Annotated in this window: 61 protein-coding genes, 4 tRNA genes and 1 rRNA gene (1 of these 66 only partly in view); 26 read left to right on the top strand and 40 right to left on the bottom strand. The window is 36.1% G+C overall.

The features are described from left to right. From tsf to PCY12_RS02180, 12 genes are all read right to left on the bottom strand, one after another. Positions 1-830 carry the 5' portion of a translation elongation factor Ts gene (tsf, locus tag PCY12_RS02235; protein ID WP_023936278.1) on the bottom strand. Its footprint begins 211 nt before the window's first position, so only the first 830 of its 1,041 coding nucleotides appear in the window; the start codon lies at positions 828-830; the stop codon falls past the left edge of the window. A 78-nt stretch (positions 831-908) separates the two neighbouring features. Beyond that, entirely contained in the window at positions 909-1,688 is a 780-nt protein-coding gene (rpsB, locus tag PCY12_RS02230) for a 30S ribosomal protein S2 (protein ID WP_014017378.1), read from the bottom strand. Positions 1,689-1,911: 223 nt separating this feature from the next. Further along, a complete protein-coding gene (gene pcsB / locus PCY12_RS02225) occupies positions 1,912-3,090 on the bottom strand; it encodes a peptidoglycan hydrolase PcsB (RefSeq protein WP_173283104.1) in 1,179 nt (392 codons plus the stop codon). A gap of 93 nt (positions 3,091-3,183) precedes the next feature. Then, positions 3,184-3,678 carry a rod shape-determining protein MreD gene (mreD, locus tag PCY12_RS02220; protein ID WP_049511280.1) on the bottom strand — a complete coding sequence of 165 codons (495 nt, stop codon included), beginning with the start codon at positions 3,676-3,678 and terminating at the stop codon, positions 3,184-3,186. Next, a complete protein-coding gene (mreC, locus tag PCY12_RS02215; RefSeq protein WP_301351321.1) occupies positions 3,678-4,496 on the bottom strand; it encodes a rod shape-determining protein MreC in 819 nt (272 codons plus the stop codon). Before mreC ends, mreD begins: the two co-directional genes overlap by 1 nt. 55 nt (positions 4,497-4,551) lie before the next feature. Continuing rightward, on the bottom strand, positions 4,552-5,349 hold the full coding sequence (locus PCY12_RS02210; RefSeq protein ID WP_301351319.1) for an energy-coupling factor transporter transmembrane protein EcfT: 798 nt from the start codon (positions 5,347-5,349) through the stop codon (positions 4,552-4,554). Next, the gene (locus PCY12_RS02205) at positions 5,342-6,181 is read right to left on the bottom strand and encodes an energy-coupling factor transporter ATPase (RefSeq protein WP_301351318.1); all 840 of its coding nucleotides are present in this window, start codon (positions 6,179-6,181) and stop codon (positions 5,342-5,344) included. Before PCY12_RS02205 ends, PCY12_RS02210 begins: the two co-directional genes overlap by 8 nt. Beyond that, positions 6,166-6,993, bottom strand: coding sequence for an energy-coupling factor ABC transporter ATP-binding protein (locus PCY12_RS02200; RefSeq protein ID WP_301351316.1), 828 nt, complete (start codon positions 6,991-6,993; stop codon positions 6,166-6,168). The genes PCY12_RS02205 and PCY12_RS02200 overlap by 16 nt, the downstream gene beginning before the upstream one ends. Continuing rightward, a complete protein-coding gene (gene pgsA / locus PCY12_RS02195; RefSeq protein ID WP_000712127.1) occupies positions 6,990-7,535 on the bottom strand; it encodes a CDP-diacylglycerol--glycerol-3-phosphate 3-phosphatidyltransferase in 546 nt (181 codons plus the stop codon). Before pgsA ends, PCY12_RS02200 begins: the two co-directional genes overlap by 4 nt. A 10-nt stretch (positions 7,536-7,545) precedes the next feature. Next, positions 7,546-8,388, bottom strand: coding sequence for a cytoskeleton protein RodZ (gene rodZ / locus PCY12_RS02190; RefSeq protein ID WP_301351314.1), 843 nt, complete (start codon positions 8,386-8,388; stop codon positions 7,546-7,548). A 41-nt stretch (positions 8,389-8,429) separates the two neighbouring features. Then, entirely contained in the window at positions 8,430-9,713 is a 1,284-nt protein-coding gene (locus PCY12_RS02185) for a pitrilysin family protein (RefSeq protein WP_301351313.1), read from the bottom strand. Continuing rightward, entirely contained in the window at positions 9,710-10,960 is a 1,251-nt protein-coding gene (locus PCY12_RS02180; RefSeq protein ID WP_301351311.1) for a pitrilysin family protein, read from the bottom strand. The genes PCY12_RS02185 and PCY12_RS02180 overlap by 4 nt, the downstream gene beginning before the upstream one ends. Positions 10,961-11,118: 158 nt before the next feature. Here PCY12_RS02180 and yaaA point away from each other — a divergent pair, with 158 nt between their 5' ends. Together yaaA and recF are read left to right on the top strand one after the other, a co-directional pair. Continuing rightward, positions 11,119-11,487, top strand: coding sequence for a S4 domain-containing protein YaaA (gene yaaA, locus PCY12_RS02175; RefSeq protein ID WP_061438545.1), 369 nt, complete (start codon positions 11,119-11,121; stop codon positions 11,485-11,487). A 2-nt stretch (positions 11,488-11,489) separates the two neighbouring features. Continuing rightward, on the top strand, positions 11,490-12,587 hold the full coding sequence (gene recF, locus PCY12_RS02170; protein ID WP_301351309.1) for a DNA replication/repair protein RecF: 1,098 nt from the start codon (positions 11,490-11,492) through the stop codon (positions 12,585-12,587). Between the two features lie 51 nt (positions 12,588-12,638). Here recF and guaB read toward each other — a convergent pair whose 3' ends face one another. Both guaB and trpS read right to left on the bottom strand, forming a co-directional pair. Further along, a complete protein-coding gene (gene guaB, locus PCY12_RS02165; protein ID WP_000073402.1) occupies positions 12,639-14,117 on the bottom strand; it encodes an IMP dehydrogenase in 1,479 nt (492 codons plus the stop codon). Between the two features lie 151 nt (positions 14,118-14,268). Then, a complete protein-coding gene (gene trpS, locus PCY12_RS02160; RefSeq protein ID WP_000165457.1) occupies positions 14,269-15,294 on the bottom strand; it encodes a tryptophan--tRNA ligase in 1,026 nt (341 codons plus the stop codon). 205 nt (positions 15,295-15,499) lie between these two features. On the opposite strand from trpS, the gene PCY12_RS02155 reads away from it, so the two are divergent. Together PCY12_RS02155 and PCY12_RS02150 are read left to right on the top strand one after the other, a co-directional pair. Then, positions 15,500-17,122: an ATP-binding cassette domain-containing protein gene (locus PCY12_RS02155; RefSeq protein ID WP_000958772.1), complete on the top strand. Its 1,623-nt coding sequence runs from the start codon at positions 15,500-15,502 to the stop codon at positions 17,120-17,122. A gap of 61 nt (positions 17,123-17,183) precedes the next feature. Then, entirely contained in the window at positions 17,184-19,727 is a 2,544-nt protein-coding gene (locus PCY12_RS02150) for a YfhO family protein (RefSeq protein ID WP_301351308.1), read from the top strand. A 29-nt stretch (positions 19,728-19,756) separates the two neighbouring features. Here PCY12_RS02150 and PCY12_RS02145 read toward each other — a convergent pair whose 3' ends face one another. After that, a complete protein-coding gene (locus PCY12_RS02145; RefSeq protein WP_301351306.1) occupies positions 19,757-22,399 on the bottom strand; it encodes a YhgE/Pip domain-containing protein in 2,643 nt (880 codons plus the stop codon). A 127-nt stretch (positions 22,400-22,526) separates the two neighbouring features. On the opposite strand from PCY12_RS02145, the gene PCY12_RS02140 reads away from it, so the two are divergent. Next, a complete protein-coding gene (locus tag PCY12_RS02140) occupies positions 22,527-23,069 on the top strand; it encodes a TetR/AcrR family transcriptional regulator (protein WP_001158275.1) in 543 nt (180 codons plus the stop codon). A 40-nt stretch (positions 23,070-23,109) separates the two neighbouring features. On the opposite strand, the gene PCY12_RS02135 is transcribed toward PCY12_RS02140, so the two are convergent. The 7 genes from PCY12_RS02135 to rlmH all read right to left on the bottom strand — a co-directional run bounded on the left by PCY12_RS02135 (position 23,110) and on the right by rlmH (position 26,292). Beyond that, a tRNA-Asn gene (locus tag PCY12_RS02135) sits at positions 23,110-23,183 on the bottom strand. 5 nt (positions 23,184-23,188) lie between these two features. Beyond that, positions 23,189-23,260, bottom strand: a tRNA-Glu gene (locus tag PCY12_RS02130). A gap of 51 nt (positions 23,261-23,311) precedes the next feature. Beyond that, on the bottom strand, positions 23,312-24,064 hold the full coding sequence (gene comE / locus PCY12_RS02125) for a competence system response regulator transcription factor ComE (RefSeq protein WP_000866069.1): 753 nt from the start codon (positions 24,062-24,064) through the stop codon (positions 23,312-23,314). Continuing rightward, positions 24,061-25,386, bottom strand: a complete 1,326-nt coding sequence (comD, locus tag PCY12_RS02120) for a competence system sensor histidine kinase ComD (RefSeq protein ID WP_301351304.1) — start codon at positions 25,384-25,386, stop codon at positions 24,061-24,063. The genes comE and comD overlap by 4 nt, the downstream gene beginning before the upstream one ends. A 20-nt stretch (positions 25,387-25,406) precedes the next feature. Continuing rightward, a complete protein-coding gene (gene comC / locus PCY12_RS02115; protein WP_218757899.1) occupies positions 25,407-25,532 on the bottom strand; it encodes a competence-stimulating peptide ComC in 126 nt (41 codons plus the stop codon). Positions 25,533-25,695: 163 nt separating this feature from the next. Beyond that, positions 25,696-25,769 (bottom strand) — tRNA-Arg (locus PCY12_RS02110). A 43-nt stretch (positions 25,770-25,812) separates the two neighbouring features. Next, positions 25,813-26,292: a 23S rRNA (pseudouridine(1915)-N(3))-methyltransferase RlmH gene (gene rlmH, locus PCY12_RS02105; protein ID WP_061438537.1), complete on the bottom strand. Its 480-nt coding sequence runs from the start codon at positions 26,290-26,292 to the stop codon at positions 25,813-25,815. A gap of 183 nt (positions 26,293-26,475) precedes the next feature. Here rlmH and PCY12_RS02100 point away from each other — a divergent pair, with 183 nt between their 5' ends. The 5 genes from PCY12_RS02100 (at position 26,476) to PCY12_RS02080 (ending at position 31,601) form a co-directional block, all read left to right on the top strand. Next, positions 26,476-27,657: a S1C family serine protease gene (locus tag PCY12_RS02100; protein WP_301351303.1), complete on the top strand. Its 1,182-nt coding sequence runs from the start codon at positions 26,476-26,478 to the stop codon at positions 27,655-27,657. A gap of 57 nt (positions 27,658-27,714) precedes the next feature. Next, positions 27,715-28,473, top strand: coding sequence for a ParB/RepB/Spo0J family partition protein (locus tag PCY12_RS02095; protein WP_301351301.1), 759 nt, complete (start codon positions 27,715-27,717; stop codon positions 28,471-28,473). 212 nt (positions 28,474-28,685) lie between these two features. After that, positions 28,686-30,047 carry a chromosomal replication initiator protein DnaA gene (dnaA, locus tag PCY12_RS02090; RefSeq protein ID WP_301351299.1) on the top strand — a complete coding sequence of 454 codons (1,362 nt, stop codon included), beginning with the start codon at positions 28,686-28,688 and terminating at the stop codon, positions 30,045-30,047. A 158-nt stretch (positions 30,048-30,205) separates the two neighbouring features. Continuing rightward, positions 30,206-31,342 (top strand): DNA polymerase III subunit beta, encoded by a 1,137-nt coding sequence (gene dnaN, locus PCY12_RS02085; RefSeq protein WP_301351297.1) that lies wholly within the window; start codon positions 30,206-30,208, stop codon positions 31,340-31,342. Between the two features lie 64 nt (positions 31,343-31,406). Beyond that, on the top strand, positions 31,407-31,601 hold the full coding sequence (locus PCY12_RS02080; RefSeq protein WP_000285186.1) for a DUF951 domain-containing protein: 195 nt from the start codon (positions 31,407-31,409) through the stop codon (positions 31,599-31,601). A 412-nt stretch (positions 31,602-32,013) separates the two neighbouring features. Here the strand turns inward: PCY12_RS02080 and PCY12_RS02075 are convergent, their stop codons facing one another. The 18 genes from PCY12_RS02075 to PCY12_RS01990 form a co-directional block, all read right to left on the bottom strand. Further along, positions 32,014-32,406 carry a hypothetical protein gene (locus PCY12_RS02075; protein WP_000417893.1) on the bottom strand — a complete coding sequence of 131 codons (393 nt, stop codon included), beginning with the start codon at positions 32,404-32,406 and terminating at the stop codon, positions 32,014-32,016. A 36-nt stretch (positions 32,407-32,442) separates the two neighbouring features. Further along, complete coding sequence (locus PCY12_RS02070) at positions 32,443-33,261, bottom strand: hypothetical protein (RefSeq protein ID WP_000389424.1); 819 nt, start codon at positions 33,259-33,261, stop codon at positions 32,443-32,445. After that, a complete protein-coding gene (locus PCY12_RS02065) occupies positions 33,261-33,515 on the bottom strand; it encodes a hypothetical protein (RefSeq protein ID WP_001006386.1) in 255 nt (84 codons plus the stop codon). Before PCY12_RS02065 ends, PCY12_RS02070 begins: the two co-directional genes overlap by 1 nt. Positions 33,516-33,677: 162 nt before the next feature. Next, positions 33,678-34,022, bottom strand: coding sequence for a hypothetical protein (locus tag PCY12_RS02060; RefSeq protein ID WP_000174707.1), 345 nt, complete (start codon positions 34,020-34,022; stop codon positions 33,678-33,680). A 62-nt stretch (positions 34,023-34,084) separates the two neighbouring features. Further along, positions 34,085-34,669 carry a hypothetical protein gene (locus PCY12_RS02055; protein ID WP_084889599.1) on the bottom strand — a complete coding sequence of 195 codons (585 nt, stop codon included), beginning with the start codon at positions 34,667-34,669 and terminating at the stop codon, positions 34,085-34,087. Positions 34,670-34,831: 162 nt separating this feature from the next. Further along, positions 34,832-35,035, bottom strand: a complete 204-nt coding sequence (locus PCY12_RS02050; protein WP_301351294.1) for a DUF2292 domain-containing protein — start codon at positions 35,033-35,035, stop codon at positions 34,832-34,834. Between the two features lie 115 nt (positions 35,036-35,150). Beyond that, the gene (locus PCY12_RS02045) at positions 35,151-35,717 is read right to left on the bottom strand and encodes a site-specific integrase (RefSeq protein WP_000869410.1); all 567 of its coding nucleotides are present in this window, start codon (positions 35,715-35,717) and stop codon (positions 35,151-35,153) included. 350 nt (positions 35,718-36,067) lie between these two features. Beyond that, positions 36,068-37,519, bottom strand: coding sequence for a virulence-associated E family protein (locus tag PCY12_RS02040; RefSeq protein WP_301351293.1), 1,452 nt, complete (start codon positions 37,517-37,519; stop codon positions 36,068-36,070). Further along, positions 37,512-38,027 (bottom strand): hypothetical protein, encoded by a 516-nt coding sequence (locus PCY12_RS02035; protein ID WP_125443998.1) that lies wholly within the window; start codon positions 38,025-38,027, stop codon positions 37,512-37,514. The genes PCY12_RS02040 and PCY12_RS02035 overlap by 8 nt, the downstream gene beginning before the upstream one ends. Beyond that, the gene (locus tag PCY12_RS02030; protein ID WP_301351291.1) at positions 38,024-38,287 is read right to left on the bottom strand and encodes a hypothetical protein; all 264 of its coding nucleotides are present in this window, start codon (positions 38,285-38,287) and stop codon (positions 38,024-38,026) included. The genes PCY12_RS02035 and PCY12_RS02030 overlap by 4 nt, the downstream gene beginning before the upstream one ends. Before the next feature lie 4 nt (positions 38,288-38,291). Continuing rightward, complete coding sequence (locus PCY12_RS02025; protein WP_301351289.1) at positions 38,292-38,498, bottom strand: hypothetical protein; 207 nt, start codon at positions 38,496-38,498, stop codon at positions 38,292-38,294. Further along, positions 38,495-38,926: a hypothetical protein gene (locus tag PCY12_RS02020; RefSeq protein ID WP_261102808.1), complete on the bottom strand. Its 432-nt coding sequence runs from the start codon at positions 38,924-38,926 to the stop codon at positions 38,495-38,497. Before PCY12_RS02020 ends, PCY12_RS02025 begins: the two co-directional genes overlap by 4 nt. 208 nt (positions 38,927-39,134) lie before the next feature. Continuing rightward, positions 39,135-39,284 (bottom strand): hypothetical protein, encoded by a 150-nt coding sequence (locus PCY12_RS02015; protein ID WP_185756869.1) that lies wholly within the window; start codon positions 39,282-39,284, stop codon positions 39,135-39,137. Positions 39,285-39,286: 2 nt separating this feature from the next. After that, positions 39,287-39,715 (bottom strand): hypothetical protein, encoded by a 429-nt coding sequence (locus PCY12_RS02010; RefSeq protein WP_000517935.1) that lies wholly within the window; start codon positions 39,713-39,715, stop codon positions 39,287-39,289. 154 nt (positions 39,716-39,869) lie between these two features. Further along, positions 39,870-40,043, bottom strand: coding sequence for a hypothetical protein (locus PCY12_RS02005; protein ID WP_000075008.1), 174 nt, complete (start codon positions 40,041-40,043; stop codon positions 39,870-39,872). 242 nt (positions 40,044-40,285) lie between these two features. Then, positions 40,286-40,534, bottom strand: coding sequence for a hypothetical protein (locus PCY12_RS02000; RefSeq protein WP_301351287.1), 249 nt, complete (start codon positions 40,532-40,534; stop codon positions 40,286-40,288). Between the two features lie 11 nt (positions 40,535-40,545). Next, a complete protein-coding gene (locus PCY12_RS01995; protein WP_301351286.1) occupies positions 40,546-41,151 on the bottom strand; it encodes a Rha family transcriptional regulator in 606 nt (201 codons plus the stop codon). A 225-nt stretch (positions 41,152-41,376) separates the two neighbouring features. Continuing rightward, positions 41,377-41,562 carry a hypothetical protein gene (locus PCY12_RS01990; RefSeq protein WP_000909284.1) on the bottom strand — a complete coding sequence of 62 codons (186 nt, stop codon included), beginning with the start codon at positions 41,560-41,562 and terminating at the stop codon, positions 41,377-41,379. Positions 41,563-41,703: 141 nt separating this feature from the next. On the opposite strand from PCY12_RS01990, the gene PCY12_RS01985 reads away from it, so the two are divergent. The 16 genes from PCY12_RS01985 to PCY12_RS01910 all read left to right on the top strand — a co-directional run. Continuing rightward, positions 41,704-42,321 carry a helix-turn-helix transcriptional regulator gene (locus PCY12_RS01985; protein ID WP_000104073.1) on the top strand — a complete coding sequence of 206 codons (618 nt, stop codon included), beginning with the start codon at positions 41,704-41,706 and terminating at the stop codon, positions 42,319-42,321. Positions 42,322-42,669: 348 nt separating this feature from the next. After that, positions 42,670-43,644, top strand: a complete 975-nt coding sequence (locus tag PCY12_RS01980; protein WP_000802143.1) for an Abi family protein — start codon at positions 42,670-42,672, stop codon at positions 43,642-43,644. 186 nt (positions 43,645-43,830) lie between these two features. Next, the gene (locus tag PCY12_RS01975) at positions 43,831-44,997 is read left to right on the top strand and encodes a site-specific integrase (protein ID WP_000704673.1); all 1,167 of its coding nucleotides are present in this window, start codon (positions 43,831-43,833) and stop codon (positions 44,995-44,997) included. A 119-nt stretch (positions 44,998-45,116) separates the two neighbouring features. Next, positions 45,117-46,232 carry a redox-regulated ATPase YchF gene (gene ychF / locus PCY12_RS01970; RefSeq protein WP_004269823.1) on the top strand — a complete coding sequence of 372 codons (1,116 nt, stop codon included), beginning with the start codon at positions 45,117-45,119 and terminating at the stop codon, positions 46,230-46,232. Positions 46,233-46,303: 71 nt separating this feature from the next. Continuing rightward, entirely contained in the window at positions 46,304-46,873 is a 570-nt protein-coding gene (gene pth / locus PCY12_RS01965) for an aminoacyl-tRNA hydrolase (protein WP_301351283.1), read from the top strand. Further along, complete coding sequence (gene mfd / locus PCY12_RS01960) at positions 46,874-50,377, top strand: transcription-repair coupling factor (protein WP_301351282.1); 3,504 nt, start codon at positions 46,874-46,876, stop codon at positions 50,375-50,377. It abuts the gene before it with no gap. Between the two features lie 57 nt (positions 50,378-50,434). Next, entirely contained in the window at positions 50,435-50,701 is a 267-nt protein-coding gene (locus tag PCY12_RS01955) for an RNA-binding S4 domain-containing protein (protein WP_001234978.1), read from the top strand. Beyond that, on the top strand, positions 50,694-51,062 hold the full coding sequence (locus PCY12_RS01950) for a septum formation initiator family protein (protein ID WP_000041903.1): 369 nt from the start codon (positions 50,694-50,696) through the stop codon (positions 51,060-51,062). The genes PCY12_RS01955 and PCY12_RS01950 overlap by 8 nt, the downstream gene beginning before the upstream one ends. 4 nt (positions 51,063-51,066) lie before the next feature. After that, positions 51,067-51,189, top strand: a complete 123-nt coding sequence (locus PCY12_RS01945; protein WP_000429334.1) for an SP_0009 family protein — start codon at positions 51,067-51,069, stop codon at positions 51,187-51,189. Next, positions 51,182-52,450 carry a class A beta-lactamase-related serine hydrolase gene (locus PCY12_RS01940; RefSeq protein WP_301351280.1) on the top strand — a complete coding sequence of 423 codons (1,269 nt, stop codon included), beginning with the start codon at positions 51,182-51,184 and terminating at the stop codon, positions 52,448-52,450. The genes PCY12_RS01945 and PCY12_RS01940 overlap by 8 nt, the downstream gene beginning before the upstream one ends. Then, a complete protein-coding gene (tilS, locus tag PCY12_RS01935; protein WP_301351278.1) occupies positions 52,447-53,724 on the top strand; it encodes a tRNA lysidine(34) synthetase TilS in 1,278 nt (425 codons plus the stop codon). Before PCY12_RS01940 ends, tilS begins: the two co-directional genes overlap by 4 nt. A 4-nt stretch (positions 53,725-53,728) precedes the next feature. Next, positions 53,729-54,271 (top strand): hypoxanthine phosphoribosyltransferase, encoded by a 543-nt coding sequence (gene hpt, locus PCY12_RS01930; RefSeq protein ID WP_301351276.1) that lies wholly within the window; start codon positions 53,729-53,731, stop codon positions 54,269-54,271. Between the two features lie 15 nt (positions 54,272-54,286). Then, on the top strand, positions 54,287-56,245 hold the full coding sequence (gene ftsH / locus PCY12_RS01925; protein WP_301351274.1) for an ATP-dependent zinc metalloprotease FtsH: 1,959 nt from the start codon (positions 54,287-54,289) through the stop codon (positions 56,243-56,245). 120 nt (positions 56,246-56,365) lie between these two features. Further along, positions 56,366-56,845, top strand: a complete 480-nt coding sequence (locus tag PCY12_RS01920; RefSeq protein ID WP_301351273.1) for a sigma-70 family RNA polymerase sigma factor — start codon at positions 56,366-56,368, stop codon at positions 56,843-56,845. Between the two features lie 93 nt (positions 56,846-56,938). After that, positions 56,939-57,010: transfer RNA gene (locus PCY12_RS01915), tRNA-Glu, on the top strand. A 243-nt stretch (positions 57,011-57,253) separates the two neighbouring features. Continuing rightward, positions 57,254-57,339: ribosomal RNA gene (locus PCY12_RS01910) — 16S ribosomal RNA — on the top strand; the annotation flags it as partial.

Genomic DNA, 57,339 nt, shown 5'->3' with positions numbered 1-57,339 from the left:
ATGAAGCGATCCATTTTACCTGGGATAATTTTGTCCCAGATTTTTTCTGGTTTACCTTCTGCAGCCAACTCAGCTTTGATGTCAGCTTCAGCTTGAGCAATCACTTCATCAGTCAATTGAGCTTTTGATCCATACTTCAAGTGTGGAAGAGCTGGTTTGTTAACCATTGCACGGCTTTCGTTGTCTTGGTCGATAACGTGGTTCAATTGTGCCAACTCATCTTTAACGAATTGCTCATCCAATTCTTTGTAAGAAAGAACTGTTGGTTTCATAGCAGCGATGTGCATTGAAATTTGTTTAGCAAGTGCTTCGTCTCCACCTTCGATTACAGAGATAACACCGATACGTCCACCGTTGTGTTGGTATGCTCCGAAGTGCTGTGCATCTGTTTTTTCAATCAAAGCAAAGCGACGGAATGAGATTTTTTCTCCGATAGTCGCTGTTGCAGATACGTATGCAGCTTCAAGAGTTTCACCTGAAGGCATAGTCAAAGCAAGTGCTTCCTCATTATTAGCTGGTTTTCCTTCAACGATTGCTTTAGCTGTTGCGTTTACCAACTCAACAAATTGAGCGTTTTTCGCAACGAAGTCAGTTTCAGCATTTACTTCAACAACTGCTGCAATGTTACCGTCAACATAAACACCAGTCAAACCTTCTGCAGCAACACGGTCAGCTTTCTTAGCTGCCTTAGCCATACCTTTTTCACGAAGCAATTCAATCGCTTTTTCGATGTCACCGTCTGTTTCTACAAGCGCTTTTTTAGCGTCCATAACACCGGCACCAGATTTTTCACGCAACTCTTTTACAAGTTTAGCTGTAATTTCTGCCATTTTGATTCTCCTATATTTTTTAAAAATAGGAGAGCCGGGCTAAGCCCCGCCCTCCTAGGTAATTACTATTTATATAAATTAAGCGTTGTCGCCTTCTACAACTTCAACGATTTCTTCAATTGAATCTGCTTGAGTTTCTGAAGCTGCAAATTCTGCTTCAACCGCTGCTGCATCTTCACCTTGACGTCCTTCGATGATAGCGTCAGCCAATTTAGCTGTAATCAATTTAACAGCGCGGATAGCGTCATCGTTAGCTGGGATGATTACATCGATATCATCTGGATCAGTGTTTGTGTCAACCATCGCTACAACTGGGATTCCCAATTTTTTAGCTTCTTTAACAGCGATTTGCTCTTTATGTGGGTCAACTACGTACATCACATCTGGGATACGAGGCATATCTTCGATACCACCCAAGAATTTTTCAAGACGTGCACGTTGTTTGTTAAGAAGTGCAACTTCTTTCTTAGGAAGAACTTCAAAAGTTCCATCTTCTTCCATACGTTTGATTTCTTTCAAACGAGCGATACGCTTTTGGATTGTTCCCCAGTTTGTAAGAGTTCCACCCAACCAACGGTGGTTGATGAAGTATTGACCTGAACGTACTGCTTCTTCAGCAACTGCATCAGCTGCTTGTTTCTTAGTACCAACGAACAATACAACTGCATCGTTAGCTGCCGCATCACGCATGAAGTCGTATGCTTGGTCAGCGTATTTTACAGTTTGTTGCAAGTCGATAACGTGGATTCCGTTACGCTCTGTAAAGATGTATTTAGCCATCTTAGGGTTCCAGCGACGAGTTTGGTGACCAAAGTGTACACCAGCCTCAAGAAGTTGTTTCATTGAAATTACTGCCATGAGTATTTCTCCTTTTTGTTTTTTTCCTCTTCTTGACTTCAACTCGCAAAACGACCCAAGGGCAACTGCTTCACAATTCATCAAGAATGAGTATTATCGTTCACACGACAATTTTTATTTTACCATACTTTTCCAATATTTTCAAGCTATTTTGATATAATTTTTAATAGGGATTGTCACGGTAAAACCTGAAAAAGAGGGCTCTATTCGAGTCCCTCTGTAATTAGTCTGCATAAATATATGTTACAAAACCTTCAGAAGTCGTTGTTGGATTGAACCATCCACGGTGATTTCCAATTGTACGATTACCTGCATAATTTGATTCTGATACTTGGATACGTGTTGTTGATTCAACAGCTGTAACAACCGCTACGTGTCCATATCCACCATCGTTCCAACATGCAATTGCCCCAACTTGAGGGGTTGAACCTGTACGGAAACCTGCTGCTGCTGCACTTGTGGCCCACTGTGCTCCATTACCCCAGTAGTCTCCAGCCCAAGGTGCCAATGTTTTTACTCCCCATGTACATTCTCCAATTGGATAAGTTGAGGCATTTGTGTTATATGTTGGACGTACTTTAGCCTGAACAGGTGCTACTGCAGATTCAGATACTGCTTGTACCTGTGCTGTTAGGTTTGTATTCCCTGAAGCAAGTACTGATTGTTGTTGGCTAGCTTGTTTTTCTTTATAAGCTGCTTCTGCTGCCGCAGCTGCACGAGCCTCTGCCTCAGCTGCTGCTTTTTGCTCTAATAGACTTGCCTTTTCCCCTTCAGCTGTCGCTTTCTCAGCAGCAAGACTCAATTCAGCAGCTTTTAGTTCTGCCTGTTTCGTAGTCAATGCTTGAGCATCATCAGCTAATTTTTGTTGATTAGCAATTACAGTATTGATAGCATCATTATTTGCTACTTGTTTTTCAGAAATAGCTTTTTTATCTGCCTTTTGTTGTTCTAACATTTTGTTGTTTGCAGATACGATTTCACTCATTGCAGCAACACGTGAAATAGCTTCTGTAATTGATTTTGAGTTTACGATTGTATTGATGTAGCTAGTTGCGGCTCCATTTGTTTGAGCACTACGAGCTTGTTTTTCCAAAGATTGGTTACGAGAAACAATGTTTTTAGAAAGTTCTGTAATCTCACCCTCGAGTTTCTTAGATTCTGCTTGTAATCTATCATTTTCAGATTGCAAGTTAGATTGCTCTGCTTGAATAGCAGATACTTGCTCCTGAATTTGATCAACTTGTTTTTGTGCTTCTTCTTGTTGTGCTGTTAAGTTACTAATTTTATTATCTTGAGCAGCAATTTTGTCATCAGTCGTTTCTGCATGAGCAGTCGTCAATACTGCTGCCTGGGAAACCATTACTGTACTTAATAAAAGTGACGCTAAGATTTTTTTCTTCATATTACGTAGATACTCCTTCTTTTAAAGACAATACTAGTATACCAAAAAAAGGCCTAATGAATATTACGCCTTTGTTACATTTTTGTTTCTTTCTTATAGATAATATTTTTCAAAAATAAATTGAAAAACAGTAATCCATAAAAAATTTAAAATCATCGTCGGTACCAAGCTATAGACTATAAAAATCGACATGTTATCCACTGTCAGCCCTACCATAAAAGCCAAAAGATAACTACCCATTTCAAACAGGAATGTCAGGACAATCATGGCTAGCATTCGTGTCCAACGATTCAACAAAATAACACTATTCAATTTATGAAGAAAGGCTCCCAACAAGATAAATAAGAGAGTTGCAATCCCTATTAAATGGAAAAAGTAAACATCGTAAACCAAGCCTATCACAAAACAATAGACTAGGTAGAGATACTCTGATACTTCTATCGTCTCAAATAAGAGAAATAAAAACAGAAAATGACTAGCCAAATGTACATGGGGGAAAAATGAGCCCAGAAGCTGGCTAATATGGGCGTCAATTAGAACAAAGAAAGGGAGCAATAAAAACACTCCAACCCGCTTCAACTGTCTCATTATGAATTCCCCACTAATTCTATCACATCCACATTATGAGTATCAGCACTCAATTTAACAGTTACTTCTCGTGTCAAATAGTCTGTACTATGCGTTGTGGCAACCACTTCACCTACAGGAATATCCGCAACGTTAAAGTTTCCTAATCCACCCGTTGTCACCTTATCGCCTGTACTAATATCGCTATTACTATTTAATTGACTAATTTTAAGAACTTCATTTTCCTTGTCGTAGCCAACAATAATTCCATAAATTGTGGTAGTGCCGTGTTGAATTTTAACAGAAATCTTATCAGCATTTTCCGTATTTGTCAGAAGGTTGACTATAGTAGAGTTCTCCTCTACTTTTGAAACACTCCCAATCAAGCCACCATTTGCAATAGCTAACATGTTCTCAGAAGCCCCTTTTGATTTACCTACATCTAAGGTCAATTCCTGTTTCCAAGATACCGGAGAACGCATAATAACATCTGCTGCCAAAGTCTGTGTAGCTTGCAATTTGGACTTCATATCAAGCAATTGGCGCAGTTGCTCATTTTCCGTCTTTAAACTTTCCGCCTCATTTGATTTAACTTCTAATTGATAAAGCTGTTTCTTCAAACTTTCATTTTCATTATATGTTCGTGTCAAATGAGCCAAATCTGATTTGACAGAATCAAACCACTGAAAAGGTTTTTGTACAACCCTATCAACCAATGAGATTCCATCTCCTAATTTTGTCACAATTGTACTTGAATAAGTCGTCGCTAAGAGAGCTGACACAAGCAGAACAGTGACAAAAACAATAATGACATATTTTGATTTTTTAAAACGGTTCATATCCCTACCTTTATATCAAAAACTGTTACAGTAACTTTTTATCAATTCCTGAAAGCTACCAAGATTTTAAGAAAAATAAACAACAACCAAGTACGATAATAACAAGAATAGTCAGCGTATCCTTTCGAGTCCATTCCAATTGTCGGTATTGACTTCTGCCTTTTCCACCCTGATAACCACGCGCTTCCATGGCGATAGCCAAGGAATCCGCACGTTTTAAACTTGTCGCAAAAAGAGGAATCAAAATGGGAATCATAGCCTTTACTTTTTGAACGATGCTTCCTTCACCAAAATCCACTCCACGCGCTTTCTGTGCATTCATAATCCGCGTCGTATCGTCCATTAAGGTCGGAACAAAACGTAGACTCATGGACAGCATCAACCCAATTTCATGAACTGGAACTTTCACACGCTTTAAAGGTGCTAATAAAGCTTCGACAGCTGATGCCAAACTTAAGGGCATGGTCGTTAAGGTTAACAAAGTTGAAAAGAAAATAATCAATACAAAACGACAAAAAATAATTCCAGCTTGTTGCAAAGCATAATCCGTGATTCTCACAAACGAAAACTCAAATAAAACATTCCCATTAGAAATGAAAAACAGTTGAAAAATAGTTGTGAAGGCAATCAAGAAAAACATAGACTTCAAGCCCTGAATAAAAAATGAAAGAGATACTCCTGACAAGGCAATAAATATCCCTGTCGCTATAAAAAGAATCAGATTCGTCAAGGGGTTATTAGCCCAAAACACAATCAAAATCAGTAGCATCATAGCAAGCAATTTGCTACGTGGATCCAATCGGTGAACAATCGAATCCCCTGGGATATAACGCCCCAAAATCATACTATCCATTTAGCGACTCCTTGAACTCCTCTATCTTAATCGGTAATCGTTTAAATGACACGCCTCTATCCGCCAATCGTTTACAAAAGGCCGTAATTTTAGGTACTCCCAACTGAACTTCTTCCATAAAAACAACGTCTTGAAAGACATCACTTGGTTTACCCCCCTTTACTAAACGTCCCTTTTCCATTACATAGACTTGATTTGCATATTCAGCAACATCATCCATCAAATGTGTTACCAAGACGATGGTCATCCCTGACTGGTGGAGTTTTCTGAACAGGGTCATCAACTCTTTTCTCCCTAGAGGATCTAGACCAGCTGTGGGCTCATCTAAGACTAATATAGATGGCTCCATTGCAAGTATACCTGCAATGGCTACACGTCTCATTTGTCCACCTGACAGCTCAAACGGACTACGATCAAAAAGTGATTCATCAATTCCAACCAGAGCCAGTTTCTCACGCGCAATCTTCTCCGCATCTTCTTCAGAAACTCCAAAATTTTGTGGTCCAAAAGCAACGTCTTTCAAAACCGTTTCTTCAAAAATCTGATTTTCAGCAAACTGAAATACCAAGCCAACCTGTTTTCTAATTTGACGAATATCTTTATTTTTAGAAGTCGAGGTAATTAAGGTATCAAAAACTCGCACACTCCCTTGACTTGGAACTAATAAACCATTTAATAGTTGTAAAATAGTTGATTTGCCACTACCTGTATGCCCAATTAAAGCCGTATAAGAACCATCTTCAATCGTCAAAGAAACATCTGACAAAGCTGTTGAAGCTAAGGGAGTCCCTTCTTGATATATAAAATTCACATTTTCTAGAGCAATTCCCATAGCTTATCCTCTAGCTCACTTTCTGTCAAATAATTTTCAGGTAAATCATAGCCATTCTGGCTCAAAGAATGTTTTAATTGATTGGCAAAAGGATCGTCTAATCCAATTTGATCTGAATCATTTCGAGAGAAAAGTTCTCTTGGGCTACTGGTTGATTCAATTTCCCCTTTTTTCATGACCAACACACGATCACTCATGGCAACTTCTTCCAAATCATGGGTAATGGAAATGACCGTCATATCATAGTCTTTCCGAATTCCTTTTACTGTCTCAATCAGTTCTCTACGCCCCTCAGGATCCAACATACTCGTTGCCTCATCTAGGATTAAAATAGCTGGTCTTAGGGCTACAACACCTGCAATAGCCACACGTTGCTTTTGACCACCTGATAGACGTGCTGGCTCTCTCTTTTTAAACTCCAACATGCCAACCAAATCCAGAGCTTCCTCCACTCTCTTTTTCATTTCTTGACGAGAAAGTCCCTGATTTTCCAAACCAAAGGCAACATCATCTTCAACAGTCGCTCCAACAAATTGATTGTCTGGATTTTGAAAAACCATACCGATTTGACGACGTATATTCCAAACATTTTCCTCAGTCAAACGTTGCCCATCAATTACAATCTCTCCAGATTCTGCTTCCAGTAAGCCATCAATTAATCGAACCGTCGTTGATTTACCACTACCATTATGCCCTACAATCGAAAGCCATTCTCCACGTTTCACGTGAAACGTAATATCCTTCACATCATAGTATTCTTGACTTTCCTTATAACGAAAAGAAAGATTTTTTACATCAATTATTGATTTCATTTCGAACCAAATGTCCCTTTAAATACATAGGCACTACCCTTGAAATAATCATAGCCAGAGTAGATAGTGAAAAATAAGGCTACATAAAGTAGAACTTGACCAAGCAAAGTCCAATGTAATAGCAAGAAAATAATCGCAAACATCTGACTAAAAGTTTTAATTTTTCCAGGCATTGCCGCTGCTAAAACCGTTCCACCAGTTTCAACCAATAAAAGCCTTAAACCTGTCACAGCTAACTCACGACAGATGATCACTGCAACAATCCAAGCCGGAGCCATACCTAACTCAATCAGCATAATAAAAGCCGACATAACTAGTAGTTTATCCGCCATAGGATCTGCAAATTTACCGAAATTACTGACTACATTCCATTTACGAGCTAAATATCCATCTAAATAGTCGGTAATACTGGCAATAGCAAAGATAATAGCTGCCACTATATGACTCTCTATCGAATTTCCTATCGTTAAAATAAAGATAAAAATAGGTATAAAGAGAATTCGACCTATTGTTAAGAGATTGGGAATTTGTTCTTTTTTCATTCGTTTTTCCTTAATTTTTAGTAAAGGTTACAGTGATTTGTCCAGTCTGCGCTGTTAACTTCGATAAATCAACAGTCTGATTATCTACTGTCAAAGTAACACCTTTTACAACACCTAACGTAATTGTTACAGGATTTTTTGTTGCAACTGTTGCTTCTGCACTTTTATTATCCGGTGATAAGGTTACACCGCCCTCAAGTTCGCTTTCTGAAACGCTGATCCAACTTGTAACATCTGAAACTGCCAATTGCAATTTAACTGTTTCCTTACTTGTCTTATAAGCGATTTCTACATGATTTCCTTCACCTGATACACTTATAGCTGATTCTACACTAGAAGAATTGCTAGATGAACTACTACTTGAGGAGTGGGGAACAGAGCTAGTTGAACTTATTGAACTTGTTGATTGAACCACACTGTAATTAGAAAGAGAAGGCCCCTCTGGTTGAGTTTGAATATAGTTCCAAACATAATAGGTCACAAAAATTAAAATAGATAAGGCAAAAAGGATAAAATAAAATAAAGGTAAAAAGGATGTTTTTTTCTTCTTTTTCTTACTTGAACGTCTACGACCTGTCAACTCGTCTTCATCAACATCTACTTCCTCATAAGTAATCATACTCCCAGAATCATAAGCATCCAAGACAATTTGGTCATCTAACTCAACAGCCCATGCATATTTTCTCAAGAAAGAACGCGTGTAAAAAGGACTTGGAAGTTGATCGAAATCGTCTGCTTCCATTGCTTCCAACATATCTAACTGGATTTCTGTCTTTTTCTGCAATTCATCTAAACTCAATCCCTGATTGATTCTAGCTAATCGTAAAACCTCTCCAATTGTTTTTTTTCTCATACTTGTCATCCCTTCTTTCTAGTGTCTATTATGATAGGTTACTACGATGGGAATATTGTAAAATCAACTATATCCCCTTCATCTATTAAATGATGTCCAGCATCAAGGACATCCTCTAAAGTAATTTCCTGTAAAATCTTTGGTAAATCAAAAATTGTCTCACCATGTTCAAAAGCATCATATTGCGTTGCAATAAATTCAAGAGAGTTCATGCTACTGAAAAATTCTCCAAACATCTCTCTTTTGATAATATCTAAATGCTCCTCTGTAATATCTAAATCCTTTGTAAAATTACGAATAGCCTTCCTAAACTGATGAGATAAAGCAACTGGCTCTTTTGTATCCATTGTCAACATGACAAAATGAAAACGACTTGTTACTTCAATTTCAAGAGATAGGGAAGCATCTATTTTACCTGATTCATATAACTTTTGAAAACGATCCGAAGTCCAACCAAACATCATTGCAAATAATAATTTTAATAAAATATGATGTCGATAGCAATCCGCCTCAGAAACTCCTCGCTTACCTCTAACTCCAATCGCTAGTTTGGGAGAAGATACTTCCATTCTCATACTATCTGTTGGTTTTACATCTTGTAAAAGCAACTTTTCTCTTGCTACTTCCTGAAAATCTGAATCTTCCAGTTCTTTTCTTTCAAAATAGTCCTGTACTTGCTCCACATCAAAATTACCAACTAAAAACAGAGACATATTTACAGGTTTGTAAAACCTTGTAAAATTTTCTTGCAAATTAGTTAGATTTATTTGGGAAATGGACTCTTCGCTTCCAACCATATCCGTTGCTAAAGGTGTGCCAGGATATAAATTCGCTAAGGTTGAAAAGAATAAACACGAATCTGGATCATCTTGATACATTTCTCGTTCTTGCTGGATAATATCCTGCTCTCTTAAAATGGAAGCTTCAGTAAAGTGTGCTGATGTTACCAATTCATCAAGCAAATCTAAATTTTCTAAAAAATGATCCGTTGCTGAAAAAAGATAGTTTGTTCTTGTAAAGCTTGTAAAGGCATTACTATCTGCACCTAGACTCGTAAAAGCCGACATCAAATCACTAGAATCTTCTCTTTCAAATAATTTATGTTCAAGAAAATGAGCAATTCCCGCAGGATATTCTTTTACATCTCCGTCAACTTCTGTGACAAGCGTATCTACCGAACCAAACTGAACAGTGACACTCCCGTAAACCTCTTTAAATTCCTTTTTAGGTAGAAGAGCTACTGTCAATCCGTTTGCCAAACGAGTTCGATAAACCATTTCTTTTACAGCTGGATAGTATTTTTCTTCAAAAATAACCTTTGTCATTCTATTCCTTCCATAAAGTAAATCGCCTGTAGTTTCACATTATTAGCTGCTCTACAAATATCATCTTTGGCAACTTGCTCGAGTTTTGCAATCCAACTTTTAAAGTCTGCCGAAGATTTTCCAAGTAAGGCATTTTGATAAGCACGTTCAATCAATGAAGATTGATTATCTTGAGAAAGTAACAAAGACCGACGAATCATTTCCTTGGTCTGCTCTAACTCAAGCTCTGTAAAATATCCTTTTTTTAAATCAATCAGTTGATTATTCATCATTTTACGAGCCTGGTTACGATTTTCTCGATTGATACCAGCATACATCCTCAAGAATCCACTAAACAAATCAAGCTGACTTGAAATAGTATAAGCCAATCCAGCATTTTCACGGACATTTGTAAATAGTTTAGAGTGAGCAAATCCACCAAGTAAACCATTCATTACAATCATGGGGAAATGTTGCTCATCACCATATTCAGCAGAGCAATGATATCCCAACTCTAAAATAGACTGTCCCACATTTTTCCTAACCATGCCTTCTTGCAAGATATTGGAATAAGGTTGGCAATATTGAATCTTCACATCCACTTCTCGACCTTTAAAGGCAAATGATTCTAATACATTTTGAATTTCAACCTCATTAAAATCACCTAGGAAAAAGAAATCGATTCGATCATTGGCCAAAAATTCTTGGAAACAAGAATAAGAACTTTGTGGAGTTTCAGCTAAAATACGATTTCGTAAATCACTATATTCCAATTGGAGACGTTCATCATGAAAAAATAATTTATCTAATTCTTTATGTGCGAAATAAAAAGAATCATCCATATCAGCTGCTAAACTTGCTAGCAATTGCTTTTTCTCAATTTCAAATAAGGCCGAATCAAACCCATTATCAACTACTACGGGTGAAAAAAGAGTTTCTTTTACAAGTTCCAAAACCTGAGAAGTTAGCATATTTTTCCTACTTAAAAACTCATCACGAACATAGGTAAATGTCAATTCTACAATGTGACTTTGCCCTCTTCTGAAACAATTGGTTGACATATCTGTACCGTATAGACTGGCTAAATGTCTTCTCAAATCTTGAGAAGTGGGGTACATCTGATTAGCAGTCTCTAGCATACTCGCACTCAACATGCGACCTGCAATCGTATCGAGGGATAATGGAGTGGTAAAACGCACGGCGATTTTGTTCGTTTTAAACTTCTTTGATTGGATAAAATGTGTTGAAATTCCATGCACTAACTCCATGATTTACCTCCTTATATACAGACTTCTATTATATCACGAAAACCTGAAATTTTCTTGTTCTCTGTAACACTTTTGAAATAAAAATCGCTTACATTTCTCCCTGTTTCTCTCACTATTTTTAGGAAAATATGGTATAATACCAAAGATTGAGGTGAATTATGGAATACAAATTATTTGAAGAATTTATTACCCTCCAAGCACTACTCAAAGAACTTGGAATCACACATAGCGGAGGAGCTATCAAATCCTTTCTCTCTGAACATTCTGTTTACTTTAATGGGGAATTAGAGAGTCGTCGCGGTAAAAAACTTCGTATTGGCGATAAAGTTGACATCCCTGACATGAATATTGACATCTTGTTGACACAACCTACTTCTGAAGAACTAGATGAATACCAAGCTGATAAAGTTGAAAAAGAACGAATCGCTAAACTTGTTAAGGAGATGAATAAAGGAGTAAAAAAAGACAACTCTAAACCTACTTCATCACCCAAAAGCAAACAAGCTCCGCGATTCCCTGGTAGATAATCATGTGGCTACAACACCTATCTCTCAAGACTTTTCGTAATTACAAAGAGACGAAAATAGACTTTAATCCTAAATTGAATGTCTTTTTGGGACGTAATGCACAAGGAAAAACAAATATGTTAGAGGCTATCTATTTTTTAGCCTTAACGCGTAGTCATCGAACTCGAACAGATAAAAATCTCATTCATTTTGATGAGGAACAACTTCATCTTTCAGGTCTTGTTCAGAAAAAAACGGGATCTATTCCCCTCGAAATCGAACTAACACAAAAAGGACGTGTGACAAAAGTTAATCATTTAAAACAGGCACGCCTTTCAGATTATGTAGGACACATGAATGTTGTCTTATTTGCTCCTGAAGATTTACAACTAATTAAAGGAGCACCTTCGGTTCGACGAAAATTCATTGATATGGAACTTGGACAAATCAAGCCAATCTATTTATCTGACTTAACCAATTATAACCACATCCTAAAGCAAAGAAACACTTACCTAAAATCAGCTCAAAAAATAGATGAAACCTTCCTTTCAGTCTTAGATGATCAGCTAGTTGATTATGGATGTCGTGTGATGAATCACCGCTTAGATTTCATAAAAAAACTAGAGCATTTTGGTCGTAAGAAACATTTTGAACTTTCTAATCAGATTGAAGAATTGTCAATATCCTATCAATCTTCTGTAAAGATAACTGACAAAGAAGACTTGTCAGAATCTTTCAAAATTGCTTTAGAAAAAAGTAGATCCAGAGATTTATTTAAAAAGAATACTGGTGTCGGTCCTCATCGAGATGACATTTCTTTTTATATAAATGGGATGGATGCTAGTTTCGGAAGTCAAGGTCAACATCGTAGTCTCGTCCTCTCGATAAAATTAGCAGAAATCGAATTAATGGAAAGCATTACTACAGAATCTCCAATATTACTGCTTGACGATGTTATGAGCGAACTTGACAACACTAGACAACTAAAATTATTAGAAACGATTTCTCATTCAATCCAAACCTTTATCACAACAACAAGCTTAGATCATCTTCAAAATCTGCCAGAAAATCTAAGTATCTTCACTATTCAGGATGGTAAAGTTGCTGTAAATGAAAATTGACAACATTGTAAAAGAACTCCTGTTTTTACTGGAGTTCTTTTCATTGTTTTTTTACATAGAATAATTTGGTGCCTCATTAGTAATTTGCACATCATGAGGATGGCTTTCTTTCAAACCAGCACCAGACATTTCAATAAATTGAGCATTATCGTGTAGTTCTTTAAGGTTAGCCGCACCACAATAACCCATACCAGATCGGATACCACCAATCATTTGGAAGACGATATCCGCTGCCGCACCTTTATAAGCAACACGACCTTCAATTCCTTCTGGAACAAGTTTGTTTGCTTCATTAACAGAACCTTGGAAGTAACGATCGCTTGAGCCTTTTTTCATAGCAGCGATTGATCCCATACCACGGTAAGTCTTGAACTTACGTCCTTGGAAGATTTCAGTTTCACCTGGAGCTTCATCAGTTCCAGCAAACATTGATCCAAGCATAACTGCATTTCCACCTGCAGCAAGGGCTTTTACAATATCTCCAGAATACTTGATTCCACCGTCAGCAATGATCGTTTTTCCATATTCACGCGCAACAGCTGCAGCATCATAGATAGCTGTTACTTGCGGAACACCGACACCAGCAATCACACGAGTTGTACAGATTGAACCTGGCCCAATACCAACCTTGACAACGTCTACACCTGCTTCATAAAGGGCACGTGCACCCTCAGCTGTTGCAATATTTCCAGCAATCAAAGTACGATCTGGGAAGTGAGCACGAATCTCAGCAATTTTACGCAAGACACCTGCAGAATGACCATGTGCAGTATCAATAACAATCGCATCCGCTCCTGCTTCAAAAAGAGCCTCTGCACGTTCAAATGTATCTGAAGTAACACCTACTGCACCTGCAACTAGTAGACGACCAAACTCATCTTTAGCAGCATTTGGAAACTCAATAACTTTTTCAATATCTTTGATAGTAATCAAACCAGAAAGACGACCTTCTTCATCTACCAACGGAAGCTTTTCAATACGGTGTTCTTGAAGAATGCTCTCAGCTATTGCAAGATCTGTACCCACAGGAGCAGTCACAAGATTTTCACTAGTCATATGGTTTGAAATTGGTTGGTTATAATCTGAAATAAAACGAAGATCTCGGTTTGTCAAAATACCAACCAATTTACGATTTTCAAGTGTTTCAACAACTGGAACACCACTGATGCGGTAACGCCCCATAAGCTCATCTGCTTCAGCAATTGTATGTTCAGGAGTCAAGAAGAACGGATCAATAATAACTCCATTTTCAGAACGTTTTACCTTACGAACCTCGTCTGCTTGTTGAGCAATTGACATGTTTTTATGGATAACTCCGAGACCGCCTGCACGAGCAATAGCAATGGCCATTTGACTCTCAGTTACTGTGTCCATGGCAGCGGTAATAATTGGGATATTTAAAGTCAAATTATCTGCCAATTTAGTTGTTAAATCTGCATCGTTAGGCAACACATGACTTTCAGCTGGAATAAGCAATACATCATCAAAGGTAAAACCTTTTTTCAAAAATTTAGTGTCCCAATTAGACATTCGAAGTTTCCTCTTTTCTTTCTGTTTGAGCTTGACTCTTTTTATATTGTATCTATCATACCATTCTATAAAAATTTGTCAAATGTTACAGGGGTAAATAAAAAACTATCTTTTCTTTGAGATAGAAATGATAGTTTCTTGTAAAATAAACTTAGTTAAAGTAATGAAGTCCCATTGCTCCTTTTACCTCAGATAGGGTTTGACCTGCAACTTCACGCGCTCTTTCACTACCTTTTTGAAGCATATTATAAACTTCTCCCATATCCTTAGCAAATTCAATACGGCGCTCACGAATAGGACCAAGTTCACGTTCTAGTATTTCAAGTAGATAACGCTTTGTCTTCACATCACCAAGACCACCTCGTTGATAATGTTCTTTCATGTCAGCAATTTCTTGAGCATCTTCTGGGCGACCAAAAACATCTAGATAATGGAAAACCATATTTCCCTCAATCTTACCTGGATCTTCCACTCGAATATGATCTGGATCTGTATACATACTCATTACTTTTTTACGCAAAGTATCCGCATCATCAGCTAAATAAATACCATTATTGAGTGATTTAGACATTTTAGCATTTCCATCTAAACCAGGCAAACGACCCGCTCTCTCATTTTCTGGATAAATACCTTCCGGTTCTACCAAGACATCACAGTTATATGCATTGTTAAAAGAACGAACAATTTCACGAGTCTGCTCAATCATTGGTTTCTGATCTGTCCCAACAGGAACATAATTGGCCTTAAAGGCTGTGATGTCAGCTGCTTGTGCAATTGGATAAACCAAAAATCCTGTTGGAATACTTTCTCCAAATCCCTTTTGAGCAATCTCTGTCTTGACAGTTGGATTGCGCTCCAAACGTGCTAATGACACCAAATTCATATAATACATAGACAACTCAGCTAATTCTGGAATTTGGCTTTGAATAAAGATAGTTGATTTACTTGGATCCAATCCAACTGCAAGATAATCCAAAGCAACATTTCCGATAGACTCTACAATGGTTTGAGGATCTTTGGCATGATCTGTCAAGGCTTGTTGGTCAGCCAAGAACACAAACATATCATACTTATCCTCTTCCTGTAATAATACTCGATTTTTGAGACTTCCAACATAATGTCCAATATGCAATTTTCCTGTTGGACGGTCTCCTGTTAAAATAATGGGTTTAGTCATTTTGTTCTCCTTCGATATAGTCCCTTCAATTATAGCATTTTTTTAATGAAATAACCGCAATTTATAAAAATAAATCAACCTTGCTATTTACGGATTTTTGTAAAGTATGCTGTAAATGTAATTTACACAAAATTGACAGATAAAAATTTGAATATTTCCGTATTTTCTAGTAGAATAAATATATTACACATATAGGAGAAAAACATTGCTTACAGTATCTGATGTTTCACTACGTTTTAGTGATCGCAAACTTTTTGATGATGTCAATATCAAATTTACAGAAGGAAATACTTACGGATTAATCGGTGCTAATGGTGCCGGAAAATCAACCTTTTTAAAAATTTTAGCTGGAGATATCGAACCTACTACTGGTCACATCTCTCTTGGTCCAGATGAGCGTCTCTCTGTTCTCCGTCAAAATCACTTTGACTATGAAGATGAACGTGCCATTGATGTCGTTATCATGGGAAATGAAAAACTTTATAGCATCATGAAAGAGAAAGATGCTATCTACATGAAGGAAGATTTCTCAGACGAGGACGGGGTTCGTGCTGCCGAACTCGAAGGAGAGTTTGCCGAACTTGGAGGTTGGGAAGCAGAGAGTGAAGCCTCTCAACTCCTTCAAAACCTAAACATTCCAGAAGAATTACACTACCAAAACATGAGCGAATTGGCCAACGGTGAGAAAGTAAAAGTTCTCCTTGCCAAAGCACTTTTTGGTAAACCTGATGTTCTTCTTTTGGACGAGCCTACCAACGGTTTGGACATCCAATCGATTACTTGGTTAGAAGACTTCTTGATTGACTTTGATAACACAGTTATCGTAGTATCCCACGACCGTCACTTCTTAAACAAAGTATGTACTCACATGGCCGACCTTGACTTTGGAAAAATCAAACTCTATGTCGGAAACTACGACTTCTGGAAGGAATCTTCTGAGCTTGCTGCTAAATTGCTAGCAGACCGTAATGCAAAAGCAGAGGAAAAAATTAAGCAATTGCAAGAATTCGTAGCTCGTTTCTCTGCCAATGCTTCTAAATCAAGACAAGCAACATCACGTAAGAAAATGCTTGATAAGATTGAGCTAGAAGAGATTGTTCCATCTAGTCGTAAATATCCATTTATCAACTTTAAAGCGGAGCGTGAAATTGGTAATGATCTCTTGACAGTAGAAAATCTAACTGTAAAGATTGATGGTGAAACTATCTTGGATAATATTAGTTTCATCTTGCGTCCAGGTGATAAGACAGCACTTATCGGACAAAATGACATCCAAACAACTGCATTGATTCGTGCAATCATGGGAGATATTGACTATGAAGGAACTGTCAAGTGGGGAGTTACAACTAGTCAATCTTACCTGCCAAAAGATAACTCAGCTGATTTCGCAGGGGGAGAATCAATTCTTGACTGGTTGCGTCAATTCGCAAGTAAAGAAGAAGATGACAATACTTTCCTACGTGGTTTCCTCGGCCGTATGCTCTTCTCTGGAGATGAAGTTAACAAACCTGTAAATGTCTTGTCAGGGGGAGAAAAAGTTCGTGTCATGCTTTCAAAACTCATGCTCTTGAAATCAAATGTCCTTGTACTTGATGATCCAACCAATCACTTGGACTTGGAATCTATCTCAAGCTTGAACGATGGATTGAAAAACTTTAAAGAATCAATCATCTTTGCCAGTCATGACCACGAGTTTATTCAAACTCTAGCTAACCATATCATTGTCTTGTCTAAAAATGGCGTCATTGACCGTATAGATGAAACCTACGATGAATTCCTAGAAAATGCAGAAGTACAAGCAAAAGTTAAAGAACTTTGGAAAGACTAAATAAAACTTCAAAACTCAGTTGGGTTAACCAGCTGAGTTTTCTAACATTTTATGAGGTAACATGAAATTATTTTTTAAAACATATTGGACCTATTTTGTTTCCTTCATCATTCCCGTAGTCATTATGACAGGAGTATACCTATCTCAAGGTATCTACTGGAATAGCGATACATCTCCACTATTAGGAGATGGCTTTCATCAATACGTTATTTTTGATATAGCTCTAAGGAATATCCTACATGGAAATGGTAGTTTGTTTTACACCTTTACAAGTGGCCTCGGATTAAATTTCTATGCCCTATCTAGTTATTACTTAGGTAGTTTCCTTTCACCACTAGTTTACTTTTTTGATCTAACGAATATGCCAGATGCTGTCTATCTGACAACTCTCTTAAAATTTGGATTGATTGGACTGTCAACTTACTTTAGTTTAAATAAATTATTTCAATCGATTCCTAATCCTTTAAAACTAGCTTTATCTACTTCCTATGCTCTGATGAGTTTCACTGTCAGTCAATTAGAGATAAAAACCTGGCTAGATGTTTTTATCTTGATTCCTTTAATTATAACTGGTTTACACCTACTTATAACTGAAAAGAAACTCCTTTTGTACTTTACAAGTCTGTCAATCTTATTTATTCAAAATTATTATTTTGGATATATGACAGTATTGTTTCTTATTTTCTGGTATCTCTGTCAAATTTCGTGGGATTTTAAGACTCGAAAATCATCGGTTCTTGATTTCATAGTTACTTCCTTTTTAGCTGGTATGGCTAGTTTGATTATGGCACTTCCCACTCTGTTTGATTTACAGACACATGGGGAAAAATTGACTGAAGTTACAAAGTTTCAAACTGAAAGTAGCTGGTATCTTGATCTCTTTGCTAAGCAATTCATCGGTTCCTTTGATACAACAAAGTATGGGGCTATCCCAATGATTTTTGTTGGACTACTTCCCTTTATTTTGACCATTTTATTTTTTACACTGACATCCATTAAGTTTCACGTGAAACTTATCTATGCAATCTTCTTTGCATTTCTAATTGCAAGCTTTTATATAGAAGCTCTTGATTTATTTTGGCAAGGTATGCATACTCCAAATATGTTTTTACATCGCTATTCTTGGATTTTCTCTACCTTGTTAATTTACACAGCAGCGGAAGTCTTAAATCGTCTGAAAGAAATTAAAATCTGGAATTTTTTAGTTTCGCTTTTTCTTATAGTAACAGGATTTTTAACTACCATCTATCTAAAATCACATTATTCTTTTTTAACAGATTTGAATATTCTACTTACTCTTGAATTTTTGGTTGTCTATTCTCTTTTACTCCCTGCAGTTATTAAAAAATTTATCTCTGTAAATCTATTTGCTATTCTAATCTCTTTATTTATAATGGTTGAAATGAGTTTAAATGCTTCATCTCAAATAGACGGAATTGCTAAGGAATGGGGATTTGCTTCTCGAAGTGCTTATAATCGAGATATCCCAGCTATGGAATCTTTCTCAACATATATTGGAAATCAATTTACTCGTACTGAAAAACTACAAACTCAGACAGGAAATGACAGTATGAAATTCAACTACAATGGAATCTCTCAATTTTCATCTGTTCGAAATCGTTCAGCAAGCTCTACTTTAGATAAACTTGGTTTTAAATCATCTGGGACTAATCTCAATCTCCGCTATGCAAATAATAGTATTTTGGCTGATAGTTTATTTGGTATCCAGTACAATATCTCAGACAGTCCTATTGATAAGTATGGTTTTAAAGATATCTATCAAAAAGATAATCTTACCCTATATGAAAATCAATTCTCTCTTCCGATTACATTTGCTAGTCAATCTGTTTACAATGATGTCAAGTTCAATGAACACACTTTGGATAATCAAGCCTCGTTTTTAAATCAACTTGCTAACGTCGATTTTGATTATTTTTCTCCAATACCCTATGAAAAAACTGAAAATACTGATGATTTGATTAGTGTCACAAGTTCTTCAAATGAGGATGCAACAATCCAGTATCAAATTGAAGTGCCAGAAAACAGCCAAGTTTATCTTTCTTTCACAAACCTTCACTTTTCTAATGACAAACAAAAAAAGGTTGACATGCTTGTCAATGGGAAAAAGAAAACTTTTACAACTGATAATATCTTCTCCTTCTTTAATCTAGGCTATACAAAAGAGAAAAAGACTTTCAATATCAATGTTAGTTTCCCTGGAAATTCACAAGTATCATTTGAATCTCCTACCTTCTATCGTTTAGATACCCTAACTTTAACTGAGGCAATTCAAAAAATCAAAGAACAGCCTGTCACAGTATCAACTTCTAAAAACAAGGTTTTTGCTACATATGATGTCCAACAAGATACATCTATTTTCTTCACCATTCCTTATGACAAAGGTTGGTCTGCCTACCAAGATGGTAAGAAAATAGAAATAAAACAAGCTCAAACTGGATTTATGAAAGTTGACGTTCCTAAGGGAAAAGGAACTATTACACTTTCCTTTATTCCCAATGGTTTTATTACTGGATCAATCTGTTCCTTTACTTCACTTTTACTATTTGGAATCTATAATTACAAACGAAAGTTATCTAAGGTTTAAAAAATCGACCAGTTAATCGGTCGATTTTTTTAATCTTCTTCCATTTTCTTAGGTTGATAGGCTAGCATACCTAAACCAGTAAATAGGGCTAATATCACAACAAGGAAAATGACTTGATGATGAATATTTCCTGTCATAGAAATTGTTTGTCGTAATCCCGAAACTGAATAACTCATTGGTAACCAAGGATTAATAGCTCTAAAGAAATTATTTGTCAAGGCAAGTGGATAAGTACCGGCACTTGATGCCAACTGTAATAAAAGCAAGATAAGAGAGAAGAAAGCTCCTATACGGCTATTCCACGTTGTTAAAGCAGTCACCATAGACATGAATACTAAACTTGTTAAGATGATGAGAATAAATGTTCTCATTTCATGATTAGCAGTTAGACCAATAAGATGAACTCCTCCATATACCAAAATTCCTGCTAAAACAGCTATAACACCATTTATTTCAGCTCGAGATTTCAACCAAGCCCAGCGGCTCTCCGGATGACGTCCTGAAGGCAGCTTCGCAAAGATCATATTCGTTGATATTGCTGCAACAAAGAGAGCAACTGATATCATATAAGGAGCCATTGCAATTCCATTTACAGGAACTTGGTCATTGTCAGTTTTGGAGAGACTGAGAGGATTTGACAAAATCTCTGCATTTTTAGATTCTGTTGATGCTGACTTGAGTTGATCACTAGCATTACCTAATCCTTGTCCCAAAGAAGCAACTCCTGACTGTAAATCTTCCAATCCAGAAGTTAACTTTGTTCCACCTTCTGCTAGTTTCCCAGCTCCAGCTGCCAATTTATTAGCTCCACTTTCTAATTGAGAAGCACCTGAAATTAACTGACTTGATTTGTCAGCTAGTTGGCTAGAGCCTGACTGCAATTTATCAACTCCTGCTATCAATTCTTGACTCTTTTGATTCAATTGGTTAGAGCCAGTTGATAATTTTTCAATACCAGACACTAATTCTGGAGTTTTTTCAACTAATTGACCAACTCCTGCTGTCAAGTTAGAAGATTTTTGTGTCAAGGTAGTTGAGCCTGAAACTAGTTGATCCAAACTACTTGTCAAGGTGGCATTTTTTTCACTTAGTTGACTTGCGCCCTGAGAAACTTTATCAACTCCTGCAGTATATGCATTTACCCTCGATGTAATCGACTGACTGGCAGGAACTAATTTGCTAGTAACAGCTCCTTGTATCTCTGTTAATCCACTTGACAATCTTGTCAAAGAAGTAGAAGCAATAGGTAATACTTGATTAGCTTGATTTTTTAAAATCGAAAGATTAGATGATTGATTTTGTAAGTTTTCTAAACTTCCCTGTAAACCTTGTACTAAAGCTACAATTGACTGAGCCGATTGAATACTATCAGTCGAATTTTGAGATACAGAAGCACTTATTTCAGCTTGTTGCTCACTTGTCAATGATTGATAAGCTGCTGTCGATTGAATATTGGCTAATGTAGTTGCTTTTTCAGACTGAGCACTTGCTAACATTTGATTAGAAAGAGATACTATACTTGATAAAACAGAATCTAATTGTTTTGTATCTCCAACATCAATATTTTGAATAACTTGATTTAACCGATTCAGACCAGAAGATAATTGATTAATTTGATCTTTTTTCCCAGACGAAGCATCTAACTTGCTAGAAAGTTGTTGAATCCCTTCACTTAATTGCTCCACACCCATTCGAAGTGTAGCTAATTGATTAGATAACTGATTAGCACCTGTTGCAAGATTTCCCACTCCATTTGTATAGGCACTAACACCAGATGAAAATTGATTAAGACCAGCATTGAGCTGAGAAACACCGCCAGTATAGGACTCTACACCAGTATATAGTTGATTGATTCCTCCTACTAATTCAGGACTTTTAGAAGATAATTGACCTAACCCACTATCTAATTGACTCACTGCACCAGTATATGTAACTAAACCACTATTAAAATTCCCTAAGCCAAGATGAAGTTGTTCGACACCAGAAACATAAGCAGATAATCCTTTAGTAAACTGCTCCGTTCCATTTGAAAATGTTAAACTTGAATCTGCTAAAGAGTGTAGGTTAGTAGTTAATGTTTGACTTCCTGCCACTAACTGATTCGCTCCATCAGTTAATTTTTCACTACCAGAAGCTGCTTGACTCATGCCATCCTTTAAATCGACCATTTTGTTAAGTAAAGCTTTGGTATAGGTCTCGGTTACATTGGTAGAAACATTCTGCTTTAATTGTGTCATAGCAGAATCGCTCATCTTGCTAGCAATAAAACTATGACCACTTGAAGTATGATAATCGATTTGCATTTGCTCTGGATGATCCGTTAAAATAGAAGCTGCTTTTTCAGATAAATCACTGGGTAAAGTCACTACCATATAGTAATCGCCATCTTCCAATCCCTTCTTTCCTTCATCTTCATCCACGAAATGAAAATCCAAGGTTTTATTTTCTTTTAAATTGGACACCATGTCTTTTCCTATAGACATGCTATTACCATTATAGGAAGCCTCTTTATCATTATTGACAACTGCCACAGGTAAGTCCGATAATTTCCCATATGGATCCCACATTGAGGATAAAAATATGATATTGTACAGAGCTGGAATAAGAGAAATCCCTATCATGACAATAATAAAGATTGGTTTTTTAAAAATTGCTTTCCATTCTTTAAACATAGCTTCTCCTTTTTTAAACATATTGTCTAAAATTTTGATATAATAGATTATACAATAAAAAATCTAAATTACAAGATAAAAAATCCATTTTTAGACATATAGTCTAATTTGTTTACAAGGAGGAAATATGCAAGAAAGTAACAAACGCTTAAAAACAAAGCGAACTATTGAAAATGCTATGGTACAATTACTAATGGAACAACCATTTGATCAAATTTCTACTGTCAAGTTAGCAGAAAAAGCCGGAATTAGTCGTTCCAGCTTCTATACGCACTATAAGGATAAGTATGATATGATTGAGCACTATCAAAGCAAGCTATTCCATACATTTGAATATATTTTTCAAAAACATGCTCATCACAAAAGAGATGCTATTTTAGAAGTATTTGAATATCTAGAGTCAGAACCACTTCTGGCTGCTCTGCTTTCTGAAAACGGGACTAAAGAAATTCAAAATTTCTTACGAAATAAACTTCATATCATGCTCAGCACAGATTTACAAAAGCGATTTATGCAACTGAATCTCAATACCACTGAATTAGAATATAGTAGTATTTATCTAACTCACGCACTTTTTGGTGTCTGCCAAACTTGGATTGCACATGGAAAAAAAGAAAGTCCTCAAGAGATAACAGACTTCCTTATGAAGATGCTTGGTGATACAAATTGATACAAAAAGAGGAACACAGTTGTGTTCCCTTTTATCTATACTCCGCCAGTAGGACTCGAACCTACGACATCATGATTAACAGTCATGCGCTACTACCAACTGAGCTATGGCGGATAAAATAGTCCGTACGGGATTCGAACCCGTGTTACCGCCGTGAAAAGGCGGTGTCTTAACCCCTTGACCAACGGACCTTCTATCTGTAGCAGATATAACCATTATATCAATTTCTTGCTAATTGTCAATCACTTTTGAGATTTTTTCTCTAAAATATCTTTCAATTTTCTAATTTTTAACCTTGAAATAGGACAGCGATGATCTTCATAGAAAACAACTTCTAGATTCTTTCGGTCAATTTCTCTAATATTGCCTATATTTACCAAAAATGACTTATGAGGAGAATAAAATCGTTGGGTATGTTTGTCCTTTTCCTGAATATCTGTCATTGTTCCATAGAACTCTTTTGCAAAATTCTTACCAATAATGCGCAATTTATGAGAGACACCTGTCGTTTCAATATACAAAATATCATGGTAAGGAATTTTTAAATCATTCCCCTTGTAATTGTAGTCGAAATAATCTACAACATCTTCATTTTCAAGCAACATACTCTTCGTGTAGAAGATATTTTGCTCAATTCTCTTCTTGAACATCTCATCATTGATATCCTTATCAACAAAATCTAAGGCTGATACCTGGTATTTATAGGTTAGAGTCGCAAACTCTGATCGACTGGTAATAAAGACGATAATAGCGTAAGGATTGTAATGACGAATGAGCTGAGCCACTTCAAATCCCTTTTTCTCAATTCCATGAATATCGATATCTAGGAAATAAAGCTGATTTACTTCATCGTTTTCAATGTATTCTTCAAATTCACGGACTTTTCCCGTTGTCTTGTATGATATTGGAATATTCGATTCTTTCGAAATTTCATCCAATATTCTCTCTAGTCTCACTTGATGTTCAATAACATCCTCTAAAATTAAAACTTTCATTCAAATTCCCTCTTAAATCTAATAATTTGTCTAAATGTACTGCCTTCCATCTCTGTTTCTAAAATAATATTGTTGTACTTATCTAGCAGTTCTTTCACATTATTTAATCCGACTCCTCGATTTCTTCCCTTAGTAGAGAATCCTAAGGCAAATAGATCTCCTGAAGGAGTCATCGTCATTTTACATGAATTCTGAATCACAATGACTGTTTCAGTTTCCATCTTAATAACTGCTACTTCCATCTGCTTTTTATAGCTATCAGCCGATCCTTCGACAGCATTGTTCAATAAAACGCTCATGATACGAACCAAATCCAATAGTTCAATTGGGAGCTTGGTAATCGTATCTTTTACTTCCAGTGTAAACTCTACACCATTATTTCGAGCATAGACAATAGACTGAGCAACCAAACTTCGTAAAGCTGAATCTTCTATGTTGTTCAAATCAAAGTAAGTGTACTTATCTGAACGCAGTTTGTGATTAGCTTTAACCAAAACTTCATTGTAAACTCTGTCAATTTCTTGTAAATCACCACTGTCAATTGCCATCTGCATACTGACAAGCATTCCAGCATAGTCATGTCGAAAACCACGGATTTCATTATACAGTCCGACAATTTCATCTGTATAATTCTGTAAATGTTTCTGTTCAAATTTCTTCTGCTTCAAAGCAATCTCTTTTTCCATTTGTTCTTTATGCGAATTCATTGCAAAGAAGGTCAAAAGGAGAGAAATAAAGACAATAGATGACAAAATACTTCCAAAACTATTCAAATGTTTAACCGTACTTACCATATCTGAAACGAAAGATGCAGTATGGAGTAGTAGTAAAGCAAAAAATACTTTTTTCAAGAAGGGATAAAGGTAGTCCTTATCAAAATAGTTTAGTTCTAAGTGGAAATAATGAATGATTTTTAAGATAACAACATAGGTCAACACCGTTACAACGAAAAAGAATGGGTCATGATATTGTAAAACAAAATTGTCTCCTGTTATAGAGGAGAAAGTTACGGACAGAAAGTTATGAGTACTCTCATATAAAAGAGCTAGTAGTAAACTTAGGAATAGTCCTCTATCCCTCTCATACTGTTTAATCCATCGAAAATAGGAATATAAGCCCAAAGGAAATAAAAATGTTGCAATCCCTAACCCGTCTAAATATAGAAGATATAAGGGAAAATCAAGTACTATTGCTGTTAGTAATGTATAAGCACCAAAAACGTATAGTTCTCTTCTATTTACTTGACCTTTACAAATTAAATGGTAACTGTAACTAATAATTAAAAAATAAACAATAACTGTCCCAAATCCAAGTAAATTCATTACTCTTTCTCCTTATTTCATTACTGTTTTATTTGGAAAATAAAATCACGGAGTAATCTTGACAGTCTACTTTCCCCACCTTTAATCTTTTGCAAGTCTTTTTCCTTCAAGGCTACAAACTGTTCCAATTTAACTGTATTTTTCATAATAAAATCTCCTCAATGTTTTTTCTTGTAAGCTAACTTACAAAAACTATTATACAAAATGGAATTTCGTTTTATATAAAATTCTCTCAACTGTCATTTTTTTCTCCCCAAGTGTACTTTTTTAAGAAAAAAGCCGGGAAAATTCCCAGCTTTGCTACTATATTGATCCCAGCAGGATTCGAACCTGCGACCGTTCGCTTAGAAGGCGAATGCTCTATCCAGCTGAGCTATGAGACCTAATACAATTATTCTACCAAAAATTCAATTAAAAGTCAATTTTCTATTTATGATAGGGCGAGCCCTGCTGAATCGTAAAAGCGCGATAGATTTGTTCAACAAGAACTAGTCTCATTAACTGATGGGGCAAAGTTAGACGTCCAAAACTAACAGAAAGATTGGCTCTTTTTTTTACATCCTGTGCTAATCCTAGACTCCCTCCAATAATAAAGGTAAGAGTAGAAAATCCTTTTATAGAAGCTTCTTCTAATTGCTTACTAAATTCTTCTGAAGAAAGTGTTTTCCCCTCAATGGCTAACACAATAACGAAATCACGGTCACCAACTTTTGATAAAATTCTCTGACCTTCTATTTCTAAAATCTTTTGATTTTCTGATTCACTGGCCCTATCTGGTGTTTTTTCATCTGCTAGCTCTATCATTTCAAGCTTAGCAAATCGAGAAATTCGTTTTGAATACTCTGCAATACCATCTTTTAAATACTTTTCTTTCAGTTTTCCAACTGTTACAACTTTAATTTTCATGACTCTATTCTAACATATTCTCTATTTTTTCACATCTTATTCACAAAATAAAAGGTTAATTTTCACTTAGAAAATCACAGATTTCCAAAAGTTATCCACAATCTGTGAAAAACTTTTGTGTTTAAGTTATAATTAAGCTAGTCAGTTTATACTTTCAGTAATTTCAAACATATGGAGGCAAATATGAAACATCTAAAAACATTTTACAAAAAATGGTTTCAATTATTAGTCGTTATCGTCATTAGCTTTATTAGTGGAGCCTTGGGTAGCTTTTCAATAAACCAACTAACTCAAAAAAGTACTGTAAGTACCTCTAACAACAATAGTACTATTACACAGACTGCCTATAAGAACGAAAATTCAACAACTCAGGCTGTTAACAAAGTAAAAGATGCTGTTGTTTCTGTTATTACTTATTCGGCAAACAGACAAAATAGCGTATTTGGTAATGATGATACTGATACAGATTCTCAGCAAATCTCTAGTGAAGGATCTGGGGTTATTTATAAAAAGAATGACAAAGAAGCTTACATTGTCACCAACAATCACGTTATAAATGGCGCTAGCAAAGTAGATATTCGATTGTCAGATGGGACTAAAGTACCTGGAGAAATTGTCGGAGCGGACACTTTCTCTGATATTGCTGTCGTCAAAATCTCTTCAGAAAAAGTGACAACAGTAGCTGAGTTTGGTGATTCTAGCAAGTTAACCGTAGGAGAAACTGCTATTGCCATTGGTAGCCCGTTAGGTTCTGAATATGCAAATACTGTCACTCAAGGTATCGTATCTAGTCTTAATCGAAATGTATCTTTAAAATCTGAAGATGGACAAGCCATTTCTACAAAAGCCATCCAAACTGATACTGCTATTAACCCAGGTAACTCTGGCGGTCCACTGATCAATATTCAAGGACAGGTTATCGGAATTACCTCAAGTAAAATTGCCACAAATGGAGGCACATCTGTAGAAGGCCTTGGTTTCGCAATCCCTGCAAATGATGCTATCAATATTATTGAACAGTTAGAAAAGAACGGAAAAGTAACACGCCCAGCTTTGGGAATCCAGATGGTTAATTTATCTAATATAAGTACAAGCGACATCAGAAGACTGAATATTCCAAGTAATGTTACATCTGGTGTAGTTGTTCGTTCTGTACAAAGTAATATGCCTGCCAATGGTCACCTCGAAAAATACGATGTGATTACAAAAGTAGATGACAAAGAGATTGCTTCATCAACAGACTTACAAAGTGCTCTTTACAATCATTCCATTGGAGACACCATTAAAATAACTTACTATCGTAACGGTAAAGAAGAAACTACATCCATCAAGCTTGACAAGAGTTCAGGTGATTTAGAATCTTAATTGACATCTATGTAAAGAAAGCTTTACATAAGAGAAAAGATGTGTTAGTGTAGAATCATGGAAAAATTTGAAATGATTTCTATCACGGATATACAAAAAAATCCCTATCAACCCCGAAAAGAATTTGATAAAGAAAAACTAGATGAACTAGCACAGTCTATTAAAGAAAATGGGGTCATTCAACCGATTATTGTTCGTCAATCTCCTGTTATTGGTTATGAAATCCTTGCAGGAGAAAGACGCTATCGGGCTTCACTTTTAGCTGGTCTAAGGTCTATCCCAGCTGTTGTTAAACAGCTTTCAGACCAAGAGATGATGGTCCAGTCCATTATTGAAAATTTACAGAGAGAAAATTTAAATCCTATAGAAGAAGCACGCGCCTATGAATCTCTCGTAGAGAAAGGATTCACCCATGCTGAAATTGCAGATAAAATGGGAAAGTCTCGTCCATATATCAGCAACTCCATTCGTTTGCTTTCCTTGCCAGATGCTATCCTCTCAGAAGTAGAAAATGGCAAACTATCACAAGCTCATGCGCGTTCTCTAGTTGGGTTGAATAAGGAACAACAAGACTATTTCTTTCAACGAATTATAGAAGAAGATATTTCTGTAAGGAAGTTAGAAGCTCTTCTGACAGAGAAAAAACAAAAGAAACTGCAAAAAAATGATCATTTCATACAAAATGAAGAAGAACAGTTAAAAAAACTACTCGGATTAGATGTAGAAATCAAACTGTCTAAAAAAGACAATGGAAAAATCATTATTTCTTTTTCAAATCAAGAAGAATACAGTAGAATTATCAACAGCCTGAAATAAGGCTGTTCTTTTATTTTTTTATCTCACAAGGTTATCCACTATTTTTTTCGATAAAAAGCTTAATAAATCAATAGTTTCTGACTTTATCCCCAACCTGTGGATAAAAGATGATAACATTGTGGATTATTTTTCACAGCTTGTGGAAAATTCTTGCTATATATGGTAAAATATCTCTAGTATTAAACTTTTAAATAGTAAAGGAGGAGAAAGGATTGAAAGAAAAACAATTTTGGAATCGTATCTTAGAATTTGCTCAAGAAAGACTGACTCGATCCATGTATGATTTCTATGCTATTCAAGCTGAACTCATCAAGGTAGAGGAAAATGTTGCCACTATATTTTTACCACGATCTGAAATGGAAATGGTCTGGGAAAAACAACTAAAAGATATTATTGTAGTTGCTGGATTTGAAATTTATGATGCTGAGATTACTCCTCACTATATTTTCACTAAACCTCAAGATACGGCTATCTCACAAGTTGAAGAAGCTACAAATTCAACTCTTTATGACTATAGTCCAAAGTTAGCATCTATTCCTTATTCGGATACGGGATTAAAAGAAAAGTATACCTTTGATAATTTTATTCAAGGGGATGGAAATGTTTGGGCAGTATCAGCCGCTTTGGCTGTCTCTGAAGATTTGGCTCTGACCTATAATCCTCTTTTTATCTATGGAGGACCTGGGCTTGGTAAGACTCACCTGTTAAACGCTATTGGAAATGAAATTCTAAAAAATATTCCAAATGCGCGTGTTAAATATATTCCTGCCGAAAGCTTTATCAATGACTTTCTTGATCACCTAAGACTTGGGGAAATGGAAAAGTTTAAAAAGACCTATCGTAGTCTTGATCTTTTGTTAATCGATGATATCCAGTCACTCAGCGGAAAAAAAGTCGCAACTCAGGAAGAATTTTTCAATACCTTTAACGCCCTTCATGACAAGCAAAAACAGATTGTCCTAACCAGTGATAGAAGTCCAAAGCATTTAGAAGGACTCGAAGAAAGACTTGTAACGCGCTTTAGTTGGGGGTTGACCCAAACTATCACACCCCCTGACTTTGAAACACGTATTGCCATTTTACAAAGTAAAACGGAACATTTAGGCTACAATTTCCAAAGTGATACTCTAGAATACCTAGCTGGGCAATTTGATTCAAATGTTCGAGATCTTGAGGGAGCCATCAACGACATCACTTTAATTGCCAAAGTAAAAAAAATCAAGGATATCACTATTGATATTGCTGCAGAAGCTATTAGAGCTCGCAAACAAGATGTTAGCCAAATGCTCGTCATCCCAATTGACAAAATCCAAAATGAAGTTGGTAACTTCTATGGAGTTAGTGTCAAAGAAATGAAGGGAAGCAGACGCCTTCAAAATATTGTTTTAGCCCGTCAAGTGGCTATGTATTTATCTAGAGAACTAACAGATAATAGTCTTCCAAAAATTGGGAAGGAATTTGGAGGAAAAGATCATACAACAGTCATTCATGCCCATGCAAAAATTAAATCTTTGATTGATGAAGACGATAATTTACGCTTAGAAATTGAATCAATCAAAAAGAAAATCAAATAACTTGTGGATAACTTTTACTTTATTATCTTTTTTATCCACATTTTTTAAACAAGCCAAAAAACTTGGTATGCCTTACTTTTAGTCTGTTTTCCACAGATTTCACAGACTCTATTATTACTATTATCCTTCTAATACTAAAAATAAATAAAGGAGAATCCATGATTCATTTTTCAATTAATAAAAATTTATTTATACAAGCATTAAATATTACTAAGAGAGCTATTAGTTCTAAAAATGCCATTCCTATTTTATCAACTGTCAAAATTGACGTGACCAACGAAGGTGTTACTTTAATTGGTTCAAATGGTCAAATTTCAATTGAAAATTTTATTTCTCAAAAAAATGAAGATGCTGGTTTGTTAATTACTTCTTTAGGTTCGATCCTTCTTGAAGCTTCTTTCTTTATCAATGTGGTATCTAGTCTACCTGATGTGACTCTTGATTTTAAAGAAATTGAACAAAATCAAATTGTTTTAACCAGCGGCAAATCAGAAATTACCCTAAAAGGAAAAGATAGCGAACAATATCCACGAATCCAAGAAATTTCAGCAAGCACTCCTTTGGTTCTTGAAACAAAATTACTCAAGAAAATTATCAATGAAACAGCTTTTGCTGCAAGTACACAAGAGAGTCGTCCAATTTTGACAGGTGTTCATTTTGTATTGAGTCAACACAAAGAGTTAAAAACAGTTGCAACAGACTCTCATCGTCTAAGCCAGAAAAAATTAACTCTTGAGAAAAATAGTGATGATTTTGATGTCGTGATTCCGAGCCGTTCTCTACGCGAATTTTCAGCGGTATTTACAGATGATATCGAAACTGTAGAGATTTTCTTTGCCAATAACCAAATCCTCTTTAGAAGCGAAAATATTAGCTTCTATACTCGTCTCCTAGAAGGAAACTATCCTGATACAGATCGCTTGATTCCAACAGACTTTAACACTACTATTACTTTTGATGTGGTAAACTTACGCCAGTCAATGGAGCGTGCTCGTCTTTTATCAAGTGCGACTCAAAATGGTACTGTAAAACTTGAAATTAAAGATGGGATTGTTAGCGCCCATGTTCATTCTCCAGAAGTTGGTAAAGTAAACGAAGAAATCGATAATGATCAGGTGACTGGTGAAGATTTGACTATTAGTTTCAACCCAACTTACTTGATTGATTCTCTTAAAGCTTTAAATAGCGAAAAGGTGACCATTAGCTTTATCTCAGCTGTTCGTCCATTTACTCTTGTGCCAGCAGACACTGATGAGGACTTCATGCAGCTCATTACACCAGTTCGTACAAATTAAGTGAAAGAGGTTGAGCCTAGCTCGCCTCTTTTATGATATAATCGAAAAAGAAAAGGAGAGTAGTATGTATCAAGTTGGAAATTTTGTTGAAATGAAAAAACCACATGCTTGCACCATCAAGTCAACAGGTAAAAAGGCCAATCGTTGGGAAATTACACGTGTAGGAGCAGATATCAAAATTAAATGTAGCAATTGTGACCATGTTGTCATGATGGGGCGCTATGATTTTGATCGAAAAATGAATAAAATTATTGACTGAGACCCCTTAGTTAGAGGGTTAGCAAGTTTTCCCTTTTTGAGTTATTCCGCTACCGCTTGATTTTTATATTTCATTAGTAAGTAAAGGCCTTGATATTCCTGATTTTCTTTAAAATCATATTTCCTTATATTTTCTTTAAATTCTTTAAAAGTTCCTAAAAATGTTCACAAAAAAAGCCCCACAAAGGAGCCACTACACTAACTATATGATGAGTTCAGCAGGCAAGAAACTAGCACGGTCAAACGTGCTTTTTTTATTACCTATCACCATTATACCATATATCACTAACCTATATATTCAGAAATCTAAAATCCCCTAGATTCATTTCTAAGGGTTTCTAGTTGATTCATGGAGTTCTATATGATGAAGCCCTAAAACGGGGCGTCCTAGACTCCAGTTATTCAGCTGATGGCTACTTATATGCTTCTAGTTCTCCGTTCTGGTGGATTCTAGCAAAGTTTAAGACAGCTATCTGTTTGTATCTATGATAATTAGTGGATTTTGTCCCAGCAATTTCTAAACATTCACTTACCGTTTTCTTCCTCATGTAACAATAATGGATAATAAAGTATTTTCTGGCTCGCTTGTTCTCTATCTTATTGATATCATGGACAAATGTTTCTAGACTCTCTCTGATTGCCTTTTCATGCTTACTAGTCAAATTCCACTGATCAGGTAGGACAAGTTTCCAAGCCTCTTCATCTATTGTAACTTGGTTTTCACTTCCTGCCATCCTCTGGAATCTCAGAAAGTAAGTCATCCGCTTTCTGACGTTCATCATCGTTTTAAACTTATCCAGCTCCATTTTTAACGACAACCTTTCTACTCCTGTAACTTATGCCTAGCTTAATCTTCTTCTAGGATTCCCAAACTTAGCAATTCTTTCATCTCGTTTTCTTTTACGTTCTTCAGCAGACTCTATACCTATCTGTTTTCGACGCTCCACATCTTCTTGATTGATATTACTCCATTTTCTGGTATGTACATTCTGCCGTCTACCATCTTGCGGATAATATTCAACGGTACACCTACAATTACTATGACGTCTATAAATATCATGGGGAACTGAAGGATATTTATAACTGCCTTCCAGTTCTTGGCACCACTTACAACACTTTCCAGCCGTTCGTCTAGTGATTTTAGGGCTAAGTCCTGCTTTATACTGAAATACCACGTTTTTTTGAATCGTATCATCTACAATACTTTGGGTAAAATTAACGATCGTTTCACCCACCAACCATTTTACAGCCCCAAAATCATCTTCACTAGCTAAACGATTGACTAAGCCATCAATCCTATCTTGATTCAACTCAGGAACTTGAGCAGGAATGCGAAGGTTAGCCCTAAGGTTTAAATCTTCTTGAACTTTTTCAGTATAATCACTTACAAGGTCATAGTTTCGACCTAAAACATCTTCCAGCAATCGTTTAGCGATATTATAGTACATCTTGCCATCTGGTAGGCTTTCATTACTTAAGTAAGTTCCTAAAACCTTTGAGAGTATTTCACCAATTTCTATAGCATATTGATTGGCGTCCAGATAATTAGCTTTATTCTCTTCTAACTTTTCTAGTAACTCTTCCAGAATCTCACTATCAAGCCTAGCTTTTTCAAATTCGGCCTTAATTTTCTGGAGTAGACTAGGAAATATATCTTCCATTACTTTTCACCTCCTTTGAGTAAACTGCCTTTTGCATTTTGACGCTCTTTCTGCCGTCTATAGTATCGTTTCTTTTGGGTCAATATCTTGTCTTTTTTCTTTTGGTAACGCTCTGCGTCTTTCTTTTTATTACATAGCTTACAAACTTTTGAGAAACCTTTCTTGTCCGAATGCTTCCTATAAAAGTTTTCGCTAGATAATTCTTTAGTCTCATGACACTTGGAGCATTTTCTAGTTAAAGTGGTTTCATTCAATCCTATTTACTCCTTTTTGTCTTTCTCGCTCGCGAGAAAATATGTACAGTGATGGCGTGAAGTCCTGAAGCTCCGAGGGGGAGGGGGATATCCCCCCATCTTCTCCCTGGTTGCTCCAGCCTCTTTCACAAAAAATATTTTCTAATTACTTTTATAGAATCTTTAAGATAAACCTTTCAGCATTTCGCTCATCGCTTTGTTGAGTTTTTTCTGGTGTTCATCAGGCATTGATAGGCGCTGACTAACTTCTCTATCAACCTCTTTGCGTTTTTCTTCCGTCAAGCGTTCAATCTCTTGCTGGTGCTTTCTTTCCTTCTTTTCTTTTAATAGTTCACCAGAACGATCTATGATAGCTTGCCACTTGGCGTCTCTTGCTAAACATTCTTGTCTATGTCGCTCCATCGCGTCAACTGCTTGTCTAGTTTTCTCTTCATAAATCTCAGCAGACTTTTCCGCTAAATACTTCCCGTATTCGTTTAAATCAAACTTACCAGTAGGTAGGGTCATTCTATATACCTCATCTTTCTATTTTTTAGTAGGGGGATAGCTGAAGGGGGGAGGGGGCTTTTTTAACTTTGCCCCTTTTTGAAATTCTCAGCCATTTCTTTCAAACTATACTGATATCCGTATAGGGCGTTTCTTGGTGTATAAGATAAACCTGAAAAGAAATCACTTAAAATCCAGCCGTTCTTAGCTTTTTTATAATCTTCATTATTTTTAGAGATATCCTTTTCAAGTTTTTTAAGAACCTCGTTTACACGTTCCCTTGCCTTAATAGCATTATCTCCAAGTGTTATAATTTCCATTAGTTTGGCAACTGCTGGAGTGAAGAAAGTATCCTGCTCTTCATCGGCTAATCTAAAGATATCTGCAATCAACGCATGATATTCTTCATAGGTAACTAATGGATCTCTAGTTAATTCTTTCAAACGTCCCTCATGAAATTCTTTTGTACGTTCTGCTGTCCATAGGTCGCCTTTTGCTTCAACGTATTTTTCAGAGTTGATTTCTTTTTGAGCCTGTACCAGCTTAGCTTGAGCGTCTGAAATAGCTTGGTTTGCTTTAACCAGTTCCGCCTCAGTCATCTCAATAGCTTTCTTATTCTGTTCAATCAGTTTATCAATTTTAGTTTCAATAGTTTGTAATGTTTCCATGTTCTTTTATTCCTCATTTCTTTTGATTCTTTTGATCGTGCTTATTGGTTTCAACTCTCTACTGGGTCTTTATTCCTCATTACTTCCTCTTTCTCAAAACAAAAAGAGACGCAACAAAAAAGCTACTTAGCTTTAATGTTACGCCTCTAGTTGTCTAGTCAGCTATCTTTCTTTAATTGTTGTTTCAATCTGGACAATGTTGCCATCTTGACTAGTAAATACCACGCTACCAAAGTCTGGTATTTTCTTCATCTCTATTATACCATTTTTGTTAAAGATAATAAAGTTATCCTGTAGAAATGGAGTGTAATCTTTGCTTTGATTCATCTGTTTTTCCTCTCTTTTTTGGTGCCATATATTTAACATATCTTCTATTTTGTGACTTTCGAGCACTTTTTAGAATCCCTTTTATATCAAGGGGATAGGCCTCTTTTCTGTTTTTGAATTTACATTTTCTCATTATGTAAAATAGAACGGCTATTTAGTAGTCAAATGTTAGTATACTCTGGTCTAGTTCGTCTTGAGTATAGCCAATATATCCAAGTGTAATCTCTGGTGTTGAATGGTTAAATATTCTTTGTAGAATACCTACATCACCATTCTTTTTGTAATGATGATAGCCAAATGTCTTTCTCATTGAGTGGGTTCCTATATTTTCAATCCCACATTTATTCCCAGCTTCTTTTAAAATTTTATACACTTGAGTTCTTGAAATATGACAAATTTTTACCCCCTTGCCATTCTCTCTTTTTCTGCTCGGAAATAAAAAATCATATTCTTTAAGTTGTTTATTCTCAATGTATTGATTTAAAGCATTTCTTAATTGTTGATTAATTGGAAAACGTCTTATTTTGCCTGTTTTTTTCTCCCTTATTTCAATTTTGTCTTCTATGATTTGTTTGACTTTAATTGGAATAATATCACTAACTCGTAAACCTGTATAAATTCCAAATAGGAATAATACGTAATCTCGTTCATTCTTCCTTCTCAAAAAATCCTTAATTCTTTCAATGTCATCAGTATCTCTAATAGGTTCAACTACTTTCATTTCTAAACCTCTCTTAAAAAATTCTTAGAGTTCATAAAAAAGTGTAGTCATTTTGGGATATCTAGTGACTACGCTATCCGCCTTACAGTCACAAGGCTTTTCGCCATGCGTAGTCATGTAGTCACCTTGCTCCCAAAAAAATAAACAATAAACGCCTTTTATCTCTTATCTTCATATACTCTTTAATAAATAGAAAATAACTACATTTTTATATAAAAGTCAATAGTACCAAAGGGTTAGGGGTGTAGTCAGTAAAATAGTAAAAACAACACTTTTTTCTAACCCCTTATGTATCAAGGGTTTTCTTCCTATTTAAAATGTAGTCACTTTTTAAAAATAAACTACACTGACTACATTTTTTTAACGTAAGCTGGTTTAATACTTCTACCAAATCTTGTTGATCGCCTATGTTCCCAGCCGTCTCGGTTTTGCATATACTTTTTAACCTTAGCCTTATCCTTTGGCGGTACTTTGTCAGTCAAATACACCTCTTGAAAAAATAGGTTAATGGTCATCTTGTCCCTATCTACCAGTTCGCCATAGGTGTCTGTGTCAAGTTCAACTGTTCCACCCCTGTTATTTCTATAGTATCCCTCGTTCATCATGTCATAGATATAATAGTATCGCATTCTGTCGGTCATCGGGAACTGATACATTCTTTTTGGGTAAGGAGTGCCTAAATAGCGCTCCAAATCCTCAAGGGTTTCATCTACAAACTTGTAACGACTTCTAACCTCGTTTACTAGCTTTTCTTGCTCGTCTGTCAGGTTCAGCACTTGGTTAGCTCTCCAAGCCATCACCATAGCACCCCAAAAGCCTCTGCGGTCTTTTTCTGTCCACTTCCTTCCCTTATAGTTGGTGTCCTTGTGGACTTCTGCAACCAGAAAGCGCCTTTCTCCTGTCAAGTCGTTCAAATAATCATGGTCATTAGTTGCCCTCACAATAATAAAACTCTTAGGCAATCGCCTGTCACTTGAAGCGTAAGGCGGTCTAAACTCTAGCTTGGTTTCCGTGATGAATTTCTTCAATTCTGAAAAACTAGCCTTTTTACTAGCCACCATCTCATCGTCAAATACACACCAGTTTCTGACCATTCTAGCCTTGTCGTCTTTGTCTGTGAAGGTCTCAACGGTTGTAAAATACTTGTGAGTAAAAAGCCCCTCAAAAAATTGAGTCTTTCCTACTCCCTGCCTTCCAGTCAAATCCAGTACAAAGTCAAACTTAACAGTAGGGTCAAACACCTTGGCAACCGCTCCACGGAAAAACAAGTCCATGATAATACGGTTATATTCATCATCCTTGATATTGAGATAATGCCTTAAAATATCAAAAGGATCACGCTGATTCACTAACTCTTTATACTCGTTTTCGCATGATTCCAGATAGTCTTTTAAGGGGTTGTAGCTATGCTCTCCAGCCACCACTTCTAAGATATCCGCTATGTCCGACTTTTTATAATCCATCTTGTACTTAGTAGCAATATAAGCCCTAATCTCTCTGATAATCAGGTCATCGATTGTTCCGCTCAAGGTTCTACCATTTAACTTAATGGACTTGGTAACGTCAATTTCATATGTAAAAGTGTTGTACTGTATCGCCCCTTTTAGTTTACTATCCCCACTCAAAATCTTCTTGAGATTGTCCAAGGTTATGGCGAAGCCTTTTCCTTTGGTTTTAGGCGTAAGATTCAGGCTATTGTTTTCCTCATTGGTCTCCCTTGCTTGGGTCAAGTCCACCACTTCAGGCGGTGCTTGTTTCTGATTTTCTTCAATGATTTTATTTACAATTTCTTCACTATTCAAAAGCCACCTCCTTATAGAATTTTGTCGCTATTTCTAGGAAATAGCTGGCTAGGTCTTTGCGTTTGACGATTGCTGAAAACAAATCTACCAGCTGACTAAAACTGTAGCCATTCACAAATAGCAAGCGGACAAAAAGTGAAGTCTCATACCTGGTATAAATGCCATTACAAATCAGATCAAAAACCCAGCCTTTTAACTCCACTCCAAGCCCCTGTCGTTGCTCGGTCAATTTGTTTACCTCTAATTCTTTCAGGATCGTCAGCAGGTCAGGACTGGCCAAAACTATCTTCAAGTCTCTAATTAATTTCCAGCCCTCTACTTCCTCTTTTTTGTCTTTTACAGCCACATACAAACCTTTATAGTGGAAATCCGTCAGCGCCTCGCCTATCGGTTCAAAGTAGATGAATTTGAAGTGTTCCCCATTCTTCCAAGCTTGGGTAGGGGTAGACTTGAGAAAGCCAAACAAGGCCAATTTGTCACTAGACAAGGTTAACTCTATCACTCTCATTCTCCCACCCCCATAAACTTACGGATCTCGTCCACTTTATAATAAACTTTTCTGCTATCGTCTCCTGGAGGCTGATAACGCTTCAAGCCCATTCTTTCCCATTTTTGTAAGGTCAGGTATTTTATATCTAACTCTTCCTGTACTCGTTTTGCGGAAATCAGTCCAATGATTCGGGGAGGTATTTTCTCACGACTTTTTAGGTAACGTTCTAAGGCTTCTAATATTTTTATTTGAATTTCTTCAATCATCCTTTCAAACATATCATCACCTCCACGGCTTAATGCCTGCAAGTTGGATATATCTCCCATAGTCAGGGCTTAAACTTTCACTCGGTCTTTCTCCTAGTTTCCTGTTTTCTCGCTCCAGTTGAGCGCTTTTTTTGCGGTCTCGGTGGTTTAAGTAAATGAGAAAGACAATCAAAATCACGGTAAAAATAAGCGCCTGTGTATTGCTTAAATCTAGTTCATTCATTTTAAAAGCCCTCTTTTTTGTAAATCAGAAACAACTAAACTTCGTAAATACGTCCAAGTTGAAGCAGTCTCATGAGTAATATCATTACTTAACTTGTTTTCGTTTATTACTTGATTTAAGTAATTGAATAGTAACCAGTCAGGTTTTTTATTGTACATTTCTGCACACTCATCGTCATATTTTTTTAATTCTCCCAGTAAGTTCTCAACATTCTTATTATAAAATTCTTCATGACTCGCTTCCTGCATCTTGTACGCTTCAGATAATTTATAAAAACTTAGCCATAGATCAGTAATTACTGAATTACAATCTTCGACAATTTCCATAGCGCCAATATGATTCTTAGAATTATGCCACTCTGATAAAATATCTAGCTTTTCCTCTACAAGTACCAACTCTTTTTCAAATTCTTTAAAATAATCATTCATATTTTTACCTTTTTCTTTTGGTTTGCCTGTTTCCTATACACGATTACCACCACTCCAAACGCTGGGCGATTGCCCCTAGTTGGCGGACGCATGTAGTGATGTTTCGTGGGTAATCACCCACATTTTTGCTAAACAAGTGCTTATAGTCGCCGTGTCAGCACTCGTTTTTCAAAACCTTTTCTAATTGCTTGCCTGCACTTCGGTTTTCTTAGTTTTTCTTCGTTTCGTTTTCGATTTGATCGCCTAATCTTTTCCAGGCTCTATCAAATTCATCACGTTGGATTTCTTTGCTATGTAATTGCCTTGCTAACTCCATGCCTCTATGCATGAATCTAGCGAAGTGTGTTTTTGCTTCCATCCCTAACCCTCCATCATGTCATAAAGTAGGGCGTAGTGCTTATCTGGGATTCTGTCCAAGGCCTTCAAGCCGTCGTGTTCTGCTTTTTGTCTGGTTTCCGCCTTGACTGTGCTATCAAAGGCGATAGAAAAGGCGTTTAGCATTGCCTTATAGCGGTCTACGCTCTTCAAATAGCGCCCACGGTCTGACAATTCCTTGTCTTCCAGTTCCTCTTTTACCGAATCGTCCAAGAGTGCGAACTTGGAGTACACCCCTTTTTCCACTTCAAATCCTAGACGCTTGTTTTGTCTCAGATTGTAAAGGTTGACCCTGCAACTCTCCAAGTTGCGGTAACCTAATACTCCAGCAATTTCTTCTAAATTTTTGCCCTCTAATTCGGACAATTTTTCAGCAATATCCTTGAATTTTACTGCTTGATGTTGTTTTCCCATTGTATACCTCATTTTTTGGGTACGCAAAAAGCGCACTCTATTTCTGTGTTTGACAAATAAGAGTACGCATGATAAGATATTTACGTACCTCATTCGTGGGGGCTGAGTCTGTTACGTTATCGCTTTGGTCGGTTGAGAACGTAGCAGGCTTCTTTTATTTTTGTGACTTTAAAAGTTGAATGCCTTTAACTATCGTGTCAGCTTTAGAAATATTCAAACTGTCAGCGACTTCTTGAATTTCGTTGTATTCGTCTGCTGTCAGTCTAACCTCTAATCGTTTATCACGCTTAGCATTCCCCTTTATAGGTCTTCCTGTTCTTGGGCTCATTATATCACTCCTTTACTTTCGCCCGTGCTTTTATTATATACTTATGCACGGTATAATGTCAACCCCTAAACCGAAAAAAATTTAAAATCTTCCCAGCGTACCTTATTTTATTTTCAATGTACTAGCGGAAACCGCTATATTATGCTATAATCAAGGTATAGAAAAAATTTCTATATCCTTAATCTTGTCGCTTGCTTCGTTCGCCAAACTCTCCGCAAGTGACTTTTTTTTGTTGACTTTTTTCATGCTTTCTTCCCTGTCTGGGGGCTATAAAGCAAGTCTTTACTTTCGATAAGATCCAGAATCCAGCTGAATCCCTGCTCCATCGTTTCAAGAAATGCACCCAGGTCTTCACTGTCTAAGTTCTCGTAGTTCATACAAAGATATTCGGCTAGTTGTCTGTCTTTCTCAACTAGCTTTTTAAAATCCTTAAAATACTTGGGAATTTCTAACCCCTTGGCATTTGTAACTGTCTTAAAATCATTTTCCATTTTCTATACTCCTATGCTTTAAAAATTAGTTCTTTAATTTCTGAATATCTCATATTCAAGTTGATCATCGCTATTGCCATATCTTCCAAACGCTGATAGTTTGTCAGTTCCGCGCTTGTTAAACTGTTAATACCGTTTTCACTTTCTCGCTCTTGCATGAGTTGGGCTTTGTTTTTCCCAGTAGCTCCCTTTAGCAATAGGTTTGTAAGAGTGCTATAGGCATGCTTGGGTGCTTTCTCCCATGATTTGATAGCTTCGGTTAAGGTCTTGCGCTTTGGCTTTTCCAGTTCTCTTTGAAGATAGCGTTTAGAAAGTTCCTCACGCATTTCAAAGAATGCTTTGACTAGGTTCATTTTGAATTGCCGTACTGGTTCGGTATTCTTTAGATAAGTGATCAGCAAGGTAGCTTGTTGCTCATTCAGAAGATAGATTTTTTTCGGTTGCCCTCTCTTATCTAATTTATGGATTTTAAATCCAAGTATTCCCAACGCTTCAAAATCAGCTTTATTGTCTCTGACTAAGCGTGTAATAGTATGGTGCTGTACTTCAGCACATTCAGCGATAATCTCGCTCGTAGTATACGGCTCTTTCTTGCCGTCCATGTAAACCAATTCCATTGGTTCGCTCCTTTCTTCTTTTGTCAGTGCTTGCCACCTAAAACAGTACCAAGGTAAAGCATTAAAGTAGGGGAAAATCGGAGAATATGAACCCCTACAAACCCTTGATACTGCTATAGGTAGCAAGCAAATATTTAGCTAGATCCGTTTATCAATCTCCAGTGGTAAAGCACCACATGAGAAATCTATAAATGTAGAGTAGTATTACGATTGGTTCGCTCCTTTCTAATAATCTTCAGCAAGCCACTGCATGGCTTTTTGGTAAATGCTAGGCTTTACTTCGCCTCCGTCTCGGATTTTCCTGTAAGTAATTGGATTCACTCCAATTTCCTCGCTGGCTCTTTTAGCAGTCAAATTCTTGTCCGCTTGCTTTCGGCGAATTGCTTTTGCTTGTGTTGAGGTGATAAGCAATACAGTTCCCTCCTTTCTTATTTGTAAAGTTTATCTTTACTTAGACCAAGTATATAATGTTTTTCTTTACTTGTCAAGAGGAAATAAATAAAAACTTTACAAAAGTTTTTTTAGCGGTTATAATTTAACTGAGGTGATAAAATGTCAACAATAAAAAATAGACTAAAGATTCTAAGAACCAAAGAGGGAATAACTCAAGATGAATTAGCTCAAATAATAAATAAAGAACTAAAAGAAAACGAAAAACCAATATCCAAAATGGTGATATCTAATTGGGAAAATAATAAACATACTATCAAACCAGATAAAGCCCAGCTACTCGCTAACCACTTTGGGGTAAGCGTTGCTCGCTTACTTGGTTATGAAAACAATTTCATTGAATCTGTAAAAAATTTAAGTCAAAAAGATGGCTCTGATGAAGCATTTTTTAAAGCATTTAGAGCATACTATGAACTAAAAATAGCTGATGGTAAAGAGAATTTATTGACTTTAAAAGATGAAGATTTTTTAAGTAAGTATCGTGAAGAAATTTTAAAAAGCCTCATTCCAAATTTTAATGAGTTAAGTAATCGTGAAATAAAAAAATATTTATCAGATGATAGAATCATTAATGAAGCAGATCAGAAGCTAAATGATTTTCTATTTACTCTTGGAACATTGAACCCTCAAGAAACTCAATTACTGGTAGATTTCATATCCCTATCCCCAAAAGATAAGCAAATAGTATTAAACTTATTAAAATCCTTATCTGATAAATAGCACCCTTATTTCTAAGATCTATTGTGCAAAAACAGGGGAAATTGAAGAATAGAAAGCCGATTTTACAGACTAAAGTGCAAAAAACGGCAAAATTGACAAATATAACGGAGAATCATGGACTACGAAACAACACGGAAGGGACATTTTTAGGACGAAAAAAGCGAACTTTCCCAGCGTTGAGATTTTTCGATACTCAAAAATTTTTAAAAAACAAACCAAAAAGATTGACAAAAACTCAAAATTACAGTATTATTAGGCAATGAGAAGAGTTTCTGCTCCCAAGGGAACAGAGTACGCGAAACACCGCCTAGTTCTACTAGGTGGTGTTTTTGTATATAAGGAACATATATGAAACCATTTCAAACATTAGATGAACAAATAAAACTTCTCCAGTCTAGAGGTTTAGAAATAGATAACATAGAAGAATGTAAAAGATACCTTCTAACTAACAACTATTACAACGTCGTCAACGGATATAGTAAGTTTTTTCAAACATCAAAAGATAAATTTATAACTGGTGCAGACTTTAGAGAAATAGCTGCAACACACTTTTACGATAAAGAAATTAAATCAGCTTTTTTAAAAGCAATTATAGATGCAGAAAAACACTTTAAATCCGTACTGGCATATCGTTTTTCAGAAGCATATCCAACACCATACGCTTATCTAGATATTAATAATTTTGAAACACAAAAAGATACAAAAAGGCTAGCACAAATTACTAATTTAATCAGTATATTAGCTAGAATACTCAATGATTATAATAGGGATAAGCAAAACAATTCTATAAAGCACCACTATAAACAACATGGCGTTGTTCCTTTCTGGGTTATCATCAATGAACTTACATTAGGGCAAGCATTTAACTTTTATAGAAATCTAAACACTGATATAAAAAATCAGATAGCTAGAGATTTATCACCATTCTTACAAGAAAATATTGAATACATCCAAAATAGACCTAGTAAAGACCTTTTAAGTGGAAAGGCTTTAGAAAGTATTATTAAAAATATACTAGAAATTAGAAATATCACTGCTCATAATAATAAGCTTTTCAATTATAAATGTCGTGAGAATCTTCCACAATTAGCTTATTTCCACTATTACAATAACAATGCCAATACATCAAGACAATCTGTATATTATGTTTTTCTTGCCTTACAATGCCTACTTGCTTCCACACAATACGCTCAATTACATAACACTATTATTAAAAGAACCAAAGCTCTAAATAAAAAAGCGCACTCCATTGAAGCCGGCATTGTATTGGACACACTTGGATTTCCGAATAATTGGTATAATATCACTGACACATTAAGATAAAACTACTTGTAATATATGGACTTTTCCCAAACCCCATATAAGCCACATATCCGCCTTGTTTCATATTCTGGTACAATTGTCTGACTGCTTAAAATCGAAAATAAGGGGAGGTTCGTAGCTCCTCGCATGGTATAAACTCAAAACCTTTTCTAATTGCTTGCCTGCTGATGGAAAAGGAGTAAAACCATGAAAATTACAGAATACAAAAAGAAAGATGGATCAGTAGTTTACCGTTCCAGCGTTTATCTTGGTATCGATACCGTAACAGGTAAGAAAGTCAAGACAACTATTTCAGACAGAACCAAGAACAGACTCAAAAGCAAGGCTATCCAAGCCAAGGTAGAGTTTGAAAAAAACGGCTCAACAGTCACAAAAACCGTTAATGTTACCACCTATCAGGAATTGACGAAACTCTGGCTAGAAAATTATTGCCATACAGTCAAACATAGCACCCTTATAGGGGCAAAAAACAACATAAAAAAGTATCTCCTACCAGCCTTTGGAGACTACAAGTTGGATAAGCTGACACCCCCAATCATTCAGCACCAGGTAAACCAGTGGGCAATAGATTACAATCAACTAGGAAAAGGTTATCAGCAATATAACCAGCTCCATGCCTTAAATAAACGCATATTATCCTATGCCGTTTCCTTGCAAGTCATTGCTTCAAATCCAGCTAGTGATATCATCGTCCCACGTCGCAAACCCAAAGAAGGGAAAAAACTGAAATATCTGGATGACGACAATTTAAAAAAATTCTTAGATTATCTGGATCAGTTGCCAAACACTTATAAAAATTTCTCCGATACGGTGTTATATAAGACACTTCTAGCGACTGGTTTGCGTATTCGTGAGTGTCTAGCCTTGAAATGGTCTGATATTGACCTACAAAACGGTAACATTTCAGTTACCAAGACTTTAAACACCCTCAAGGAAATCACTAGCCCTAAAAGTAAAAGTAGTATTAGAGAAATAGCTCTGGATACCAAAACGGTACTCATGCTTCGGCTCTATAAAGCAAGACAATCCCAAATAGGTAGGGAAATAGGGGTAACTTTTGAAAAAGTGTTCTCTGATACCTTTGACAATTATAGAGAAGCTGGAGCGCTCAGATTCAGACTAGAAAAGCATTTAAAACTGGCTGGATGTCCTCATTTAAGTTTCCACGCTTTTCGACACACCCACGCTAGTCTATTGCTCAATGCAGGACTTCCTTACAAAGAAATCCAAACACGGCTAGGCCATGCAAAACTTTCTATGACTATGGACATCTATAGCCACCTATCCAAAGACAATAAGAAAAAGGCGACTTCCTTTTATGAAAAAGCCATTGAGAATTTACAAAGTTCCTAAAAAGTTCTTAAAATTCATCATTAAGGGACAAAAAACGGCTATATCAAGGGGTTTCAGCTTTTTCTCACATTTTGTGTTATAATATTAGGGATTGAAATGAAAACGGAGAATGAGAAAATATGGCTTTAACAGCAGGTATCGTTGGTTTGCCAAACGTTGGTAAATCAACACTATTTAATGCAATTACAAAAGCAGGAGCAGAGGCAGCTAACTACCCATTTGCGACTATTGACCCAAACGTTGGAATGGTGGAAGTTCCAGATGAACGTCTACAAAAATTGACTGAAATGATTACTCCTAAAAAGACAGTTCCAACAACATTTGAATTTACAGATATCGCAGGAATTGTAAAAGGAGCTTCAAAAGGAGAAGGGCTAGGGAATAAATTCTTGGCTAATATCCGTGAAGTAGATGCGATTGTTCATGTAGTTCGTGCTTTTGATGATGAAAATGTAATGCGTGAGCAAGGACGTGAAGACGCCTTTGTAGATCCACTTGCAGATATTGATACAATTAATCTGGAATTGATTCTTGCTGACTTAGAATCAGTGAACAAACGATATGCGCGTGTAGAAAAGATGGCACGTACGCAAAAAGATAAAGAATCTGTAGCAGAATTTAATGTTCTTCAAAAGATTAAACCAGTCCTTGAAGATGGAAAATCAGCTCGTACAATCGAATTTACAGACGAGGAACAAAAGGTTGTAAAAGGTCTCTTCCTTTTGACAACTAAACCAGTTCTTTATGTTGCTAATGTGGACGAGGATGTGGTTTCAGAACCTGACTCTATCGACTATGTCAAACAAATTCGTGAATTTGCAGCGACAGAAAATGCTGAAGTAGTCGTTATTTCTGCGCGTGCTGAGGAAGAAATTTCTGAGTTAGACGATGAAGACAAGCAAGAGTTTCTTGAAGCTCTTGGGTTGACAGAATCAGGCGTTGATAAGTTGACTCGTGCAGCTTACCACTTGCTTGGACTGGGAACTTACTTTACAGCTGGTGAAAAAGAAGTTCGCGCTTGGACCTTCAAACGTGGTATGAAGGCTCCACAAGCAGCTGGTATTATCCACTCAGACTTTGAAAAAGGCTTTATCCGTGCAGTAACCATGTCATATGAGGATCTAGTGAAATACGGATCTGAAAAGGCCGTAAAAGAAGCTGGACGTTTGCGTGAAGAAGGTAAAGAATATATCGTTCAAGACGGCGATATCATGGAATTCCGCTTTAATGTCTAAAAATTTAATAAATAGTGTCAATTAGGTTGGAAAAAAATTCCAACCCTTTTGGCTTTTGAAAGGAAAAATAAATGACCAAATTACTTGTAGGCTTGGGAAATCCAGGGGATAAATATTTTGAAACAAAACACAATGTTGGTTTTATGTTGATTGACCAACTAGCGAGGAAACAGAATGTCACTTTTACACACGATAAGATATTTCAAGCTGACCTAGCATCCTTTTTCCTAAATGGAGAAAAAATTTATCTTGTCAAACCAACGACCTTTATGAATGAAAGTGGAAAAGCAGTTCATGCTTTATTGACTTACTATGGTTTGGATATTGAAGATTTACTCATCATTTACGATGATCTTGACATGGAAGTTGGAAAGATTCGTTTAAGAGCAAAAGGCTCAGCAGGTGGTCACAATGGTATCAAGTCTATTATTCAACATATTGGAACCCAAACCTTTAATCGTGTTAAGATTGGAATCGGAAGACCTAAAAATGGAATATCAGTTGTTAACCATGTTTTGAGTAAGTTTGACAAGGATGATTATATTGGTATTTTACAGTCTATTGACAAAGTTGACGGCTCTGTAAACTACTATTTACAAGAGAAAAACTTTGAAAAAACGATGCAGAGGTATAACGGATAAATGGTGACCTTATTAGATTTATTCTCAGAAAATGATCAGATTAAAAAATGGCATCTAAATCTGACAGATAAGAAAAGACAATTAATGTTAGGCTTGTCAACTTCTACAAAAGCTTTAGCAATTGCTAGTAGTTTGAGACAGGAAGATAAGATTGTGTTGTTGACGTCAACTTATGGAGAAGCAGAAGGACTTGTTAGTGATCTTATATCTGTCTTGGGTGAGGAACTTGTCTATCCATTTTTGGTAGATGACTACCCTATGGTCGAGTTTTTGATATCTTCACAAGAAAAAATCATTTCACGGGTTGAAGCCTTGCGTTTTTTGACTGATTCCTCTAAGAGAGGGATTTTAGTTTGTAATATCGCAGCAAGTCGATTGATTTTACCGTCTCCCAATGTATTCAAAGATAGTGTTGTAAAAATCTCAGTTGGTGAAGAATATGACCAAAACACACTTATCCATCAGTTAAAAGAAATCGGCTATCGAAAGGTTACACAAGTACAAACTCAGGGCGAATTTAGTCTTCGAGGAGATATTTTAGATATTTTTGAAATATCCCAGTTAGAACCTTGCCGAATTGAGTTTTTTGGTGATGAAGTAGATGGTATCAGGTCGTTTGAAGTTGAAACACAATTATCAAAAGAAAATCAGACAGAACTCACAATCTTTCCAGCTAGCGACATACTTTTGAGAGAAAAGGATTATCAACGAGGTCAGTCAGCTTTAGAAAAACAAATTTCAAAAACGCTATCACCTATTTTAAAATCATACTTAGAAGAAATTCTTTCAAGTTTTCACCAAAAACAAATTCATTCTGATTCCCGGAAATTTTTATCTTTGTGTTATGACAAGATATGGACTGTTTTTGACTATATTGAAAAAGATACCCCAATATTCTTTGATGATTATCAAAAATTAATGAATCAGTATGAAGTATTTGAAAGAGAATTAGCGCAGTACTTTACAGAAGAATTACAGAATAGTAAAGCATTTTCTGATATGCAGTATTTTGCTGATATTGAACAAATCTATAAAAAACAAAGTCCAGTGACCTTTTTCTCTAATCTTCAAAAAGGTTTAGGAAATCTCAAATTTGACAAAATTTATCAATTCAATCAATATCCTATGCAGGAATTTTTCAATCAATTTTCTTTTCTAAAAGAAGAAATTGAACGATACAAAAAAATGGATTACACCATTATTCTGCAGTCTAGCAATTCAATGGGAAGTAAAACATTGGAGGATGTGTTAGAGGAATATCATATTAAATTGGATTCTAGAGATAAGTCAAGAATCTGTCAAGAATCTGTAAACTTAATCGAGGGTAATCTCAGACATGGTTTTCATTTTGTAGATGAAAAGATTTTATTGATAACTGAACATGAGATTTTTCAAAAGAAATTGAAACGTCGTTTTCGAAGACAACATGTTTCAAACGCAGAGAGATTAAAAGATTACAATGAACTTGAAAAAGGGGACTACGTTGTCCATCATATCCATGGGATTGGTCAATATTTAGGAATTGAAACAATTGAAATCAAGGGAATTCATCGCGATTATGTCAGTGTCCAATACCAAAATGGTGATCAAATTTCTATCCCCGTGGAACAGATTCATCTACTGTCCAAATATATTTCAAGTGATGGTAAAGCTCCAAAACTCAATAAATTAAATGACGGTCATTTTAAAAAGGCCAAGCAAAAAGTTAAGAACCAGGTAGAGGATATAGCTGATGATTTAATCAAACTTTATTCTGAACGCAGCCAGTTGAAGGGTTTTGCTTTTTCAGCTGATGATGAAGATCAACATGCTTTTGATGATGCCTTTCCTTATGTTGAAACGGATGATCAACTTCGTAGTGTTGAGGAAATCAAGAGAGATATGCAGGCTTCTCAGCCAATGGATCGACTTTTAGTTGGGGATGTTGGTTTTGGAAAGACTGAAGTTGCTATGCGTGCAGCCTTTAAGGCAGTCAATGATCACAAACAGGTTGTCGTTCTAGTTCCAACGACGGTTTTAGCGCAACAGCACTATACGAATTTTAAGGAACGATTCCAAAATTTTGCAGTTAATATTGATGTATTGAGTCGTTTTAGAAGTAAAAAAGAGCAGACCGAAACACTTGAAAAATTGAAAAACGGTCAAGTTGATATTTTGATTGGAACTCATCGTGTTTTGTCAAAAGATGTTGTGTTTGCTGATTTAGGCTTGATGATTATTGATGAGGAACAGCGATTTGGTGTCAAGCATAAGGAAACCTTGAAAGAACTGAAAAAACAAGTAGATGTCCTGACCTTGACAGCAACGCCAATTCCTCGTACCCTTCACATGTCTATGCTGGGAATCAGAGATTTGTCTGTTATTGAAACTCCGCCGACTAATCGTTATCCTGTTCAGACATATGTTTTGGAAAAGAATTATAGTGTCATTCGTGATGCGGTCTTGCGTGAAATGGAGCGTGGAGGTCAAGTTTACTACCTTTACAACAAAGTTGACACGATTGACCAGAAGGTTTCCGAATTACAGGAGTTGATTCCAGAGGCTTCTATTGGTTATGTTCATGGTCGCATGAGTGAAATCCAGTTGGAAAATACTCTATTAGACTTTATTGAGGGACAATACGATATTTTGGTGACAACTACCATTATTGAGACAGGAGTGGACATTCCAAATGCCAATACTTTATTTATTGAAAATGCGGACCATATGGGCTTGTCAACCTTGTATCAGTTAAGAGGAAGAGTCGGTCGTAGTAATCGTATTGCTTATGCCTATCTAATGTATCGTCCAGAAAAATCAATTAGTGAAGTCTCTGAGAAGAGATTAGAAGCGATTAAAGGATTTACAGAATTGGGATCCGGATTTAAGATTGCTATGCGAGATCTTTCGATTCGTGGAGCAGGGAATCTCCTAGGAAAATCCCAGTCTGGTTTCATTGATTCTGTTGGTTTTGAATTGTATTCGCAGTTACTAGAGGAAGCTATTGCTAAACGACATGGTAATGGGAATACAAGAACCAAAGGTAATGCCGAATTGATTTTACAAATTGATGCCTATCTTCCTGATACTTATATTTCTGATCAACGACATAAGATTGAAATTTACAAGAAAATTCGTCAAATTGACAACCGTGTCAATTATGAAGAGTTACAAGAGGAGTTGATAGACCGTTTTGGAGAATACCCAGATGTAGTAGCATATCTTTTAGAGATTGGTTTAGTCAAGTCATATTTGGACAAGGTCTTTGTTCAACGTGTGGAAAGAAAAGATAATAAAATTACAGTTCAATTTGAAAAAGTCACTCAACGACTGTTTTTAGCTCAAGATTATTTTAAAGCTTTATCCGCAACGAACTTAAAAGCAGGCATCGCTGAGAATAAGGGATCAATGGAGCTTGTATTTGATGTCCAAAATAAGAAAGATTATGAAATTTTAGAAGGTCTGCTGATTTTTGGAGAAAGTTTATTAGAAATAAAAGAGTCGAAGAAAGAAAATTCCATTTGATATTTTTCTTCTATAAAATAGATAAAAATGGTACAATAATAAGTTGAGGTAATAAGGATGAGATTAGACAAATATTTAAAAGTATCGCGAATTATCAAGCGTCGTACAGTCGCAAAAGAAGTAGCAGATAAAGGCAGAATCAAGGTGAATGGAATCTTGGCCAAAAGTTCAACGGATTTGAAAGTTAATGACCAAGTTGAAATTCGATTTGGCAATAAGTTGCTACTTGTCAAAGTACTAGAGATGAAAGATAGTACAAAAAAAGAAGATGCAGCAGGCATGTATGAAATTATCAGTGAAACACGGGTAGAAGAAAATGTCTAAAAATATTGTACAATTGAATAATTCTTTTATTCAAAATGAACACCAACGCCGTCGCTACCTGATGAAAGAACGGCAAAAACGGAATCGTTTTATGGGGTGGGTATTGATTTTGATTATGCTGTTATTTATTTTGCCAACTTTTAATTTAGCGCAGAGCTATCAGCAATTACTCCAAAGACGTCAGCAACTAGCAGACTTGCAAACTCAGTATCAGACTTTGAGTGATGAAAAGGATAAGGAGACAGCATTTGCTACCAAGTTGAAAGATGAGGATTATGCTGCCAAATATACACGAGCGAAGTACTATTATTCTAAGTCGAGGGAAATAGTTTATACGATTCCTGACTTGCTTCAAAGGTGATAAAATGGAAAATTTATTAGACGTAATTGAGCAATTTTTGAGTCTATCGGATGAAAAGCTGGAAGAGTTGGCTGATAAAAATCAATTATTGCGTTTACAAGAAGAAAAGGAAAGGAAGAATGCGTAAATTCTTAATTATTTTGTTGCTACCGAGTTTTTTGACCATTTCAAAAGTTGTTAGCACAGAAAAAGAAGTCGTCTATACTTCGAAAGAAATTTATTACCTTTCACAATCTGACTTTGGTATTTATTTTAGAGAAAAGCTAAGTTCTCCTATGGTTTATGGAGAAGTTCCTGTCTATGCGAATGAAGATTTAGTAGTGGAATCTGGAAAATTGACTCCTAAAACAAGTTTTCAAATAACTGAGTGGCGCTTAAATAAACAAGGAATTCCGGTATTTAAGCTATCAAATCATCAATTTATAGCTGCGGACAAACGATTTTTATATGATCAGTCAGAGGTGACTCCAACAATCAAAAAAGTATGGTTAGAATCTGACTTTAAACTGTATAATAGCCCTTATGATTTAAAAGAAGTGAAATCATCCTTATCAGCTTATTCGCAAGTATTAATCGACAAGACCATGTTTGTAGAAGGAAGAGAATTTCTACATATTGATCAGGCTGGATGGGTAGCTAAAGAATCAACTTCTGAAGAAGATAATCGGATGAGTAAGGTCCAAGAAATGTTATCGGAAAAATATCAGAAGGATTCATTCTCTATTTATGTTAAGCAACTGACTACTGGAAAAGAAGCTGGTATCAATCAAGATGAAAAGATGTATGCAGCTAGTGTTTTGAAACTCCCTTATCTCTATTATGCGCAAGAAAAAATAAATGAGGGTCTTTATCAGTTAGATACGACTGTAAAATACGTATCTGAAGTCAATGATTTTCCAGGTTCTTATAAACCAGAGGGAAGTGGTAGTCTTCCTAAAAAAGAGGATAATAAAGAGTATTCTCTCAAGGACTTAATCACAAAAGTATCAAAAGAATCGGATAATGTAGCTCATAACATATTGGGATATTACATTTCAAACCAATCTGATGCCGCATTCAAATCTAAGATGTCTGCTATTATGGGGGATGATTGGGATTCAAAAGAAAAATTGATTTCTTCCAAGATGGCCGGGAAGGTCATGGAAGCTATTTATAATCAAAATGGATTTGTGCTAGAGTCTTTGACTAAAACAGATTTTGATAATCAGCGAATTGCCAAAGGTGTTTCTGTGAAGGTAGCTCATAAAATTGGGGATGCGGATGAATTTAAGCATGATACGGGTGTTGTCTATGCAGATTCTCCATTTATTCTTTCTATTTTCACTAAGAATTCTGATTATGATACAATTTCTCAGATAGCTCAGGATGTTTATGAGGTTCTAAAATGAGGGAACAAGATTTTTTAAATCATTTTCTCAAGAAGGGATATTTCAAAAATCATACTAAGGTGGTGCTAGCTCTTTCTGGTGGGTTAGATTCTATGTTTCTATTTAAGGTATTATCTACTTATCAAAAAGAGTTAGAAATTGAACTGATTTTAGCACATGTGAATCATAAGCAGAGAGTAGAATCAGATTGGGAAGAAAAGGAATTAAGGAAGTTGGCTGCTGAAGCTGGACTTCCTATTTATGTCAGCAATTTTTCAGGAGAATTTTCAGAAGCGCGTGCTCGACATTTTCGTTATGATTTTTTTCAAGAGGTCATGAAAAAGACAGGTGCGACAGCCTTAGTCACTGCCCACCATGCGGATGACCAGGTGGAAACGATTTTGATGCGTTTGATTCGAGGAACTCGTTTGCGCTACCTATCAGGAATTAAGGAGAAGCAAGTAGTCGGAGATATAGAACTTATTCGGCCCTTCTTGCATTTCCATAAAAAAGACTTTCCACCAATTTTTCACTTTGAAGATATATCAAATCAGGAAAATCATTATTTTCGCAATCGTATTCGAAACTCTTATTTACCAGAATTAGAAAAAGAAAATCCTAGATTTAGAGATGCAATCTTAAGTATCGGAAATGAAATTTTAGATTATGACTTAGCTATAGCTGAATTATCAAAGAATATTGATGTAGAAAATTTAGAGCAGCTATTGTCTTACTCTGAGTCTACACAAAGAGTTTTACTTCAAACTTATCTGAATCGTTTTCCAGATTTGAATCTCACAAAAGCTCAGTTTGAAGAAGTTAGACAAATTTTAAAAATTAAAAGCCAGTATCGTCATCCACTTAAAAATGGCTATGAATTGATAAAAGAGTACCAACATTTTCAGATTTGTAAAATCAGTCCGCAGGCTGATGAAAAGGAAGATGAACTTGTGTTACACTATCAAAATCAGGTATCTTACCAAGGTTATTTATTTTCCTTTGGACTTCCTTTAGAAGGTGAATTAATTCAGCAGGTACCTGTTTCACGGGAAACATCCATACACATTCGTCATCGAAAAACAGGAGATTTTTTGATTCAAAATGGGCATAGAAAAAAACTTAGACGTCTATTTATTGATTTGAAAATCCCTATGGAAAAGCGAAAATCAGCTCTGATTATTGAGCAATTTGGTGAAATTGTCTCAATTTTTGGAATTGCGACCAGTAATTTGAGTAAAAACACGAAAAATGATATAATGAACACTGTACTTTATATAGAAAAAATAGATAGGTAAAAAAATGTTAGAAAACGATATTAAAAAAATCCTCGTTTCACACGATGAAATTACAGAAGCTGCTAAAAAATTAGGTACTCAATTAACCAAAGACTATGCAGGAAAAAATCCAATTTTAGTTGGGATTTTAAAAGGATCTATTCCTTTTATGGCTGAATTGGTCAAACATATTGATACACATATTGAAATGGACTTTATGATGGTTTCTAGCTACCATGGTGGAACAGCAAGTAGTGGTGTCATCAATATCAAGCAAGATGTAACTCAAGATATCAAAGGAAGACATGTTCTATTTGTAGAAGATATCATTGATACAGGTCAAACTTTGAAGAATTTGCGAGATATGTTTATTGCAAGAGAAGCAGCTTCTGTTAAGATTGCAACCTTGTTGGATAAACCAGAAGGACGTGTTGTAGAAATTGAGGCAGACTATACCTGCTTTACGATCCCAAATGAATTTGTAGTAGGTTATGGTTTAGACTACAAAGAAAATTATCGTAACCTTCCTTATGTTGGAGTATTGAAAGAAGAAGTGTATTCAAATTAGAAAGAACAATTTTTAATGAAAAAACAAAATAATGGTTTAATTAAAAATCCATTTCTATGGTTATTACTTATTTTTTTCCTAGTTACAGCTTACCAGTATTTTAGTACAGGTAGTGTTGCAGGGAAAAGTGAGCAAATTAATTATACAGAATTGGTAAAAGAAATTACCGATGACAATGTAAAAGAATTAACCTACCAACCAAATGGTAGTGTTATCGAAGTTTCGGGTGTTTATAAAAATCCTAAAACAAGTAAAGAAGAAACAGGTATCCAGTTCTTTTCTCCTTCTGCTACAACAGTAGAGAAATTTTCAAGTATTATTCTTCCCTCCGATACCACAGTATCAGAATTGCAAAAACTTGCTTCGGACCATAAAGCAGAAGTAACTATTAAGCATGAAAGTTCAAGTGGTATGTGGATTAATCTACTCGTATCCATTGTGCCATTTGGAATTCTATTCTTCTTCCTATTCTCTATGATGGGAAATATGGGGGGAGGCAATGGTCGTAACCCGATGAGTTTTGGACGTAGTAAGGCTAAAGCTGCAAATAAAGAAGATATTAAAGTAAGATTTTCAGATGTTGCTGGAGCTGAGGAAGAAAAACAAGAACTAGTTGAAGTTGTTGAATTCTTAAAAGATCCAAAACGATTTACAAAACTTGGAGCCCGGATTCCAGCAGGTGTTCTTTTGGAGGGACCTCCGGGAACAGGTAAGACATTGCTTGCTAAGGCAGTCGCCGGAGAAGCAGGCGTTCCATTCTTTAGTATCTCAGGTTCTGACTTTGTAGAAATGTTTGTCGGAGTTGGAGCTAGTCGTGTTCGTTCTCTTTTTGAAGATGCCAAAAAAGCAGCACCAGCTATCATCTTTATCGATGAAATTGATGCTGTTGGACGTCAACGTGGAGTTGGTCTTGGCGGAGGAAATGACGAACGTGAACAAACTTTGAACCAACTCTTGATTGAGATGGATGGTTTTGAGGGAAATGAAGGGATTATCGTCATCGCTGCTACAAACCGTTCAGATGTACTTGACCCTGCCCTCTTGCGTCCAGGACGTTTTGATAGAAAAGTATTGGTTGGCCGTCCTGATGTTAAGGGGCGCGAAGCAATCTTGAAAGTTCATGCTAAGAACAAGCCTTTAGCAGAAGATGTTGATTTGAAATTAGTTGCTCAACAAACTCCAGGCTTTGTTGGTGCTGATTTAGAGAATGTCTTGAATGAAGCAGCCTTGGTTGCCGCTCGTCGCAATAAATCGATAATTGATGCTTCAGATATTGATGAAGCAGAAGATAGAGTGATTGCTGGACCTTCTAAGAAAGATAAGACAGTTTCACAAAAAGAACGTGAATTGGTTGCCTACCATGAGGCAGGACATACCATTGTTGGTCTAGTCTTGTCGAATGCCCGTGTTGTTCATAAGGTTACAATTGTACCAAGAGGTCGTGCAGGTGGTTACATGATTGCACTTCCTAAAGAGGATCAAATGCTTCTATCCAAAGAAGATATGAAAGAGCAATTGGCTGGCTTAATGGGTGGACGTGTAGCTGAAGAAATTATCTTTAATGTCCAAACGACAGGAGCTTCAAACGACTTTGAACAGGCGACACAAATGGCGCGTGCAATGGTTACAGAGTACGGTATGAGTGAAAAACTTGGTCCAGTTCAATATGAAGGAAATCATGCCATGTTTGGTGCACAAAGCCCTCAAAAATCAATTTCAGAACAAACAGCTTATGAAATTGACGAAGAGGTTCGTTCATTATTGAATGAGGCACGAAATAAAGCTGCTGAAATTATTCAGTCAAATCGTGAAACTCACAAGTTGATTGCAGAAGCATTATTGAAATACGAAACATTGGATAGTACACAAATTAAAGCTCTTTATGAAACAGGAAAGATGCCTGAAACCGTAGAAGAGGAGTCTCATGCATTATCTTATGATGAAGTAAAGTCAAAAATGAATGACGAAAAATAACCCAAAGAGAGGCTTGTCCTCTCTTTTTTGTGCGGTTGAGGCGGTAAAGGGTGCAGAATGGCTGAAATGTGCCAAAAGTGTATTTGAATCTGTTAGACTGTAAACAGAAAGGGGAAAAGAATGATTAAAGAATTGTATGAAGAAGTCCAGGGGAGTGTAGATAAGTGTAGAAATGAATATTACCTTCATTTATGGGAGCTATCGGATTGGAACCAAGAGGGTATGATTTGCTTACATGAATTGATTAGTAGAGAAGAAGAATTGGTAGAAGATATCCCTCGTTTAAGGCAATATTTCAAAACAAAATTCCGAAATCGAATTTTAGACTATATCCGTAAGCAAGAAAGCCACAAACGAAGATATAATAAAGAACCTTATGAAGAAGTGGGTGAGATCAGTCATCGTATAAGTGAGGGCGGTCTCTGGCTAGATGACTATTATCTCTTTCATGAAACATTATGGAGGTATAGAAAGGAACAAAGTAAAGAAAAACAAGAAGAATTAGAACGTGTTTTAAGAAATGAATATTTTCGAGGACGTCAAAGAGTATTGAGGGATTTACGCATTGTGTTTAAGGAGTTTGATATCCGTACTCATTAGGAAGTCATACAAAAAAAATGAAAAAAATTAGAAAAAGGTGTTGACAAAGTTTAAAAAGCCTGTATAATAGTAAGAGTTGAAAATAACAACTCTGGTCCGTTGGTCAAGGGGTTAAGACACCGCCTTTTCACGGCGGTAACACGGGTTCGAATCCCGTACGGACTATGGTATGTTGCGGTAGGAACACTTGATGAAAAAAAGATTAAAAAAGTTTCAAAAAAGTGTTGACAAGCGAAAGCGGCTGTGATATACTAAACTAGTTGTCGCTTGAAAGCGGCGAGTGACAAAGACCTTTGAAAACTGAACAAGACGAACCAATGTGCAGGGCACTACAACCAAGGTTGTAGTACTGAACAATGAAAAAAACAATAAATCTGTCAGTGACAGAAATGAGTGAGAACTCAAACTTTTAATGAGAGTTTGATCCTGGCTCAGGACGAACGCTGGCGGCGTGCCTAATACATGCAAGTAGAACGCTGAAGGAGGAGCTTGCT

The sequence above is a fragment of the Streptococcus sp. SPS1 genome (assembly GCF_030439915.1).
Lineage (GTDB): Bacteria > Bacillota > Bacilli > Lactobacillales > Streptococcaceae > Streptococcus.
Note: the sequence above shows the minus strand (reverse complement) of the source record. Positions and strands in the feature narration are given on the sequence as shown.

Bases quoted from the DNA above. Each gene is read 5' to 3' on its own strand.
- rlmH (WP_061438537.1), bottom strand. From the start codon at position 26,292: ATGAAAATTAAAGTTGTAACAGTTGGAAAACTGAAAGAAAAGTATTTA.
- PCY12_RS02000 (WP_301351287.1), bottom strand. From the start codon at position 40,534: ATGGAAAATGATTTTAAGACAGTTACAAATGCCAAGGGGTTAGAAATT.
- pth (WP_301351283.1), top strand. From the start codon at position 46,304: ATGACCAAATTACTTGTAGGCTTGGGAAATCCAGGGGATAAATATTTT.
- PCY12_RS02045 (WP_000869410.1), bottom strand. From the start codon at position 35,717: ATGAAAGTAGTTGAACCTATTAGAGATACTGATGACATTGAAAGAATT.
- PCY12_RS01940 (WP_301351280.1), top strand. From the start codon at position 51,182: ATGCGTAAATTCTTAATTATTTTGTTGCTACCGAGTTTTTTGACCATT.
- PCY12_RS02020 (WP_261102808.1), bottom strand. From the start codon at position 38,926: ATGAATGATTATTTTAAAGAATTTGAAAAAGAGTTGGTACTTGTAGAG.
- trpS (WP_000165457.1), bottom strand. From the start codon at position 15,294: ATGACTAAACCCATTATTTTAACAGGAGACCGTCCAACAGGAAAATTG.
- PCY12_RS01920 (WP_301351273.1), top strand. From the start codon at position 56,366: ATGATTAAAGAATTGTATGAAGAAGTCCAGGGGAGTGTAGATAAGTGT.
- PCY12_RS02100 (WP_301351303.1), top strand. From the start codon at position 26,476: ATGAAACATCTAAAAACATTTTACAAAAAATGGTTTCAATTATTAGTC.
- PCY12_RS01985 (WP_000104073.1), top strand. From the start codon at position 41,704: ATGTCAACAATAAAAAATAGACTAAAGATTCTAAGAACCAAAGAGGGA.
- PCY12_RS02010 (WP_000517935.1), bottom strand. From the start codon at position 39,715: ATGGGAAAACAACATCAAGCAGTAAAATTCAAGGATATTGCTGAAAAA.
- PCY12_RS02140 (WP_001158275.1), top strand. From the start codon at position 22,527: ATGCAAGAAAGTAACAAACGCTTAAAAACAAAGCGAACTATTGAAAAT.
- PCY12_RS02180 (WP_301351311.1), bottom strand. From the start codon at position 10,960: ATGGAGTTAGTGCATGGAATTTCAACACATTTTATCCAATCAAAGAAG.
- PCY12_RS02070 (WP_000389424.1), bottom strand. From the start codon at position 33,261: ATGGAAGATATATTTCCTAGTCTACTCCAGAAAATTAAGGCCGAATTT.
- PCY12_RS02210 (WP_301351319.1), bottom strand. From the start codon at position 5,349: ATGGATAGTATGATTTTGGGGCGTTATATCCCAGGGGATTCGATTGTT.
- PCY12_RS01995 (WP_301351286.1), bottom strand. From the start codon at position 41,151: ATGGAATTGGTTTACATGGACGGCAAGAAAGAGCCGTATACTACGAGC.
- PCY12_RS01980 (WP_000802143.1), top strand. From the start codon at position 42,670: ATGAAACCATTTCAAACATTAGATGAACAAATAAAACTTCTCCAGTCT.
- PCY12_RS02095 (WP_301351301.1), top strand. From the start codon at position 27,715: ATGGAAAAATTTGAAATGATTTCTATCACGGATATACAAAAAAATCCC.
- guaB (WP_000073402.1), bottom strand. From the start codon at position 14,117: ATGTCTAATTGGGACACTAAATTTTTGAAAAAAGGTTTTACCTTTGAT.
- PCY12_RS01950 (WP_000041903.1), top strand. From the start codon at position 50,694: ATGTCTAAAAATATTGTACAATTGAATAATTCTTTTATTCAAAATGAA.
- PCY12_RS02145 (WP_301351306.1), bottom strand. From the start codon at position 22,399: ATGTTTAAAGAATGGAAAGCAATTTTTAAAAAACCAATCTTTATTATT.
- PCY12_RS02015 (WP_185756869.1), bottom strand. From the start codon at position 39,284: ATGGAAGCAAAAACACACTTCGCTAGATTCATGCATAGAGGCATGGAG.
- PCY12_RS02055 (WP_084889599.1), bottom strand. From the start codon at position 34,669: ATGGAAACATTACAAACTATTGAAACTAAAATTGATAAACTGATTGAA.
- PCY12_RS02035 (WP_125443998.1), bottom strand. From the start codon at position 38,027: ATGAGAGTGATAGAGTTAACCTTGTCTAGTGACAAATTGGCCTTGTTT.
- ftsH (WP_301351274.1), top strand. From the start codon at position 54,287: ATGAAAAAACAAAATAATGGTTTAATTAAAAATCCATTTCTATGGTTA.
- tilS (WP_301351278.1), top strand. From the start codon at position 52,447: ATGAGGGAACAAGATTTTTTAAATCATTTTCTCAAGAAGGGATATTTC.
- PCY12_RS02060 (WP_000174707.1), bottom strand. From the start codon at position 34,022: ATGACCCTACCTACTGGTAAGTTTGATTTAAACGAATACGGGAAGTAT.
- PCY12_RS02185 (WP_301351313.1), bottom strand. From the start codon at position 9,713: ATGACAAAGGTTATTTTTGAAGAAAAATACTATCCAGCTGTAAAAGAA.
- PCY12_RS02075 (WP_000417893.1), bottom strand. From the start codon at position 32,406: ATGGAGCTGGATAAGTTTAAAACGATGATGAACGTCAGAAAGCGGATG.
- comE (WP_000866069.1), bottom strand. From the start codon at position 24,064: ATGAAAGTTTTAATTTTAGAGGATGTTATTGAACATCAAGTGAGACTA.
- rpsB (WP_014017378.1), bottom strand. From the start codon at position 1,688: ATGGCAGTAATTTCAATGAAACAACTTCTTGAGGCTGGTGTACACTTT.
- PCY12_RS01955 (WP_001234978.1), top strand. From the start codon at position 50,435: ATGAGATTAGACAAATATTTAAAAGTATCGCGAATTATCAAGCGTCGT.
- PCY12_RS01975 (WP_000704673.1), top strand. From the start codon at position 43,831: ATGAAAATTACAGAATACAAAAAGAAAGATGGATCAGTAGTTTACCGT.
- comD (WP_301351304.1), bottom strand. From the start codon at position 25,386: ATGAATTTACTTGGATTTGGGACAGTTATTGTTTATTTTTTAATTATT.
- PCY12_RS02205 (WP_301351318.1), bottom strand. From the start codon at position 6,181: ATGGGAATTGCTCTAGAAAATGTGAATTTTATATATCAAGAAGGGACT.
- mfd (WP_301351282.1), top strand. From the start codon at position 46,874: ATGGTGACCTTATTAGATTTATTCTCAGAAAATGATCAGATTAAAAAA.
- dnaN (WP_301351297.1), top strand. From the start codon at position 30,206: ATGATTCATTTTTCAATTAATAAAAATTTATTTATACAAGCATTAAAT.
- PCY12_RS02025 (WP_301351289.1), bottom strand. From the start codon at position 38,498: ATGAATGAACTAGATTTAAGCAATACACAGGCGCTTATTTTTACCGTG.
- PCY12_RS02005 (WP_000075008.1), bottom strand. From the start codon at position 40,043: ATGAGCCCAAGAACAGGAAGACCTATAAAGGGGAATGCTAAGCGTGAT.
- mreD (WP_049511280.1), bottom strand. From the start codon at position 3,678: ATGAGACAGTTGAAGCGGGTTGGAGTGTTTTTATTGCTCCCTTTCTTT.
- PCY12_RS02080 (WP_000285186.1), top strand. From the start codon at position 31,407: ATGTATCAAGTTGGAAATTTTGTTGAAATGAAAAAACCACATGCTTGC.
- PCY12_RS01945 (WP_000429334.1), top strand. From the start codon at position 51,067: ATGGAAAATTTATTAGACGTAATTGAGCAATTTTTGAGTCTATCGGAT.
- comC (WP_218757899.1), bottom strand. From the start codon at position 25,532: ATGAAAAATACAGTTAAATTGGAACAGTTTGTAGCCTTGAAGGAAAAA.
- PCY12_RS02050 (WP_301351294.1), bottom strand. From the start codon at position 35,035: ATGTTAAATATATGGCACCAAAAAAGAGAGGAAAAACAGATGAATCAA.
- yaaA (WP_061438545.1), top strand. From the start codon at position 11,119: ATGGAATACAAATTATTTGAAGAATTTATTACCCTCCAAGCACTACTC.
- ychF (WP_004269823.1), top strand. From the start codon at position 45,117: ATGGCTTTAACAGCAGGTATCGTTGGTTTGCCAAACGTTGGTAAATCA.
- pcsB (WP_173283104.1), bottom strand. From the start codon at position 3,090: ATGAAGAAAAAAATCTTAGCGTCACTTTTATTAAGTACAGTAATGGTT.
- PCY12_RS02150 (WP_301351308.1), top strand. From the start codon at position 17,184: ATGAAATTATTTTTTAAAACATATTGGACCTATTTTGTTTCCTTCATC.
- recF (WP_301351309.1), top strand. From the start codon at position 11,490: ATGTGGCTACAACACCTATCTCTCAAGACTTTTCGTAATTACAAAGAG.
- pgsA (WP_000712127.1), bottom strand. From the start codon at position 7,535: ATGAAAAAAGAACAAATTCCCAATCTCTTAACAATAGGTCGAATTCTC.
- PCY12_RS02200 (WP_301351316.1), bottom strand. From the start codon at position 6,993: ATGAAATCAATAATTGATGTAAAAAATCTTTCTTTTCGTTATAAGGAA.
- hpt (WP_301351276.1), top strand. From the start codon at position 53,729: ATGTTAGAAAACGATATTAAAAAAATCCTCGTTTCACACGATGAAATT.
- rodZ (WP_301351314.1), bottom strand. From the start codon at position 8,388: ATGAGAAAAAAAACAATTGGAGAGGTTTTACGATTAGCTAGAATCAAT.
- PCY12_RS02030 (WP_301351291.1), bottom strand. From the start codon at position 38,287: ATGTTTGAAAGGATGATTGAAGAAATTCAAATAAAAATATTAGAAGCC.
- mreC (WP_301351321.1), bottom strand. From the start codon at position 4,496: ATGAACCGTTTTAAAAAATCAAAATATGTCATTATTGTTTTTGTCACT.